The sequence below is a fragment of the Pseudoclavibacter sp. Z016 genome (assembly GCF_002931215.1).
GTDB lineage: Bacteria > Actinomycetota > Actinomycetes > Actinomycetales > Microbacteriaceae > Pseudoclavibacter.
Genome location: NZ_PSTU01000015.1, coordinates 226850 through 274083, shown reverse-complemented (window position 1 = coordinate 274083; position 47234 = coordinate 226850). Strand labels below are relative to the sequence as shown.

Here is a 47234-nt window from a genome sequence, read left to right as displayed (position 1 = left end):
GCCCTCTCCCGCCCTCTCCTCCTGCCCGTCCCCGCGCGCAGACCTGGGGATGAGGCACCTCCGTGGGGCCGGGAGCGTGCGCGAGCCCCAGGTCTGTGGCTCGCATGGGGCAGACCTGGGGGTTCTGCACGCGCCGCTCGCGTTGTGGATGCGCGAGCCCCAGGTCTCTACCTGGCGCGCAGACCTGGGGATGAGGCACCTCCGTGGGGCCGGGAGGGTGCGCGAGCCCTGGGTCTGTGCCTGGCGCGTGCAGACCTGGGGAGGAGGCACCTCCGCGGGGCTGGGAGCGTGCGCGAGCCCTAGGTCTGTGCCGCGGCCCTCGGCTTTCGGCCCTCGAGTCAGCAGGGGCTGCTCGGCGTCACAGCTTGCCGAGCATGCGCAGCCGGCGCTCTCGCAGGGCGTGCGCGTGCGCAAGGAATGCACTGGGGTCCGGCCAGAGGTCTGAGATGGTGAGCCGCTCGGAATGCCAGCCCAGATTGGTGACCTGGCGAACGCGCTGGATGTCGCGTCTCCACTGCGTCGGACTCACCAGATGACCGAGCCCCTCGAAGTCGTAGGCGATCTTCGCCTCGAGATCAGCGCAGTCAGGGCGCGCGACTTCCTTCCCTCGGACACGCAGAGAGTGCTGAACGGTGAGTTCCGGATATCCGGAGTCGTGGAGCACGAAGCGCAGGAGACTCTCGTACGGCGACTCGACTTTCTCGCGAATCTGCGGCGTCATCTCGCGGAGCAGGGCAGCGCCGAACCCGGGCGACCACTCGGCCACGAAGCGTTGCAGGACATCGGGCGTCTCGAGGGTTCCGTGCCAGCGGCGGTTCGGGTAGTTCTCGGCCCCGCTGACAAGCGCGTCCCCGAAGCCGAGGAGGTCCGGCCGCGCTGAGGCGGCGTTCGAGCGCAGGAGGTCGCGACTCATCAGGCCGTAGAGGAGCGCGGGATGGGGCAGCGCGACGCCAGCGAACGTGAACGTGCGCCAGAGCCGTGCTGGGACGATTCTGGTGGTGACTCCTGGGCGCCGCGGCACGTTCGTGCCGTCAGGGACGACGAGATGGACGCGCGGATCCCGGAGGAGCTGCAGCGGCAGCGGCAGGCCAAGGATCCGCGCTGCGGACACTGCGCCGTAAGCGTGCGCTTCCTTGAGGAGCGGCGCGTACTGCAGATCACGGGCTCGGAGCTGCCGGCGAATCGCTGCCGATGACGACTCCAGCTCGTCAGCCGGATCTGCTGCGCCACTATCGACGCGAACGCCACGAAAGGGTCTCGCCAGCCCCGGGTTCCTCAGCCGGCCCCTGCCCACACCCAGGTCTTGCGCATCCGCCACCGTGAAGCTCTTGCCCCGGAGCTCGGGTGGGAGCTGGTCGCGAAAACGCGGAAATCTGTCTGGAGGAGCCACACGGCGACGCTACGTGCGCGGCGCCGCCCGCGCGCGACCCCGCGAACCGGCTGTGGAGAACTCCAGGATCGGCGCACCTGTGACAACACAGTGGAGCTCGGCCTCTGGGTGCGGACAGACCCGGGGGTTGCGCATCCGTTTGGCCCGTGCGAAGTGGGTTAGCCCTAGGTCTGCGAGCGGGAGCGCAGGGCGGAGCGGGAGCGCGGTGCGTTAGCCCCGGGCCTGCGGGCGGGGGCACGAGCGTGGGCGCGACGGGGACGCGACCGGGGTGCGGAGGAGGAGAGCGGGGCAGCGGCGAGGGCGCGCCACCTCGGGCGGTGCGGGCGGCGTGGGCGGGCGCGGGCACCTCGGGCGGTGCAGGCCGTAAGGGGCGTTCAGCCGGCGGTGGAACCCAGGAACTCGACCTCGGTGCTCCCGGTCAGTGGCTCCGAGGTGACTCCGGTGACGGTCACGGTCACCGTGTAGGTGCCGGGCGTCCCGAGTTCGAACGAGATATCACCGCACACCGTGTCGTAGTTGCTGCTGAGCGCCTTCGCCGTGCGAGTGATCGTGTCGACGCCCTCGGCGCTCGCGGTGTACTCGCACGTGCCCGTCCGGGTCACGCCGGTCACGCGGGCCTCAGCGCTGATCCACGAATGGCGGTCGTCCGCCGTGGCGGCGAAGACGAGCTCCCCGCCGTCCTCTGCCGTTGAGGCCTCCGAGGCTTCCGGGCTTTCCGTAGCCTTTGGCGCTGCGACCGGCGAGAACGTGCCAGTGCTGGATTCTGAGCTCGGCGCACTGCCGGTCGGCGAGCATCCGCTCACCACGACCAAGACAGCGACGGCGCACGCGACTCCGAGGCCCGCTGCCTTCCAACGAAACCTTGAGCCGCGCTGCTGGGATTCCACGGATCAGGCTCGGTCTTGGAGCTCCTTGACGGCGCGGGCGAAGTCACGGGTCTGCAGCACTTCGAAGGCTGCACCGGGGTCGGACCCCGCCGAGACCACGCAGAGCTCGTCGATCTTGTTGATGAAGCCGAGGACACGTCCGTCTTTGACGACCCGGTACGAGTTCTCGGAGAGGCGGTCGACGCGGCCCTCGGCGGGCGTCGTCGCGGTGAGAGGTGGAACGGGGAATGGCATGAGGCTCCTGCCGTCGTTGGCGACCGTCTCAGACGGATAGTCGCATCTTCGCGCACTGACATGTGCGCTGAGGGGTGTTCCCTGAGTTCTGTGGAGAGTTCTCACGACATCTCAGGGAAGCTGATACCTCCTAGAAATACGCCAATCTGATCCTCAGCGTTGAAGCCTTGCCACAACGGGGTGGTGGGTGTTACCCAAGGGGCATGGTTCGACTGCGAAGGTGGACTCCCTCGGGAGGGGCGTGGACCCGGCACTCGGCCGGGAATGGCTTCAGCTACCGCGACGAGCGTGGCGAGCGCATCGTCGACGCGCGAGTCCGAGAGCGCCTCGCGTCGCTCGCGATCCCACCGGCCTGGAGGGACGTGCGCATCGCGCCACACGAGAACGCGCATGTCCTCGCCCTCGGCGTGGATGCGCTCGGCCGAACCCAGTACATCTACCATCCCGACTGGACGGCGAAGCGGCAGATCGTGACCTTCGACCGGGCGCTCGAGCTGTCCCGGGTGCTCCCCTCGGCGCGGCGCTCCGCGACGAGAGCCCTTCGTACAGCGAGCTCCGGCAGGGATGCCTCGCTCGCCGCGAGCTTCAAGCTCCTCGACACGGCGTTCCTGCGGGTCGGCAGCGAGAGATCGGCGAAGCAGTTCGGGCACCGGGGGCTCACGACCTTGCTGAACAGGCACATCCTGCTGCAGGACGAGCAGGTGCTGCTCGAGTTCAAAGGCAAGAGCGGGGTGCCGTGGAGTGCCCTCATCGAGGATGTCGAGCTCGTGTCGTTCCTGGGGGAGCGCAAGGGCGCCGGCTCTCCTGGGCGCCGCATCCTGGCGTGGAAGGACGGGCGGGCTTGGCGGCGACTCGCGGCCAGAGAGGTGAACGACGACATCAGGTTGCGCACGAAGGGCGAGTTCACGGCGAAGGACTTCCGCACGCTCCACGGCACGGTCTTCGCTGCGGGTCGGCTCGCCGAGCTGGGGGTCGGGGGCACCGTCCGGGAGCGGAAATCGCTGGTGGCGCAGGCCGTGCGGGACACCGCCGAGCTGCTCGGGAACACGCCGGCGGTCGCGAGGTCGAGCTACATCGATCCGCGCGTCATCGAGGCCTACGACGAGGGGCGGGTCGTCGCGGTGGGCAGGGGCTCAGGCGAGGCCGCGCTGCGGGAGCTGCTGCTGGGCTCGTCCAGCTGACGGCCAGGGCGCGCACACGAGACGTCCAAGGTTCGGGGAGGTCGGTGCGAGAGCGTGGACGCCTGCTCGGTTGCGAGCCGGGACCCTGGTCCGGATCGAGCTGCACACTTCTCCCGACGAAAGGACACTCAGCAATGACGACTCTCGACACCAAGCGCGTGGCCTTCCTCCTCACGAACGACTTCGAGGACAGCGAGCTGACCAGCCCATGGGGCGCCGTGACCGAGGCGGGCGCAGACGCGTCCCTCGTCGCGCCCGAGTCCGGCACCGTGACAGGCAAGAACGGGCACGAGCAGTCCGTCGACCTTTCCTCGGCCGACGCGAAGGCAGCGGACTTCGACGCACTCGTGCTCCCGGGAGGGGTCGGCAATGCCGACCTCCTGCGTCTCGACGAGGCGTCCGTCTCGTTTGCCCGCGACTTCTTCGAGGCGCACAAGCCGGTTGCGGTGATCTGCCACGGCGCGTGGATCCTCACCGACGCGAAGGTGCTCGACGGGCGCACGCTCACGAGCTTCCCGAGCCTCAAGACCGACCTCGTCAATGCCGGGGCGACGTGGGTCGACGAGGAGGTCCACGTCGACCAGGGGCTCGTCTCGAGCCGGACTCCAGACGACCTGCCCGCGTTCAACGCGAAGCTCGTCGAGGAGATCGCCGAGGGCAAGCACCGCGGGCAGACGGCATGACCCACTGAGGGCTTCGGTGTGAGGGGTGGGCGGATGCAGGCGCATCCGCCCACCCCTCACCCGTGTTCGTGCCACTCGGCCCGTTTGGGCAGCAGGGCCGCGTCGGAGTCCGGGGCCAGAGTCTCCGATGATGAGGGCGCTCTCATCTCCTGAGCACTGTGCGTCTCATGAACGCTCACGAAGCTTGGGTCTACCGAGGCGAACTCGCGGCTCGGCAGTCAGCAGGAGGCAGCATCATGAAGAAGAACACCTGGATCATCGTCGGCTCGGCAAGCGCACTCGGGCTCGGCATCCTCGCGGTCGGCGGCGCGGGTGTCGCCAACGCCCTCGAGCTGCGCGACGTGCCGGGCGAGCAGCTCGCCCTCTCGACGCCGTCAACGCCCCCGACCGCTTCGGCCTCGCCGACGACGGACAGCAGTGCGTCGCCCACCGCGACACCGGTCTTCAGCTCCCCGAGCCCTGTCTCGGCCCAGACTCCGCTCAGCGCGCCGACCGTGCAGAGCCCAGTGAGCGCGCAGAGCCCGGTGTCGGCGCAGACGCCGCCCTCGGTGCCAAGCGCCTAACGGGTCACCTTGTCCACAAGCTGATCGGTTCCCGGGCTGCGGAGGCCTGGCCCCGGTAGGTTCAGCGGTAGGACCGACGACAGGGCCCGCAAGGGGGAGCGCATGTTCGCAGCAGCCAGGCAGGTGATCGAGGCCGTGGCCACAGGCACCGGCCGCGAGGTGGCGTCGGTGACGCTCGCCTGCGCTGAGCCGAGCGGCGACGGCGTGCTCGCCGGTTACGACGTGGAACTCGCCTCGCAGCAGGGCCCAGACGAGCGCATCCGTCTCTTCATCGACACGGCCACCAACCCGGCGGCTGCGTCGACGGTGGGCGAAGCGCAGAACTGGACCACGGTGCAGAACCCCGTGACTCGCGAGCAGGTGAGGGTGTGGCGATACCCGCACGACCCGGCCCTGCCTGCCCTTCCCGCGACGGCGTTCCCCGACTCCGCGCGCGAGACCGCGGCCCGCTTCGGAGCCGTCGGAGAAGGCCAGCTCGAGATGCTCGCCTACCGGCCAGGGCGCCGAGCAGTGCTGCGTCTTGCCGGCCCGGACGGCACGCTGTTCTTCAAGGTGGTCCGGCCGGGGCACGCAGAGCCGCTGCACCGCATCCACGAGGAGCTCGGGGGTGGCGGGGTCGCCGTTCCACGCAGCCGCGGATGGAGCGAGGCGGGTCTCGTCGCACTGGAGCGAATGCCTGGGCTGCCTGCCGACGCACACGTGCCCCACACTCCTGAGGCTCGGCTCGAGTTCCTGGGGGAACTGCAGTCGCTGGTCGCGTCGATCGGGGCGGCGCCCGTCTCACGACGAGCCCGTGCGAGCCTCACGATGGGGCTCGACTGGTACCTGCTGCGGCTCCACGACCTGCTCCCCGCGCGACGGGCCGACATCGATGGGATCGCGGTGAGCATCCGCCAAGCGCTCGCCGAAGCGCGGCCGGGGCCAGCGCGCACGGTGCACGGCGACCTGCACCTTGGGCAGATCTTCGTCGAGCCGAGTGCCCGCCCCGGGGGCGGCACTTCGATCACGGGGGTCGTCGACATCGACACGGCTGGCGTGGGCGACCTCGCCGACGACCTCGGCGGGCTCTACGCGCACGCCATCGTGACGGCCCTCACCCACGATCTCGGCGGGAGAGCGGAGCTGCGCACGGCCACGTTCGAGCTCGCGGAACTCGTCAGGTTCGCCTGGGGCGAGTTCGCCAGCACCTGGACCCAGCCGGGCGGATCCGGGCTCATCACGGACGACCCCGACCTGAGTATCCGATCCAGCGCGGTCGCCCTCACGCATTTGCTCTCGCACGCGTTCGGGGCTGCCGTGCGAGGAGGGACCGGGCTCGATGCGCTGCCTGATCGCATCCTCGATTTCGCGAGTGCCCTCTCGAAGGAACCGAGACGATGAGCGCCGAGAAGCCCCGACCTCGCTGGCTCGTCGTGGCCCTCGCCGGGGCCGGTGCGCTCGCCATCGTGCTCGCGGGGGTCACCTTCGCGCAGGCTACGTCGTTGCGCTCCTCGCCGGGCGAGGTCGTCAACCTCGGACCGATCGTCGGCGAGCAGTCGCCGGCGACGACGATCAGCGTGACTCCATCGCCGGCCTCCTCCTCGGGGCCGACGCCGACCGGTTCGCCGACACCGAGCCCGTCGTCGGGCCCGCTCCAGCCGTCGCTGCCGACGGGTGGCATCCAGGCGCCGGTGCCCGTGGAACCGGTGGCCCCCTCCCAAGTCGACGACGATGATGACGATGATGACGACGACGACGGCGAGGATTGACGACGAGGCTGAGGGCTGACGACAACCCCGACGATGGACGGCGAGGTCGAGGACTGACGGCGGCAGGACCTTGCGCTTGGGCACGCCGCCGACGCGGAGATGTGACGGTCGCCGGGGCCCGCTTCAGCGCAGCCGGTATCCCATGCCCCGCACCGTCTCGATGCGCTCGGAGCCGATCTTGCCGCGCAGGTAGCGCACGTACACGTCGACGACGTTCGAGCCCGGGTCGAAGTCGAACCCCCAGACCCTGCTGAGCAGCTGCTCGCGGCTGAGGACCTGCCCGGGGTTGGCGAAGAACTGCTCGGCGAGCCCGAACTCGCGTGCCGACAGGTCGATGTCGGTGCCTGCGACCCGCACGCGGCGCGTGCGGAGGTCGAGCAGCAGGTCTTCGTGGGTGAGCTCCGTGCTGGCGGCCTGCCCCGAATCCCGGAGCCGAAGCCGGATGCGTGCGAGGAGCTCGTCGAACTTGAACGGCTTCGCGAGGTAGTCGTTGGCGCCCCCGTCGAGGCCCCGCACGGTGGACTCGACCGAGGTGCGGGCCGTGAGCATGATGACCGGGACCGTGTGCCCCTCGGCGCGCAGCCGGTCAAGGACCTCGAAGCCGTCCATTCCGGGGAGGCCGACATCGAGGAGCACGAGGTCGAAGTCGCCGCCGCGGGCAAGCTCGAACCCATCGGTGCCCGACGCTGCGACGGCCACCGCGTACCCGGCCGATTTCAGGCCCTTCTCGACGAACGAGGCGATACGCGCCTCGTCTTCGACGACCAGGATTCTGCTCATGCGGTGTCCTCTTCCTGGGGGTGTTCCTCGGGGTGCTGGGGTCGTGCGCCGTTCGATGCATCGGATCCGCTTGCCCCGGAGCGGTCAGGGGTGCCGGGCCTGTCGGGGCCAGCAGATCCGTCCGCGGGGACGACGATCGTGAAGGTCGACCCGAGACCCGGCCGGCTCGAGAGCTCGACTCTTCCACCGTGGCCGCGGGCGATCGACGCCACGATGGCGAGTCCGAGGCCTGAGCCGGTCTGGCTGCGGCCCGTCTCGGCACGCCCGAAGCGATCGAAGATGCGCTCCTGCGCGGAGACGGGGATACCGACCCCCTCGTCCCGGACCCAGAGTCGGAGCTCGCCGCGCGCATCCACGAGACTGCCGAGCTCGATCCTGGAGCCCGGCGGCGAATACTTGGCGGCGTTGTCGGCGAGCTGCAGCCAGGCCTGCGTCAAGCGGCGGGCGTCGACGTCGACGACCACCGGCGCCGTCTGACCGAGCACCCACTCGTGACTCGAGAGGGCGCTCGCCTTCGCCTGGACCTGCTCCGTCAGCTCGAGCACGTCGCAGGGGGCGATGCTCAGGAGTCCCTGCTGCTCGCTGACGGCGAGCGCTTCGATGTCGTCGATGAGCTCGCTCATGCGGTCGAGCTCGTCGAGGGCCAGCGCCACAGTCGCCGTGGTGTCGGCAGGGTCGTTCGGGTCGAGGAGCTCGAAGTGCCCACGCACGATCGTGATGGGGGTCTTCAGCTCGTGACGGACGTCGTCGAGCAGCTGCCGCTGGGAGGTGAGCGAGCCGTCGAGGCGGTCGAGCATGCCGTTGATCGTCGCGGTCAGAGCTGAGACGTCGTCGTTGCCGACGACCGGGATGCGCGCAGACCTGTTGCTGCCCGTGATCGACGCCGCCGTCTCCCGCAGCTCCCGGAGCGGCCTGAGGAGGCGGCCGGCGACGAACCAGCCAACGAGGCCGACGGCGGCGAGGGCGGCGACAGCGACGATCGTGTACGTCTGGAAGGTGCTGTTGGTGTCGGCGAGCTCGGCCCGGAGGTCGTACGCCGCGAGGTACAGCGCGTCGCTCGAGCCGTCGCCGACCGTGAAGGGGACGGCGATGTAGCGGAGGGCGAGAGCGCCGTCGACGAAGGTGCCCATGCGCACCGAACCGTCGGCGGTCTCCGCCACGGCTCGTTCGACGAGGCCGGGCACCTCGGCGAGGGAGAACGGCGTCGGCGTCGCCGGGATGAACGTCGGCACGCCGTCGACCAGCCCGAGGGCGCCCTCGTTGCGTTCCGGGACGAAGCGCTGCATGACCAGCTCGAGGGCTTCGGTGCTGCTCGAGAAGGAACGGGCCGGATCGGGGGCAGGGGCGGCCGGGGCCGCCGGGTCCGACGTCGTGGGCGCGGCGGCGTCTGTGCCGCTCACGAGGCCGCTGACGTTCTCCGCGAGGGCGACGAGGCGTTCATCGACTCCGCTCAGGTCGCGTTCGCGGGCCGCGAAGTAGCTCGTCGCGCCGGCGACGATCATGCCGAGCATCGTGACGAGCAGGATCGACGCGAGGATGCGAACCCGCACCGAAGCGCGGGGCCGCACCTCCCGCCGCCCCTCGCCCGCCGTGGTCACCTGCATCCACTGATTATCTGGGGCGCACGAGTCCAGAGCCTGGCAGGTGAGAAGACTCTCACGCAGCCGTGCCCCCGTGCGGCCCCCACTCGTCCGCCCGGTCCCGCTCCACAAGCCCCAGCGGGAAGGTGGCATGGCGCGTAGGCTCGTCGAGTGGAAACCGAGCGCTACGAACTGACCAGGCGAGCAAGCCTCGAGGTCCTGCGCGCCGAAGCGCAGGACGAGCGCGAGACCATGATCTACGCTCGCGCTCGCCGCGGCGAGGACCCGTGGCGCTTCATGCAGGAGCTGCCGACGGTCGACGAGCTCGTCGTGCTGCTCATGCGCGCGGAAGCCCTCGAGCGGGGCGGAGACGAAGCCCCCTCCAGCGGTGAGCATGACGCGCAGCTCATGCGTCGCATCGCGACCGAGTACCCGCCGCTCGGGCCCACCGTGTGGACCATGCTCGCCGGAAGGAGCCGCTTCGGCGACCGCTGGAACGCCCGAACCGTCTGAGGCTGCTGGGCCTGGGCCTGGGCCTGGGCCTGGGCGCTGGGCGCTGGGCCTGGATGCCGTGCGCCGAGGCTCTGCCCGTTGCTGCAGGTTCGGTCGGCGGCTCCGGAGCTTCCCCTGCCCGTAGGCTTGTGGGCATGTCGGTGTCAGAACTCTCGGTGAGCGCGCAGAACTACCTCAAGGTGGTCTGGAGCCTCCAGGAGTGGTCGGATGCGCCCGTCACGGCGACGATCGTCGCCGAGCGCCTGCAGCTGCGGCTCTCGACGGTGTCGGAGGGCATCCGCAAGCTCGCCGATCAGGGGCTCCTCGAGCATGCCCGCTACGGCAGCATCTCCCTCACGACCGAGGGTCGCGCCCACGCGCTGACCATGATCCGCAGGCATCGGCTCCTCGAGACGTTCCTCGTGGAGGTGCTCCAGTACGGCTGGGATGAGGTGCACGACGAGGCGGAGAACCTCGAGCACTCCGTCTCCGACCTCATGGTCGAGCGCATCGACGCGATGCTCGGGCATCCCGAACGCGACCCGCACGGCGACCCGATCCCGTCCGCCGCTGGCGAGGTGAGCATCCCGCAGGCCGTTCTGCTCAGCAGCCTTGAGGCAGGGAAGCGGGTTGTCGTCGAGCGCATCTCGGACTCGGACGCCGAACTCCTCAAGTACTTCGCGGCGAAGGGCCTCACGGTCGGGGCGCGCCTCGAGATCGGCGAGAGCGACCCGTACTCCGAGTCGATGCTGCTCACGGTGGCGGACGTGGACTCGGTCGCTGATCACGGCGAAGGCGACACCGCCGCAGGTGCTGCTGGCGCTGCCGATTCGGCGGGGCGCGTCGCGGCTCCGTTCGCCCTCGGGCCCGTCGCCGCTCGAGCCGTCTGGGTGACGGAAGCCTAGAGCTTCGGAGATCTAGAGCTTCGGAGATCTGGAACGTCGGGAAGCTAGAGCGTCGGGACGCCAGGCGGTCTTCGTCTCGGCAGCCGCCCCTTCGATATCCGTCCCTGTGGCACCCCTCGCCTCGGCGCTCTTGACCCTCGAGCGACGCCTCGCGAGGATCCGCGACGTGACGAGGCCCTGCGTGGGGGAGAGCAGGTAGGCGAGCAGGAAGGCGAGGCCCTGCGCGAGCACGATCATCCCGCCGGAGGCGGCGTCGAGGTAGTAGCTGGCGTAGAGGCCCGCCGCCGAGCAGACGACGGAGACGATGGGGGCGATGACGAGCATCCGCGCGAAGCTGCGCGTGAGCATCGTCGCGGTCGCCCCGGGGATGATGAGCATCGCCACGACGAGGATCACGCCGACCGTCTGCAGGGCGACAACGGCGGTGAGTGCGAGCAGCCCGAGGAGGGCGCCGCGGAGGACGCGCGGGTTGAGGCCGATCGCGTGGGCGTGGGTGGCGTCGAACGCGACGAGGGTGAAGTCTCGCCGCTTCACGAGGAGCACGACGGCGACGATCGCGGCGAGGATGCCGATCTGCACGAGGTCGGTGGGGCTGACGCCGAGGAGGTTGCCGAAGAGGATGTGGCTGAGGTCGGTCTGGCTCGGCGTCACCGAGATGAGTACGAGGCCGAACGCGAAGAGGGTAGTGAAGACGATGCCGATCGCCGCGTCCTCTTTCACCCTGCTGGTGTCGCGGATTACGCCGATGAGGCCGACGGCGAGCAGCCCGAAGGCGAGCGCCCCGAGCGCGAAGGGAGCCCCGACGATGTAGGCGAGCACCACCCCGGGAAGGACGGCGTGTGAGACGGCGTCTCCCATGAGCGACCACCCGATGAGCACGAGCCAGCAGCTGAGGAGGGCGCAGACGACGGCCGTGATGACGGTCGTGATGAGGGCCCGCACCATGAACTCGTAGCCGAGGGGTTCGAGGAGGAGCTCGACGAGGTTCATGCTGCCGCCCCCGTTCCGGTCTCGATGCCGAAGGCGAGGGCGAGGTTCTCGGGACGGATGATCTCCTCGGGGCTCGCGTGCAGCAGCACCCGCCGGTTGAAGAGCACAGCCTCGTCGGCCAGCTCTGGGAGGGAGCCCAGGTCGTGGGTGGCGATGAGGATGCACACCCCCTGCCCTGCCAGCTCCCGAAGGAGACTCGTCATGGTGGCCTGGGAGCGGGTGTCGACGCCCGCGAAGGGCTCGTCGAGGAGCAGCACCTCGGCCTCCTGGGCGATGCCGCGGGCCACGAAGGCGCGCTTGCGCTGACCGCCCGAGAGCTGGCCGATCTGCCGACCCGCCAGCTCGGAGAGCTCGACGCGCTCGAGGGCGGCATCGACAGCCGAATGGTCGCGCGCCCGCGGCCTCCGGGTGATGCCGAGGTGCCCGTAGCGCCCCGTCATCACGACATCGCGCACCGAGAGGGGGAAGTCCCAGTCGACCTGCTCGCTCTGGGGAACGTAGCTGACGCTGCCCCGCTTGCGCGCATCCGCCGAGGAGCCCCCGAGGATACGGACGGTGCCCGAATCGGGGCGCACGACGCCCATGATCGACTTGAACAGCGTGGACTTGCCAGAGCCGTTCATGCCGATGAGCCCGCAGACCCTGCCTGGGGCGATGGAGAGGCTCGCCCGGTCGAGGGCGAGCACCTCCCCGTAGTGCACGGTGAGGGCGTCGACCTCGATGGCGGGCGCGGCCCCGCCCGCTGATGGCCCCGCGTCGGCCCGAGGAGTGGATGCTGGGCTGGATGCTGCGCTCACGATTCGCTTCCCGTCTTGCTGGTCAGTCCGGCCACGATGGTGTCGACGTCGTGCCGGATGAGGTCGAGATAGCTCGGCACGGGGCCGTCTTCCTCGCTCAGCGAGTCGACGTAGAGGGTGCCGCCGAACTCCGCATCCGTGGCGTCGACGACCTGCCGCATCGGCGCATCCGACACGGTCGACTCGCAGAACACGGCTGGAACGTCGTTGTCGCGCACATGATCGATGACCCCGGCGATCTGCTGCGGGGTGGCCTGCTGCTCGGCATTGACGGGCCAGATGTAGACCTCCTCGAGCCCGGCGTCTCTCGTGAGGTACGAGAAGGCCCCCTCGCAGGTGACGAGGGCCCGTTGCGATGCGGGGAGAGGGTCGATCGCCGCGACGAGCTCGTCGTGCACGGCCTGCAGCTCTGCCTTGTAGGCGGCGCCGTTCTCTTCGAAGACGCTCGCGCTCGCGGGGGCGAGGTCGGAGAAGGCGGTGACCATGTTGTCGACGTACAGCTGCACGTTGAGGGGCGACATCCACGCGTGGGGGTTCGGGAGGCCGGCGTAGGCGTCGCCCGCGATGGGCACTTCCTCGACACCCTCGCTGACCACGGCGTGGGGGACCTCCATGCCGGAGACGAACTGCTCGAACCATGCCTCGAGGTTCATGCCGTTGTCGAGGATCAGGTCGGCTTCCGACGCCTTCGCGATGTCGAGGGGGGTCGGCTCGTAGCCGTGGATCTCGGCACCGACCTTCGTGATCGACTCGACGCGGAGCTCGTCGCCGGCGACCTGCCTCGCGATGTCGGCGAGCACAGTGAAGGTCGTGAGGACGACGGGCCGGTTGTCCTCGCCCTCAGTGGAGGGGGCGCAGGCGGTGAGGGACGCGAGCGTGACGAGGGCGAGGCCCGCCGCGACGATGCGGCCGGCCTTCCGTCGGGCTGCGCGCAGCGCGGGGGTCAGCATGACCAGAGCATAGCGCTACGGTGGCCAGAAGATCAATGTTCGGTGCGCCGAACATTTGGCTGCTGCTCGCGGACGATCCGCTGCTCGAACCAGCGACGCTCGGCGATCGGGGAGTCGTGACCCGGCCGTGCACAGCTGCACGCGTGCACGGAAACGTAGGCTGACGCCACGATGTCTCCAGGTGAATTCAGCGAACCGCTGCGGCACCGGCCCACGGTGCCGATGCCCGGTGGAACGGCGCGCAACGGGCGCGGCGCGAGCGCCGACACCGCGCGATTCCGGAGCGACTGCGCCAACTGCGTCGCCCTCTGCTGCTCGGCGCTCGCCTTCTCGCGCGGTGACGACTTCGCGCACGAGAAGCCCGCCGGAAAGCCGTGCCGGAACCTCGACGAGAACCTCGGCTGCGGCATCCACTCGGCGCTCCTCGAGCGCGGATACCGCGGCTGCACCGTCTTCGAGTGCCACGGCGCCGGGCAACGGGTCACGCAGGAGACGTTCGGCGGCGGCGACTGGCGGGAGGGCGAGGGCCTGCGGGAAGCCATGTTCGCCGTATTCCCCCTCGTGCGCCAGCTGCACGAAGTGCTGTGGCTGCTGGCCGAGGCAAGGCGTCGCACTGCCGATCGCGCGCTGCTGCGACGCATCGACACGCTCTTCGATCAGGTCGACGCGCAGGCCGCCTCGCCCGACCTGGCCTCGCTGCGCGCCGCCGTCGAGACGAGCCGGCCGGCCGCCGGCGAGCTGCTCGGCGCGGTGAGTCGCGAGGTGCGACGGATGCACGTCCCGCGGCGCCGGGCATCCGGCGCCTGGTCACGGATCGAACCCCGCGGCGTGTACCTCGGCACGGACTTCTCGGGCAGCGACCTGCGGGCGGTCGAGCTGCGGGGTGCCCTGCTCATCGCGGCGAAGCTCCGGGGCGCCGACCTCCGTTGGGCTGACCTCCTCGGCGCCGATCTGAGGGATGCCGAGCTGCACGGGGCCGACCTGCGCCACGTGCTGCACCTGACGCAGCCGCAGCTCGCGGCCGCCTTCGGCGACGATGCCACGCAGCTGCCCGAGTCGCTCACGCGACCCCGCCACTGGGGGTAGGGGCCGCGTCTGCCGGCTGGGTCGGCGCGAGCCGCTGCTAGGCGAGTGCCGTGCCCGAGAAGAGCGTCGTCGTGGCGCCACCGACCCAGACGGCCCCGGAGTCGTCGACGGTCACGGTGATGTCACCGGCACGGCCGAGGCGCGTGCCCTGGGAGACTCGCCAGCTCGAACCCGGAGCGGTGCCCGTGCGGTGCATCCACTGGGCCGTCGACGCGTTCATGCTGCCGCAGACAGGGTCCTCGTCCACGCCGATGGCGGGTGCGAAGCTGCGCAGCTCGAAGGCGTGCGGTGCCCCCGGAGGGTAGGCGCCGACGGCTCCGACCATGGCCTCAGTCAGGAGGGAGAGGTCGGGGTCGAGGTCGAGTACCTCTTGCGCGGATGCGAGCTGAACGATGGCCCACCCCGGTCCGTTGTCGATCCACTGGTGGGCGGTGACCTGGTCTGCGCTGATGCCGTACGCCGTGACGATGCGAGCCAGGAGCTCGGGCTCCAACGGGCCGCTCCGCAGCGTGGGCGGAGCGGCGAACGCCAGGCGTCCCTCGTCGATGCGCACCTCGACGAGGCCGGCGCCGCACTCCTGGACCACACGCCCCGCGTTCTTCGGAGTGCCGCCCCGCTCGAGCCATGCGTGTGCCGAACCGAGGGTCGGATGGCCGGCGAAGGGGAGCTCCCCGCCAGGGGTGAAGATGCGTAGTCGGTAGTCGGCTCCTGGGTCGGTCGTCGGCAGCACGAACGTGGTCTCGGAGAGGTTCGTCCACCGTGCGATGTGCCGCATCTCGTCGTCCGTGAGGCCTGCGCCATCGAGGATGACGGCGACCGGGTTGCCGAGGTACGGGGACTCCGAGAAGACGTCGACTTGGGCGAAGGGGCGCGAGGTGGGCACGAGGTGGGCCTTTCGGGGTTGAGGTGGCACGGAAGAGGTGCCACGACGGGTGAGGGAGGAGCGAGGAAGGTGCGTGTGCCGCAACCGTACGACGGGTCCACTCGGAGCGCTCGTGCCAATCCGGCCTCGCTGGACTTGCGATCCACGAGCCCCGAGGGAACCCACGTGCCGTCCAGGCGCGGTCGACAGAATCACAGCATGAGCGATGACCAGAGCGTTCCAGGAACCGATGCTGACCCGAGGGGGCGTCGAGGTGCTGAGCACCTTCCGCCCGAGGGCGTCGATGAGGCGACGATCGCGGCCGTCGGGAAGCTCACCGAGGCCCTCGAGATGGTCGACCAGGCGCGTGGGCTTCTCTACGGGTTCCACCGGCTGACCGGCGCCGCCGACCTCGCCCTCGGTGAGGCGTCCGACGCGTTGCGCGACGCCGGACACGCGGGGGTCGCGGATCGCCTCGAAGCCGAGCTGGTGGGCCGGAATGTGATCGAGGGGCGATGGACGTTCCAGATCGTCGAGGATTACGACGACACCTACTGGGAGCCGTTCCGAGCAGCCGAGCGGGCCACCCGCGAGCAGCTCGTGGCTGGCAGGCGGCACCTGGCGGAAGCGGCGATGAAGGAGGACCGCCGGACGCACGGGGCGCGCCACCACGAGGCGAGGCCAAGCGGCGGAGCCTAGTGAAGGGGTTCGCAGAGGGTCCGCGACGGCCCCGGCCCCGGCCCCGGCTACGATGCTTGGCGTGGCAGCAGATGGAGCGCGGGGGCAGTACGCGAAGGGTGTCGAGCGGAAGCGCGAGATCCTGGCGCAGGCCTACGAGACCCTCCGCGTGACCGGAGCGAGCGGCGCTTCCCTGCGCGCGATCGGCGAGTCCATCGGCGTCTCTCACGGCATGCTGACCCACTACTTCGGTTCTCGTGAGGGGCTGCTCGTCGCGGTGATCCGCGAGCATGACCACGTCAACGAGGGGCGCATGCCCGCCTCGGTGTCGCTCGTGCAGCGGATGCGGCTCAGCGCCGAGTTCAACGTGCAGTTCCCCGGAATGGTCTCGCTCTTCACGGAGATGCTCGCCAAGTCGGTCGAACCGGGGGATGGGCCTGCGAAGGTCTTCTTCACGGAGCGGTTCGCGCGGGCGAGGACCCGCTTGGCGGGCGAGATCGACGGTCAGCTCGCTGCCCTTCCCGAGGGGCGCCGCGCAGAGGCGTCCATGCTCGTCGACCTGATCATGGCGGCCTCCGACGGGCTCCAGGTGCGGTGGCTCCTCGAGCCCGACGTTGACGTCGCGGCCACGCTCGGGCTGCTCGAGCGTCTCGGTCAGGACCGCTGAGACTGGCCAGGCAGACTCAAAGTTGCCAACTGGCAATTTTCTAGTAGCGTCTCCAGGAGAGCGAACCGCGACGGGGCGGACGCCCACCGACACAGGAGTCACCGTGCCCACCACTCGACCAGAAGCGTCCCCCACTCGAACGGGAGCGCAGCGGCCAGCGACCTCGCTGCAGCTGTACAGCGTCAACTCGCACCTCGAAGCCGACCTCGACGGCACGCTCGCGCGCCTCGGCGAGATCGGCCTGCGCAACGTCGAAGCCTTCGCCTTCGTCGACCGCGCCGACGAGCTCGCGGCGGCCTTCGCCAGACACGGCATCGCGGCCCCGACGGGGCACGCGATGCTCGTCGCCAAGGAGGTCACTCGCGAGGGCGTGACGACGCCGGTGCCGAGCCACGCCGCCACCTTCGAGGCGGCGAAGAAGCTCGGCATCGAGCTCGTCATCGACCCTGCAGTCTTCGACTGGTCGGCCCGCGAAGCCGTCGAGGCGACGGCGTCCGCCCTCAACGAGGCAGCCAGGTCAGCGGCCGAGCACGGCCTCCGCGTCGGGTACCACAATCACGCGTGGGAGCTCAGCACCCTCATCGAGGGCGTCCCCGCACTCGAGTACTTCGCGGGGCTCCTCGACGACGAGGTGGTGCTCGAGGTCGACGTGTACTGGGCGCACATCGGGGGAGTGGACGCGCCAGCCCTGCTCGAACGCCTCGGCGACCGCGTGAGGGCCCTCCACATCAAGGACGGCCCGCAGGTCGAGAACCCGTTCGTCGCGGATGCTCCCTTCGACCCGTCGGGGCTCGGCCAGGTCCCGGCCGGTCAAGGTGCCATCCCGCTCGAGGCTGCCCTCGCGGCCACCCCGTCGGCGGAGTTCGCCGTCATCGAGTTCGACCACTTCGACGGCGACATCTTCGCCGCGATCGCCGCCAGCTTCGACTACCTGGAGAACCGCGCATGAGCAGCGAGCAGCTCGGCAGCGAGCACGTGCGCCGCGAGTCGGTCAGGCGAGGCCCCGTCGGCGTCGGCATCATCGGCACCGGCATGATCAGCAACGCCTACCTCGACAACCTGACGCGCTTCCCCGACGTGCGAGTCGTGGCGCTTGGCGACCTCAACGAGGCCCTCGCCGCGGAGAAGGCCGCGAGCTACGGCGTGCCGTTCTCCGGCTCGCCCGCCTCGGTGCTGGCGAACGACGACGTCGAGATCGTCATCAACCTGACCATCCCGGCCGCCCACGTCCCGGTCGCGCTCGACGCCATCGCGGCGGGCAAGCACGTGTGGATTGAGAAGCCCATCGGCATCGACCGCCAGGAGGCCAAGGCCCTGCTCGAGGCGGCCGACGCGGCCGGCCTGCGCGTGGGAGTCGCACCCGACACGGTGCTGAACCCGGGCATCCAGACCGCCCTCCGACACCTCGCGAGCGGCATCATCGGCACCCCGCTCACGGCCCGCACCATGATGCGCTACTCGGGGCCCGACCTGTTCCACCCCAACCCGGCGTTCCTGTTCGCCCGCGGCGGCGGCCCACTGCTCGACATGGGGCCGTACTACGTGACGACGCTCGTGAGCGCGTTCGGCCCCGTCAGGAAGGTGTACGCGACGGGCTCGACGGCCAAGGAGGCCCGCACCGTGAAGCTCGGCCCGAACGCGGGCCAGTCGTTCCCCGTCGAGGTGCTCACGCACGTGGATGCGCTCGTCACCTTCGAGAGCGGCGCCAGCGCGCAGCTCACCTTCAGCAACGACTCCCCGCTCGCCGAGATGGGCACCGTCGAGATCATCGGCCCGGGCGGCATGCTCATCACCCCCGACCCGAACCACGCCGACGGGGGCACGCGAGTGGCGCGCCATCCGCAGGAGTACTCGGAGACGCTCGAGCCGAGCTGGGAGGAGTACCCGGATGAGGGCACGGTCACTGGGCGCGGGTACGGCACGCTCGACATGGCCCGCGGCATCCGCGAGGGGCTTCCGCACGTCGCGACCGGCGAGCTCGCCCTGCACGTGCTCGACACCATGCTCGCCATCGCGGAGTCGGCGGCGGCCGGCGAGGTCGTCGTCATCGAGAGCACGCTCGAGCGGGTTCCGCTCGTCGATCACCAGCGAGACCCGTTCGCGGCGACGCTCAGCAGCTAGCGAGCGCCTGACGCTGTCGCGGCGCTCGCGGGTCTCACGGGGCGAGCGGGTGCGCGAGCACCCGCTCGAGTGCCGCGGCCGAGCCCGTGAGCCGGGCGTCCACCGTCGTGAGCTCGCGTCGCTTCCAGAGGAGCAGCAGCGCGTCCTCCGCGGTGAGCTCGAGCGTCGCATCTGCTGGGGTGGTGGTCTCGGTGGGCCGGGACTCACCGGCCACCACCTCGCCGATCGGGCCGAGCCGGACCCGCAAAGGTGCGCTCGCGCCGAGGCCCCGCAGCACGAGCTCGACGCGCTCGTCGAGCGACGGCATCCGCCCGAGCGACACCTGCCTCGGGTACATGTCGTGCGCGACCTCGGCGACGCCGGCCGCCGCGATCGTGGCCGGAATGGGTGCCGCGATGTCGAGGCTGTCGGTCGCGTCCCAGAGGTGCAGGGTCGTCTCGAGGGCCTGCCGCCTCGCCCAGGTGGATGCGCGGGCCGGCGGGTAGAGGGCCCAGCAGGGCGCGTCCTCCGGCAGCTCGCGCAGCGTTGCCACGAGCTCCGCGGCGCCCTCGCGGAACCAGGCGACCAGCGCGCCCCGGTCATCCATCGGCGCCTTTGGGGTCAGCCGTTCGACCTGCTGGCCACCGCCGAGCAGCTGCGCGCGCGCCCACCGGTGCACGCCACCGAGGTGCTCGGTCAGCTCGGCGAGCGACCAGCCAGGGCAGGAGGGGACGGGGGTCGCGAGGTCTGCCGAGGCGAGGAGCGCCGCGAACGCGCTTGCCGCATCCGCGGTCACGTCGATGAACTGTGCGTGGCGCATGCTCAGATCCTAAAGAGTCGACCTCCCGCGCCGGTGGCTCGACCGGTCACCGGCGGCGGATGCGCCCGTAGAGCTTCACGAAGGACGGCACGACGAGGTACACCGCCAGCGGGACGACGACGAGCGTCACGACGCAGGCCCGGGCGATGGGGTGCCAGGACCCGACGAGGGGCTCCGCGAGCATCGACGTGATGGCGACGAGCGGGAAGATCGCCAGCCACGTGAGCACGGCGCGCACGTGAATGGAGGGCGGCGGCGAGGCGGGCGACCCGTTCGGCCCCTGCCCGTCGGGGTCGCCGACGCCTGGGGCAGGTGCGGTCGGCCCCGTCATGCTGCTCTTTCGCGACTCATGGAAGCCGATGGTAGTTGCCTACGCCGGCGCGTTCCGCCCCAGATGGGCACGTGCCCGTTAGGAGCTGGCTCACGTCCGTTAGGCAGGACCCCGTCGCGCAAGGCGCCAGGACTTGCGAGGGTTGACGACGAGGGCCGACCGGCCCGCAACAAGGAGGTTGCCGATGTCAGGATTCGCCCCGATCGAGAGCCAGCTCCCCGCGGCTCCGCTGCCGTATCTGATGGACGCCGCCGAAGGCGACAAGCTCGTGCTCTTCGACCAGCTCTTCACGCTGCTCACGACCTCGCCGCAGACCACGGGCCAGTTCGACGCGTTCGTCACGGAGGGGCGCCCAGGCAGGCCCGTCCCGCCGCACTTCCACGCTGAGACGCACGAGACGTTCTTCGTGCTCGAGGGGGCCATCCGGCTGTGGATCGACGACCGGCAGGGCAACCGCGAGACGCGCGTCCTCGAGGCCGGGGGCTTCGGATTCGTGCCGAAGGACACCATCCACTCGTACCGCATCGAGCGGACGGGGAAGATCTTCGGCGTCACGAGCGCGGGATTCACGGACTTCTTCCGGGCCGTGGCGCGGCCCACGTCGAAGCCCGGCATTCCGGAGGAAGCGGAATTCCACATCCCGGAGCCCGCCGTGTTCGGCACGCAGGGTGCGAAGCACGACGTGCACTTCGTGCAGGGATACGAGCTGTTCGATTGATCACGGCGGCAGAGTCCGGCGAGCAGCGGACACCGGCGCACGCTCGCGTCGTGCGCGACATCATCTTCTCCGAGCCTCCCGGGTTCCGGCCGCTCACCCTCGACCTGCACCTGCCGGAGGCGGAACGCCCACCCGTCATCGTGTTCGTGCATGGCGGCGGGTGGTTCCGGGGGAGTCGCCGCGTGTTCTGCCCGGGGCGCGCCGAGGCGGAGACGTTCGGGCGTCTGACCCGTGCGGGGTGGGCCGTCGCGTCGGTCGACTACCGGCTGAGCGGCGAGGCGAGGTTCCCGGCGCAGCTCGCCGATGTCGAAGCAGCGATCGGCTGGGTGCTCGACGAGGGCGCCGCGACGTTCGGCCTGGACGCCACGCGCGTCGCGCTCTGGGGCGAATCTGCCGGCGGGCAACTCGCAGCGCTCGCAGCCGCTGTACCTGGCACGCCCGTGCGTGCGGTCGTCGACTGGTATGGACCGAGCGAGCTCGCGGCGATCCCGAAGCCCATCGGCGCGCCCGGTGCGCCAGTCCAGCCGAGCCGCGAGGAGCTGCTCATCGGCGGGCCCCTCGCGGAGCACCGCGAGCTCACTGCAGCGGCGAGCCCGGTGCGCGCCGTGCACGCCGGGGTGCCGCCCTTCCTCCTGGCGCACGGAACCGACGACATCATGGTGCCGAGCGAGCAGAGCCTGCTGCTGCGGGATGCACTCCACTCGGTCGGCGCGCACGTCGAACTGCAGCTCGTGGCAGGAGCCGACCACATGTGGCGTGGACTCGACGACCTCGAGACCGTCGTGGCTCCGGCCCTGCGGTTCCTGGCACTGCACGCGGGGCCGCCGGAGAGCGCGAGCTGACAGGGCCTCCCGGGGGGCCCTCTGCCGCCGCCGCATCCGGCGACGCGCGCCCGTCTAGTCTCTGAGCATGGACATCCCGATCCACGCCGTGCAGTACTTCTGCGTGCTCGCCGAGGAGCTGCATTTCGGTCGAGCCGCCGAGCGGATCCGCATCGCCACCCCCTCCCTGAGCCAGCAGATCGGCCGCCTCGAGCGGCAATTGGGGGTCAGACTGTTCGACCGCGAATCGCGCCCGCTGACGTTCACCTCGTTCGGGGTCGAGTTCCTGCCGCTCGCCAGGCGGCTCCGCGACGACCACCGGGAGATCCTCGAATGGGCCCAGCGCCTCGCGAGCGAGCAGGCGGTGCCGCAGCTTCGGCTCGGCGTCGTAGCCTCCGCCACAGGCTCCCTTGCGGCGTCGGCGATCGCCTCGATGCTGCAGCGGGTTCCGGATGCGCGGCTCGAGATGCGCCGCACCGGCTTCTTCGAGGTCGTCGACGACCTCGTCAGCGACCGGGTCGACGTCGTGCTGGCGCCGTCACCCGTCAGCGCGTCCGACGAGGTCACCTGTGAGCCCCTCTGGTCGGAGGGACGCATGCTCGTGGTTCCGGCGGGGCACCGTCTGGCGGCCCGCTCGTCGGTCTCGATCCTGGAGACGAACGACGAGGTGTTCGTCGCGGCCTCTGCCGGACCGCAGGAGATCCTCGACTGGTGGGTGGTGAGCCCGCGGGTCGACGGGACGAGGATCGTGCCGGGCGCATCCGCCGACAGCATGGAGGGCCTGCTCGAGCTCGTCGCCGCGGGGGCTGGCGTGAATATCGCCGGGAGCTCCGCCGCCCACCACTACCAGCGCGACGACGTCGTGTTCGTGCCGATCGATGACATCGAGCCCGTCACCGTGATGATGTGCACGCTGCGCTCGAGCGACAACCCGCTCGTGCCCGTGTTTCGCGAGCTCATGCGAGGCCAGCTCTCGAACTGACCCGGCCCGGCCAAGCCGCGCGACGCCGGCCCTACTCGTCGGCCGTCTCCTGCTTGCCGCGCATCACGAGCAGCGGGTCCGGCTTCGTGACCACGTCGTGGTCCTTGCCCTCGTAGTCGAACTGGCCGAGCCAGAAGCGCATCGCATTCAGGCGCGCACGCTTCTTGTCGTTGGAGCGGATGATCGTCCACGGCGCGTGCTTCTTGTCGGTGAGGCGGAACGTCTCCTCCTTCGCCGCCGTGTAGTCCTCCCATCGGTCGAGCGAGGCGAGGTCCATGGGGGAGAGCTTCCACCGACGCACGGGGTCGAGCTGGCGGATGGCGAAGCGCGTGCGCTGCTCGGTGCGCGACACCGAGAACCAGAACTTCGTCACGTGGATGCCGGAGTCGACGAGCATCTTCTCGAACGCCGGCGCCTGCTGCATGAACTGCGTGTGCTCGTCATCGCTGCAGAACCCCATGACCCGTTCCACACCGGAGCGGTTGTACCAGGAGCGGTCGAACATCACGAGCTCGCCGTCGGTGGGGAGGTGCTGGATGTAGCGCTGGAAGAACCACTGCCCGCGCTCGCGGTCGCTGGGCTTCGCAAGGGCGACGACGCGCGCCTTGCGCGGGTTGAGGTGCTCCGTGAAGCGCTTGATGGTGCCGCCCTTGCCTGCCGCGTCGCGCCCCTCGAAGAGGATCACGGCGCGCTTGTCGTTGTCCTCCATCCAGTACTGGCACTTCAGCAGCTCCACCTGGAGGCGGTACTTCTCGCTCTCGTACTCGTCGCGGCTGAGGCGCTCCTCGTAGGGGTACCCCTCCTGCCACGTGTAGACGGGGTTGCCCTGCGGGTCTATGAGGTCGGGGTCGTTGGTGTGGCCGTCGCGCACCGAGTAGCCGAGCGAGCGCAGGTGCTCGATGTACTCGCGCAGGTCCTGGGGTTGGTCGATAGCCATGCGTTCCTCCGGGGTCAGGTGCGGCGCGTCCGCCGGCGTCCGCCTGCAGCTGGGAGCGGATGCGGCGCCATGATGCGCCGCCAATGCGAACGGCATGTGTACGGGCCTGCTGGCGGGAGTCCGCGGTCGACCTCCGAGCGCTGGCCGCTTGAGAATTCCCCGGGTGATCCATTTCGAGAACCGGGGAATCGTGGTTCTGAATATCGGATCTGCGGCTTCGGAGACATTTCCGTCGACGGCCGGAATCAAACTGGTCCAACGCGGATATGAGCAAGCTCGATCAGATGAAAATGCCCGATCAAGTCATTCTTTGACGCGTGGCTCGCGTCGCGGCGGGGGTGCCTTGTTCAGTTGCGCGCCCAGCGGGGCTTCCTATGATCCTGCTCGCGTCGACCGCTTCACTTCCTGCCGAGACGAGTTCGAACAATTTCGTGACGAATCACGGACCTGATGCGTCATACCCATACAGCCAGGCCGATGCGCCAGCACCGGCCAGAGATCACAAGGAGAACCTCATGTCGAACACCACCCCCGCCACCGGAACCCCGGCCACCAGCCGCAAGGACCTCCAGTCCGCACAGGTCGACGGACACGGCAAGACCACGATCGATGACGGCGTCGTCGCGAAGGTCGCCGGCATCGCCGCCCGTGAAGCACACGGCGTTTACGACCTCGGCGGCGGCGCGGCCCGCGCACTCGGCGCCATCCGCAACGCCCTGAACGCCACCGACCAGGGCCAGGGCATCAGCGTCGAGGTCGGCGAGAAGCAGGTCGCCGTCGACGTGACCATCGTCGCCGAGTACCCCGTCGCGCTGCAGGACGTCGCGGACGGCGTCCGCGCCGACGTGATCCGCGCCGTCGAGACGATTGTCGGCCTCGAGGTCACCGAGGTCAACGTCACCGTCAACGACGTGCACCTCCCCTCCGACGACAAGAACGAGGAGAAGGATGAGAAGGAAGAGGCGCGAGTCCAGTGAGCACCGCATCCCTCACCCGAACCGGCATCCTCATCGGCGCGGTCCTCGCGCTCACCTGGATCATCCTCGGCTTCTGGGCGTTCTTCTTCGTCGTCATCGCGATGCTGATCGGCGGACTGATCGGTCGGATCCTCGACGGCAAGCTCAACGCCAGTGCACTTGTCGACGTCCTTCGCGGACGGAACACGTCCTCATGAGCATCGCCGCGACGGCTCCGGGCGGCGCGGCGCAGCGAGGCACGACACGGCTCACCGCGAAGGCGCTGAACAGGCTCGTGTCAGCTGTCGTCGGTGACGCGCTCGGGGTCGACGCTGGCAGCGTCAGCGTCGACCTCGACGACCACAACGGCAAGCTCGCACTGCGACTCAGCACCCCCATCCGCGTGCCCTCGCTGGGTCGCATCCGCGAACAGCCGAGCTCCATCTCCCGCAGCGGCGGCCCGCTCCTCGAGCGGGTCGAGACTGCGAAGACCACCATCCGTGACCGCGTGCAGAGCCTCAGCGGTTCGAGCATCAGCGCGGTCACCATCCGCCTGACCGGACTCGAGATCAAACCAGAGGAGCGAGTCAGATGAGCAGCCACACGTCGCTCTACTCCCGCGTCACTCGACGCGAGACGCATTCGCCTCGGTCGGCGCTCGCGATCGTCCTGGCCGTGCTGCTGATCATCGTGGCGGCCTGGGTCGGCACGGAGATCGTCCTGGCGCTCCTGGCGCTCCCCGCGCTGCTCGTCGCGCCGGCTGACATGTTCACGTCGACCCTCGGGGTGCTCGAGCAGCCCGCCCAGTACGTCGGCCCAGCCGGCGTCGTCGTGGCCATCATCGGGCTGATCCTGCTCATCGCAGGGCTCGCCCCCGGTCGCCGTTCTCGTCACGTCCTGCGCTCGTCGCGGACCGCGACCGTCGCGGACAACGCGGTGATCGCCTCGGCGCTCGCCCGGCACGCGGCTCTCGCTGGCAGTGTCAGCCCGGACAACGTCACCGTCTCGGTGTCGCACCGTCGCGCCGACGTCCACCTCGTGCCCGCCTCCGGGGTGCCCGTCGACGCCGCCTCCATCGAAGCGGCCGTCACTCGGCAGCTCGAGCAGTACGCGCTCACCCCGCGCGTCACCGCCAAGGTGCGCGTCGCGGAGAACGGGAAGGTCGGCGCATGAACAGCACGAATCGAGGCCTGAACCGGCTCCTCATCGTCGCCACGGGGCTCCTTCTGCTGATCGTGGGCGCAGCCGCCACGATCGGCGCCTGGCTGCCCGGGGCGAAGGACACCTGGACCCCGATCTCCGAGAGCGTGAACACGCAGGTCGGGAGCTGGCTCCAGCAGACGCCCTTCCCCGGCACGGACTTCAGCTGGCTGATGATCGCAGTCGTCGCCGTCCTCGTGGTGGGCATCATCCTGCTCCTCGCCTTCAGCCTCCGACAGGGGCAGGGGCGGACGGGAACCCTCATCCACGACCGCAGCTCCGACACGGGACGCACCGTCGTCGACGTGTCCGTCGCACGCGATGCCCTCGCTGACGCACTCGGCGAACGTGATGAGTTCCTCTCGACAAGCGTCTCGGCGTACTCGGTGAAGCGGGCCCCCATGCTCAAGGTCTCGGCGACCTGCCGACGTGGTGTCTCGCCCAGGGACGCGACGGCGATCGTCGAGCAGAACCTCGAGGCGCTGGATGCGCTCCTGGGCCAGGAGGTGCCGGTCCTGCTGCAGCTGAGCGGCGGATTCCGCGCCAAGGTGCAGCAATCGACGCGCCTCCAGTAGACGCCGCGGCCCGCACGGCACGGCCCGAAGGCCCCACACCCACCGAAAGAACAGAACCGCGGCTCTTCCAGAGCCGCACAACGAGAAAGGAACTGCCATGAGCGCAGGAGACAAGATCAAGAACGCAGCAGAAGAGTTCGGCGGCAAGGCCAAGGAAGCCCTCGGCAAGGCCACCGACAACGACAAGCTCGTCGCCGAGGGCCAGGCCGACCAGGCCAAGGCCAACGTGAAGCAGGCGGGCGAAGACGTCAAGGACGCCTTCAAGAAGTAGAGCTCACCAGCGCGAGAAGCGGCAGCCGTCCCTTCGGGGCAGCTGCCGCTTCTCGCTTCCGCGGCTGCAATCGACGGTCACGGGCTCGGGAGTGGAGCCGCAGGCGAGTCCCCAGCGCGGTGGAAGTTCATGGCTCGCCGTCGTCATGCCCCGGCGTCTCGGGTCGATCGGTAAAGTCGCGTCTTCGACGTTGGTTCGGCGACAGGAGAAGCGTGCCCAAACTCATCGGCTACGCCCGAGTCTCGACCCGACAACAGGGCGCCGACCGGCAGGAGGCGGACCTTCGAGCTGTCGGCGTCCGAACGGACGACCTCTACGTGGACCGTGCAGAGGCCACCGCTCGCGACACCTCCTCGGCCCTCGACGCCGCCCTGTGCGCGCTGAGCGGCGGCGACACCTTGGTCGTGCCGACGCTCGACCGGCTCGGGCGGTCCACCGGCGACCTGCTGCGGCTGGCCGCCGAACTGCGCGCGGAGGGCGTCTCGCTGCGGGTGCTCGACCTCGACGGGGCAGAGGTGGACACGTCGACGCCCACGGGGTCGATGATGTTCACGGTCATGGCGGGGCTCGAGCGGATGGAGTCGGAGCTCACGCGTGAGCGAGTCCTGGACTCGGTCAGCCGGCGACGAGCGTCCCGAGTCGACGACGGCGGCAGCTCCCGGAAGCGCACCGACGGCCCCGCCCAGGCAGGCGGACAAGAACTGCCGGAGGTCGCGGGCGGAACGCACCCGCCTGCCCTGCACGGCCTCACCGTTCCGATCAAGCGACTCTGACCGCGCGTCGCCGTGCCCTCGAGCGGGGCGACGCTGCAGCGATGGGGTCGGCAGCGCGACGCGACGCCGACGAGCGAACTCTGCGCCGCGTCGACAGGGTGGGTAGTCTGCGTGGATGATCGGCTTCATCGTCGCCTTCGCCTGACGGTCCTGCGACCCGCCCCTCGCAGTTCCCAGCACCGACCCGGGTGGGTTTCAGCGCGCCTTCTTCCGCGTGCTTTCCTGACGCAGGCCGCTTCGCTCATCTCTGGGGATGAGTGCTGAGCGAGATCTCATCGGAGCCTCCGTTGTCCCCTGAACGACCCTCATACGCTTCTGTGCTGCGAACGCCGCACCTCACACGCTCCTTCGTCGCCAGCATCATCGGCCGCCTCTCGCTGGCAACCTCCGGGCTCGCGCTGATCCTCCTCCTGGAACAGTCGACGGGCTCGTTCGCGGTGGCCGGCATCGCAACCGCGACGCTCGGCGTCGCCAACGTCGTCGCGACACCGTGGCGTGCGCGACTCATCGATCTACACGGACAGTGTCTCGTGGTGACGTCCCTCGGGCTCGTCCACGCCGCGTCCCTGCTCGCCGTCGGGGTGTTGTCGAGCGCAGGCCTGCCGACACTGCTGTTCCTCAGCGCGCTCGCCGGGGTGAGCGCCCCACCATTCGGCGCGGTCATGCGCGTGCTCTGGGCCGCAGCGCTCCCGGCTGGCCCCCAGCGCACTCGCGGATTCAGTCTCGACGCCGTCGCAGAGGAGGCGACGTTCGCCGTCGGCCCCTTGGCGGCTGCCGTCCTCGCCGTCGTCGCAGATCCCCTCTCGTCGCTGGTCGTCTCGGCAGGCTGCGTCGCCCTCGGGACGGCACTCTTCGTGACGAGCCCACGGTCACGAGCGCAGCGCGGATCACGTCAGGTGGAGGTCCCCGGCGCCCGGCCGGCGCTGCGTCCGCTGTGCTCCAAGGGCTTCCTGCCCATCGTGCTGGCGATGACGGCCCCGGGAGTGATGCTCGGCTGCGTCGAAGTCGCAGCCCCCGCAGTGGCCGCCGCCGCATCCAGCACGGTACTGGCAGGTGCGCTGCTCGCGGTGTTCGCGGGCACCAGCGCGATCGGCGGCTTGCTCTACGGCCGATGGGACCTCCGCGCGAGGCCGGAGCGTCAGCTGCTCGCGCTCACCCTGGCCCTTCTTGCGATCATCACTGTGACCGGGCTCCTCGGGGGCGTCGGCGTCGCGATCGTCGGCTTCGCGCTCAGCGGCCTCTTCCTGGCGCCGACCCTCATCGTCGGCTACCTCGCCGCGGACGCTCGCACCGACCCGCGAGCGCGAACCGAGGCGAGCAGCTGGATCAACACCGCCGTCAACCTCGGCGCAGCGCTCGGCGCGGCAGCATTCGGGGCGCTCACCGACCGCGTCGGCCCGGGCCCCGCCCTCGCGATCTCCGCAATCTGCACGCTCATCCTCATCTGCGCACCGCTGGCCCTGCACGACCGCAGATCTCGGCGACGGGCTGACGGATGACGGCGGCCCCATCGGAACGGCCGGACGCCACCCCGGTGCGTAACCGAGGGCATCCCGAATGGAAAAGTGGGGCCGCGGGGCCTACGGTCGGAGGCATGCCTGACGTCCTCTCCGATGAGCGCCCACTCCGTATCGCGTTTGTCGTGCTCCACACCTCCCCGCTCGACGAGCCGGGCACCAAGGATGCAGGTGGCATGAACGTCGTCGTGCTCGCCCAGGCCGAGGCGCTCGCCGCCCGCGGCCACCAGGTCGAGCTCATCACGCGACGAAGCGATCCAGACTCGGCGCCCACCGTGCAGCTCGGCGAGAACCTGCGCCTCCACAACCTCGACGCCGGGCCGGCCCGCCTCATCGCGAAGGGGGAGCACGAGCACGTCATCCGCGAATTCCAGGATGCGCTCGCCACGCTCCTCGGAGAACTGCCCGTCGATGTGCTGCACGCCCAGCACTGGTTCTCGGGCGTCGCCGCCCTGCCCGTCGCCCGCGAGCTCGGGATCCCGATCGCGCAGAGCTTCCACTCCATCGCCGCGGACAGCTCCACGCCGCTCGCCGACGGGGAACGCGCAGAATCGCCGGGACGGCTCGCCGGCGAGGCGATGCTCGCGAAGTCCGTCGACGCGATCGTCGTCGTCAGCAGGGCCGAACGCGACACCGTCCTCTCGAGGCTCGGCGGCGACCCCGCGATCACGCACATCGTGCCGCCTGGCGTCGACGCCGACCTCTTCTTCCCCGCCTGGGATGCGCGGGCCGAGCCGGCCGCGCACGAGCAGCGACCCAGGCGTGCCCTGTCTGCCGGGCGCCTGCATCCGCTCAAGGGGTTCGACCTGGCCCTCGACGCGATCGCCGAGGTCGACGCCGACGTCCGCCCCGACTACGTGCTCGTGGGCGCCGCACCGCCGGATGCCGACGGCCGCGAATACGAGGCTCGCCTGCATGACGCCGTCGAGCAGCACGAGCTCGCCGACCATGTGCAGTACATCGGCTCGCTCAGCCGGCACGCGCTCGCAGCCCAGCTGCGCCTCGTGGACCTCGTGCTGATCCCCTCCCACTCCGAAACGTACGGTCTCGTCGCGCTCGAGGCCGCGGCATCCGGGGTGCCCGTCGTCGCCTCCGCAGCCGGCGGACTCCGCGAGGCTGTCGTCGACGGCGTCACCGGCATCCTGCTCGAGACGCGCGACCCCGCCGACTGGGCGGCCGCCATCGCGGGCATCCTCCGACAGTCCGAGGTCGCCGAGCGCATGAGCCGCGCCGCACGCGAGCACGCGCTCACCCACTCGTGGGACCTCAGCGCGGAAGGCCTCCTCTCGGTGTTCCGCGACCTCGTCGCACAGGCCCGGCCGGGTTCCGCGCGTGCCTGAGGCCGGCCACAGCCTGCTCGACTCGGTGCGCCACGCGCTGGTCGTGCACGCGCATCCCGACGACGAGGTGCTTGCCGGCGGCGCCCTGCTCCGCGAGCTCCACGAACGCGGCGCACGAGTCACGCTCGTGACGTGCACGCGCGGCGAGCTCGGCGAGATCGTCGACGGCGCGCTGCCAGATGCCACCTCCGTCGGGGAGCTCGCGGCCGTGCGGGAGCGGGAGCTGCGCGGCTCGCTCGACGCCCTCGGCATCGACGAGCACCGCTGGCTCGGCACCGCCCCCGCACGCGCCGAGGGCCTCGCACCCCGCGACTACCGTGATTCGGGGATGCGCTGGCTGCGGCCGGGCCTCGCGGGCCCCGCCGACGAGACTGACCTGCGGTCGCTGAGCGTCGCCCCGCTCGAGGAGGTCACCGCTGATCTCGCCGCCGCGATCGCCCATGACGGGCCGGACCTCGTCATCAGCTACGACGCGACCGGCGGGTACGGGCACCCCGACCATGTTCGGGCGCGGGAAGCGAGCCTCGCCGCATCGCGGGCAGCCGGTGTGCGATTCGCGGAGCTCGTCGAGCAGAGCGAGCGTGCCCTCGCGGCCGAGATCGGCGACCTCGAGTGGTTCGACCTCGAGCAGCACCGGGCCGCGGTCCTCGCCGCCCTCCGCAGCCACCGCACCCAGCTCACGGTCGACGACGAGGGCGCGTCGCTCGTGCACTCGGGCGGGCAGCGGCAGGACGTGCACCTCGCGATCGGTCTGCGCGAAGTGGTGGCGTAGCGAGGCCGTCCGCGCGGGCACCCACCTGGGTGCGAGCTGTCCCACGACGTCACACGCCAAGCTTGCGGGCTTATGCTCGCCGTGCAACATGCTCCGGGGTCGGTGAAAGTCCGAACCGGCGGTGAGAGTCCGCGACCCGCTCGTCCGCGAGCGGTTGACCTGGTGGAATTCCGGGACCGACGGTTAAAGTCCGGATGGTAGGTGCATGGGAGGCGCTCGTTTCGGCGAGGGCCTCCGAGGCGTCGGCTGCCGGACTCTCCGGCTGCGCCGGCACCGGGACATGGCCCCGTGGTACGCGAAACGCGGAGGTCCGGCCATGCCGATCCAAGAACCCACACGCGTCGACACTGTCGACGCCGCCATGCAATTGGCGCTCTCCCTGGCGGCCCGAGGGCCAGCCCGAGATCCGAACCCACAGGTCGGGTGCGTCCTGCTCGCGCCGCCCTCCGGCGCGGGCGGCCCGCGCCGCATCCTGGGAAGCGGCCACCACCGCGGAGCGGGCACGCCGCACGCGGAGGCCGCCGCGCTCGACGCCGCGCGCGCGGCCGGGGCGGATGTGCGGGGTGCGACCGCCGTCGTGACCCTCGAGCCCTGCGCCCACAGCGGCAGGACGCCGTCGTGCGCCGACGCCCTCCTGCACGCAGGTGTCGCGGAGGTCGTCTACGCGGTCGCGGACCCGAACCCGATCGCATCCGGGGGAGCGGCGCGCCTTCGCGCGCACGGGGTGAGCGTGTCGATGGGCACCCGGCAGGTCGAGGCCGAGTCACTCCTGCGGGTCTGGCTCGTCAATGTCACCGAGCGGCGGCCGTTCGTGACGCTCAAGCTCGCATCCACGCTCGACGGGAGGGTCGCCGCCGCCGACGGGTCGAGCCAGTGGATCACCTCCGAGGCCGCCAGGGCGCACGCGCACGGTCGGCGGGCCGAGGCCTGCGCGATCCTCGTCGGCACCGGAACGCAGCGCGCCGACGACCCATCGCTGTCGGTGCGGGGAATCGCCGCGACTGACGCGTCTCAGCCCCTGCGCGTCGTGATGGGGCTGCGCGAGGTCGAGGAGGGCGCCGCCGTGCGCGCGGAGCCGGAGCTGTTCGTGCACCTCCGCACGCACGACCCGGTCGACGCCCTCGAGGCCCTGCACGCGAGGGGCGTCCGCCACGTCATCGTCGAAGGCGGCCCGACCATCGCGGCGGCCTTCCTGCGCGCCGGACTCGTCGACGAGATCGACGCCTACGTCGCGCCCATCCTGCTGGGCGACGGGGCGAGCTCCGTCGCGTCGCTCGACATCGGGAGCCTCCGGGACGCGAACAGGTGGACCACCGACTCCGTGCATCCGCTGGGCGTCGACACGCTCATCCGGCTCGTCCGGGGCCCCGAATCACCCGCCGTTCACGTCCCCGGCGCTGCACCCGTGGGAGTCGCAGCATGAACGCTGAACTGCTCAGGGCACTCGAGGCGCTGCGGGCGGGACGCCCCGTGCTCGTCGCCGACGCCTCCTCACGCGAGAACGAGGTCGACGCGATCCTCGCGGCGAACACCGCCACCCCCGAGTGGATGGGCTGGATCATCCGCCATTCCTCCGGGCTCCTCTGCGCGCCCCTCCCGGCGGCGCTCGCCGACCGGCTCAGCCTGCCCATCATGGTGGAACGCAGCGAGGACGCGCGCGGCACCGCCTACACGGTCACGGTCGACGCGGCCGAGGGGGTGACGACGGGCATCTCGGCAACCGACCGGGCCGCGACGGTCCGCGCCCTCGCCGCAGCGGATGCACGCGCGAGCGATCTCATCCGCCCGGGCCACGTGCTGCCCCTGCGCGCCGTGGATGGCGGCGTGCTCGAGCGTCCGGGGCACACCGAGGCGGCCGTCGACCTGGTGCGCCTCGCTGGAACCGGCCAGGTGGGCGTCATCGCCGAGCTCGTGCGGGACGACGGCGAGATGCTGTCGTTCGGCGAGGCCCTCGAGCTCGCGGCAGCCACCGACCTGGTGCTGCTGCACGTCGACGACCTCGTGCGCCACCGCAGGGAGCATCCGGGCTTCCCCGCAATGCCCACGCAGGAAGAACCTCAGGACCACAGCCAGCAGCGCGCCGCCAAGGCGCACGGAAGAGGAGAACGACGATGAGCGGACACGGAGCACCGACAGTGCAGGCAGACGGGCGCGGCATGCGAGTCGTCGTCGTCGCGGCCGAGTGGCACGAGACGGCGATGGACGCGCTGCTCGACGGCGCCCAGCGCGCACTCGCCGATGCCGGCGTCACCGACGTCCAGGTCGTGCGGGTTCCCGGCTCGTTCGAGCTGCCCGTCGCGGCGAGCCGCATCGCCATGAGCAGGCCGGACGCGATCGTCGCGCTCGGCGTGGTCATCCGTGGCGGCACCCCGCACTTCGACTACGTGTGCACGGCCGCGACCAACGGCCTCACCGACGTGGCCGTGCGCACGGGCATCCCGGTCGGCTTCGGGGTGCTCACGTGCGACGACGAAGCCCAGGTGCAGGCCCGCATCGGCCTGCCGGGGAGCTTCGAGGACAAGGGGGCGGATGCGGCACTCGCCGCCATCGCCACCGCGAGCGCGCTCCGGGAATGGCCCGCGAGCCAGCCGGCAGGCCTGCCCACGAGCGGACGGGGCTGATCGTGTTCACGGGCATCATCGAAGAGCTCGGTCGGATCTCGAGCATCGAACGGCATGACACGGACGCGCGCCTCACGCTGCGCGCCCCTCTCAGCGTCAGCGACGCGAGGATCGGCGACTCCATCTCGGTCGACGGCGTCTGCCTCACCGTCGCCGAGCTGCTCCACGACGGCTTCACCGCGGACGTCATGGGGGAGACGCTGCGCGCCTCCGCGCTCGGCGACCGGGCCGAGGGCGATCCGGTGAACCTCGAACGCGCCATGCGCCTCGGGGATCGCCTCGGTGGCCACATCGTGCAGGGGCACATCGACACGACCAGCGAGGTGCTGGAGGTGGAGCGCTTCGACGCGTGGCGGCGCATCCGCTTCGCCATCGACCCAGCGCACGCGAGGCTGCTCGTCGACAAGGGATCGGTCGCCGTGTCGGGTGTCTCGCTGACGGTCAGCGCGGTCAGCGCGGTCAGTGCCGTCAACGGCGTCGGGCGAGCCGGCGCAGATGGCTCGCCCTGGTTCGAGGTGTCGCTCATCCCCGAGACGCTCGCCGCGACGACCCTCGGCGACCTTGGCGTCGGGGACCGGGTGAACGTCGAGACCGACATCCTCGCGCGCCACGTGGCGCGGCTCGCGAGTCACCAGGCGTGAGCGAGGGGCAGGCGGGGCGAGCTCTTCGCTCCGTCTGCCCGGCGGGAAACCGGCACCATGCAGCTCAGCGAATCTCAGCGGACCACCTCGATCTTGATTAACCGCTTGATCAAGGCCGCGACGTGTGGTTATAGTCTGCGTAACCGATTAACCACGAACAATGAGGTGACATGGACCAACGAGGGTTCTACAAGCCGGACGGAGCTTGGGTAGGCGACGTGATCCCGTGGCAGGAAGGTGGACGCTTCCACCTCTTCTACCTCCACGAGACCCGTGAAGCCCCGAAGGCTGGCATGCCCTGGCACCGCATCGAGTCGGACAACGTCGTCGACTTCTCCGAGACCGGGGTCGCGCTCGCATCGGGTGGTCCAGAGGCCGCCGACTTCAACGTCTACACGGGCAGCGTCGTGCTCGACCAGAACGGCCACCACCACCTGTTCTACACGGGGCAGAACCCAGCCATCACCGGCCAGGATGGTCGGGCGCTTCAGGTGGTCATGCACGCAACAAGCTCGGACGGTATGCGCACCTGGGAGCGTCACCCCGCACACACATTCGGCGCTACACCCGGCTACGAAACCGGTGACTGGCGCGATCCGTTCGTGTTGTGGGATGCCGATCAGCAGCTCTGGCGGATGCTCATCACTGCTCGCCACGAGCACGGTCCCGATCGACGCCGCGGTGTCATCGCGCAGTGCACCTCGAAGGACCTCACGACTTGGCATGCTGCTGCGCCGTTCTGGGACCCGCGGCAGTACGTCGCGCACGAGTGCCCAGAGGTGTTTCAGTGGGGCGACTGGTGGTACCTCGTGTACTCGGAGTTCAGCGATGCTTTCGCCACCCGCTACCGGATGTCGCGCAGCCTCGAAGGTCCCTGGCAGGTCCCGGAACATGACACCCTTGACGGGCGGGCCTACTACGCGGCGAAATCTGCAGAACGAGAAGGCCGACGCTTCTTCTTCGGTTGGATCGCAACGCGGGAGGGGTCACGCGACGACGGCCCCTGGCAGTGGGCGGGCACCCTGTCCGTGCTCGAAGCGGAACAAGCGTCCGATGGGACACTCGCGTTCCATCCGGCGGCCGAGCTCCGAGAGACGTTCGACACGCTTGCCGGTTCAGGCGGCATCACACCAGGGACGGTGCTTGCCGCGTCGGACGGCTACGCCGAGGTGCTGACCGACCGAGACGCGCCGAGCTCTGCCCGCGTGCGCGCGCGATTCGACATCACGCAGGACACCACTGAATGCGGCGTCCTGCTGCGGGCAAGCGCAGACGGCGACACGGGATACCGACTGCGCCTCGAACCGAAGAGGAATCGCCTCGTCTTCGATCGCTGGCCGCGGGCATCGACCGGCACCGAGCAGTGGCACATCTCCGGGGATGTTCCCCACATCGTGGAACTCGAACGACCCTGCTCCCTCGACGCGGGCGTGCACGAGATCGAGGTCATCCTCGACGGTGAACTCTGCGTCGCGACCGTCGACAATGCCGTGGTCCTGAGCACTCGGCTCTACGACCTGCCCGCCGGCCGTCTGGGCGTCTTCGTCGCTGAGGGCACCGTCACCGTCGACAGCTTCATCATCCAGAGCCGCGACTCAGCGCCCCATTCGCCTTCCCCGCGCCATCAGCACCTCGTCACTACGGCGAGCTGACCTTCATCCACTGTCCCGATCAATCAACGGAGATCTCGATCATGTTCAGAACATCCAGGAAGACCGCCATCGTCGCGACCGTCGCGGCCGCGGCGCTCGCACTCACGGCCTGCGCCGGTGGCGCTCAGAGCGTCGACCCGAGCAACGTAAATCCGGAGGGCGAGATCGTCCCCAGGGAGATCTCGTGGCTCCTGTCCAGGCCGGCTGACGGGGGTGTCATCACGGCAATGCAGCAGATCGCCGAAGAGTACGCCGCTGAACATCCCGGCTTTGCGCTCAACCTCATCACGACCCCCGATCGTCCCTCCTACATTCAAAAGTACGAGACGCTGGCCGCGGCCAACCAGCTTCCTGAGCTCTTCGACACGGACGCGACTCCGTTCGCCCAGAAGCTCGCCGGTCAGGGGCGGATGCTCGATATCGATGCGCTCCTGGAAGATCTCGGGCTTGCCGACGACTACCGCGAGACGGCGCTCAACTACCAACGGTTCGATGACGGGACGCTCCGCATGGTGCCGTTCGAGTTCCAGCTCGAGTTCTTCTGGTACAACCAGGCTCTTCTCGACCAAGCAGGCGTGCAGCTGCCCGCGACGCTCGATGACTTCCCAAAGGTGTGCGAGGGTCTGCGGGCGGCAGGGATCACCCCGATCGCCCTCAACGGACAGGACCAATGGCCGCTTGAACGTTACATGGCCTACTACCCGTTCCGCATGGTTGGTCCCGAATACGTCCAGGACCTGAAGAACGGAGACGCGAACTTCTCTGACCCGGCGGGACGCGCAGCTGCAGAATGGCTCTCCTCGCTTGGGCAGGCCGGCTGCTTCCAGGAAGGCTTCTCGTCCACGGGGTACGCCGATGCGCAAGCATTGTTCACCTCGGGCAAAGCGGCCATTTACAACACCGGCACCTGGGAGCTCGGCAACCTGGCCACCGAATCGCTGGATTCCGGCGTGCGGGACGACGTCGACTACTTCACTCTCCCCACCATCGACGGAGCCGTCACCGCCGACAACGAGTACGTCACGCCATCGGGAATCGGGATGGCCGTGAACACCAAGACCTATGATCCACTGGTTCGCGACTTCCTCGCGTTCGCACTCGAGCGATACCCGACGCTCTACGCCGCGACAGGTGCGATCTCCCCGACGGTCTCCGCAGAGACGGTTGTCCCGGGAGGCGCCACCCCGCTCTATGAGCAGGCAGTCTCCCAGGCCGACGACACCGGAGGCGCGATCGCCATGCCGTGGGACACCCAGCTCGACCCAGCCACCAACACGCGGCTTCAGCAGGAGTTGACCTTGCTGGTGCAGGGGGACATCACTCCGGACCAGTTCGTGGAGACCATGGACGCCGCGATCTCGGAGAACCGCGTTGAGTAACGCAGCCCCCGCAGAGAATCACGGTCCTCGCCCGCGTCGTCAGAAGAAGCCGTTCGCCTCGATGCTCCCACTCCGATCTCGTCTCTCGGTGCTGGTCTTCCTCCTCCCGCCGCTGCTCCTCTACAGTGCTGCGGTCCTGCTGCCGATCGTGCAGTCACTGATCCTGAGCTTCTACCGCTGGGACGGCATCACGAACATGGTCTTCGTGGGTCTCGACAACTACGTGAAGATGTTCACGCGCGATGATGTCTTCTGGACGTCGTTCGTGAACGCCCTCGGGTATCTGGTCATCTGTCTTGTGCTGCAGCTCGGCGGCGCACTCGCGGTCGCGGGGCTTCTCACTGCGATGCCGAGAGCACGGGAGCTCGTGAAGACGCTCTACCTCCTGCCTGCCGTCATCTCAACGGTGGCGATCGCGTTCCTCTTCCAGCGCATCTACTCGCTGGAGCCAATCGGTCTGATCAACCAGCTCCTCGAATGGTTTGGTCTCGGGGCATGGCAGACTGCCTGGCTTTCCAACGTGCAGACAGTGCTTCTTGCGGTCTCGATTCCAGAGGGGTGGAGGTTCACGGGCCTGTACATGCTCATCATCTATGCAGCCCTCATCGCGGTTCCGAAAGAGCTCGAAGAGGCTGCTCGTCTCGATGGGGCGTCCTGGTGGCAGGTCTTCTGGCGAATCCGATTCCCCTACATTCGGCCCGTCTGGATCACAACCACGATCATGGCGACCACCTTCGCGCTGCGTGGTTTCGATATCCCGTACCTCCTGACCAACGGTGGGCCAGGACAGTCGTCGGAGCTCCTGACCACCTACATGTACAAGACAGCTTTCGTGCACACCGACTACGGCTACGCCAGCGCGATCTCCGTGTTCATCGTTGTCGAGTGCCTCGTCGCTGTTGGTCTCATCTTCCTGCTTCTCCGTAGAAGGGACGCCTCATGACCGCGACACGTGTTCTCACCCCCGCCACGTCGCCAGTGGAACCCCAGCCAGCGCCAATACCAGGGCCGCGTCGCTCGCGTTCACCCCGACCGCCGCGAGTGCGGGTCCAGCGAACGCTCCTCACCGTGACCGTCGTGCTTATCGTGCTGGCGCAGGTGTATCCCCTGGCGTGGCTCTTCGTCACGAGCTTCCGCACGGCTGCGGATTTCGCCGGCGGAAATCCCTTCGCGCTTCCGGCGGAGTTCACGCTCGAGAACTACTCGCGAGCGTTCGCCACCGGCAACCTCTGGCTCAACATCGCGAATAGCTTCATCGTCACGCTCGGTTCGAGTGCGCTCATCGTGATCGCGGGAATGATGGCTGCGTTCGCTCTCCAGGTGCTCGGGTTCCGACTCAGCGGACTTGTTCGAGGGCTCTTCCTGCTGGGCATCATCGTGCCCGTGCAGATTGCGCTTGTGCCGCTGTTCATCGACTACTCGCAGATCGGGCTGCTCGACACGCACATGTCGATGATCATCCCTCTCGCCGCATTCGCGATGCCGATGGCGGTCTACCTGTTCTCCTCGTTCTACGAGTACATTCCACGCGAGATGTACGAGGCCGCATCCCTCGACGGGGCTGGACCGTACCGTATCTTCACCCAGATCACGTTCCCGCTTTCCGTGAACACGATCATCACGGTTGTCCTCGTCAACAGCATCTTCATCTGGAACGACTTCATCTTCGCGAACACCTTCGTGCTGTCGGATGGGCTCAAGACGATCCCACTCGGACTGCAGAACTATATTGGCGCGATGGGCAACACCGACTGGACGGCAACGTTCGCTGCCGTCTGCGTCACCGTGACGCCGCTGCTTCTCGTCTTCCTTGTGCTGAACAAGGCCATGATCAGCGGCCTTGAGAGTGGAGCGACCAAGGGATGAACTTGTCCGAGCACCCTAAGAACGGGCCCCCCGTGACCATGCGCGAGGTTGCCAAGGCGGCGGGAGTGTCCGTCGCCACGGTCTCCCATGTCGTCAACAACAAGAAGGGCGCGCGCATCGGCGAGGATGCGCGCCGCCGAGTGCAGCACGTTGTCGCTGAACTCGGATACCGTCCGAATGCGCTGGCCAAAACCCTCTCACAGGGGACGTCTCGCTTCATCGGGCTGGTCGCCGATGCCATCGCGACGACCCCGTTCGCCGGCCAGATCATCCACGGAGCCCAGGACGAAGCATGGAAACACGGCTACATCCTGCTCGTCGCCAACACGGAGAGCAACGCGGCGGCGGAGAGTGAGGCGATCGCCATGATGCTGGAGCATCAGGTGCACGGCATCCTCTACTCCACCTGGTATCACCGAGGAATCACGCCCCCGGAGGGCCTCGAGAAGACCGAGACCGTGCTGGTGAACTGCTACGCCCTCGATGGCGGCTACCCCGCGGTCGTTCCCGACGAGTACCAGGGCGGACGAGCCGCAACTGCAGCGCTGCTGGCAGCAGGGCATCAACGCATCGCGTTCATCAACACGACGACCGAATCGCCCGCCCAGTCCGGTCGCCTCGCGGGGTACCGGGCAGCGCTCGAGGCTTCCGGGGTCCCATTCGACGACTCGCTGGTCTTTCCCGCGTCACCGCAGCAGGAAGGTGGTTATGCGAGTACCGATGGCGTGCTGAGAACCGGTGCCACCGGAGTGTTCTGCCACAACGACCGCGTCGCGATGGGCCTCTACGACGGACTCCGCGAACGTGGCCTGCGCATCCCCGAGGACATCGCCGTCATGGGCTTCGACAATCAGGACGTGATCGCTGCCCACCTCAGGCCGCCCCTCTCGACGGTTGCGCTCCCGCACTACGAGCTTGGAGCGCAAGGCGTTCGGCTGCTGCTCGGACTCGAGAGCTCCACTCCGGATTCTCCGCAGCTCATCGACTGCCCACCGATCGCGCGGAGCTCCGTCTGATGGCTGGCAGCTCTCGCCGTGCAGCAGACCCCACCGTGCCGCGCCCGATCGTCCACTTCGCCCCTGAGCGTCACTGGATGAACGATCCGAATGGGCTCATCCACCACGGTGGCCTCTGGCACGTGTACTTCCAGTGCAACCCGGAAGGCAACGACTGGGGAAACATGAGCTGGGGCCACGCCAGCAGCAGCGATCTGCTCTCCTGGACCGAGCATCCTCTTGCCCTTCGTCACAGCCCAACCGAGCAGATCTACTCAGGGTCGATCGTGCGCGACCCCAGCAGCGATGACAACCGACTGCGAGCGATCTACACGAGCGCCTACTCCAACGGCAAGCAAGCCCAGTCCGAGGCCACGAGCACAGACGGAGGGTTGACGTGGACGCAGAATCCGCAGAACCCGATTCTCGATCGAGGCACATCGAACTTTCGTGATCCGAAGGTCATCAGGTACGCCGATGCCGAAGGTCGAGAACGATGGGTGCTCCTCGCCGTCGAAGCAGAGGACCGGCAAGTGCTGTTCTACCGCTCCGACGACCTGGAGACCTGGGACTACCTGAGTTCGTTCGGGCCTATCGGGCCGACCGGCGTGGTGTGGGAGTGTCCGGATCTTGTTCAGCTTCCGCTCGACGGCGACCCGGAACGTGCTCGCTGGGTACTGACTCTGAGCACCAATCCCGTCGGTGACCAGCCCGACAGGACTGGGTCGTCGATGAGCTACGTCGTCGGTGACTTCGACGGGCACACGTTCACGGCGGAGGCCCCAGGGCTCCGCCGCCTCGACCACGGGCGCGATTTCTATGCCGGCGTCACCTTCGCCGATGCGCCGAGCGACGGGCCGATCATGCTCGGTTGGATGAGCAACTGGCGATACGCCGATCAGTTCCCGTCAGCGCCTTGGCGAGGAGCCATGTCGTTGCCTCGAGAGCTTTCGCTTCGCGAACTGCGCGGACATGCGCAGCTGGTCCAGCGCCCGCTGGGGCTTGATGAGGCGCTGTTGCGGTCGGACCAGGTCAGTGGGCTTGCCCCCGCTAAGAGCACTTCGTGGACTATGGGCGCCCACTCAGTGATCGACCTCGCTTGGGAACCGTGTCGTACCGGCAACGCGAAGCTTGTGCTGCACGGCGAGGATGACTTCGTCGAGATGGCGCACGATGTCGACTCGGGTGAGCTCATCATCGCTCGAGGTGGGCGATCGTCAGAGGCTGTGCATCCGGACTTCCCGTCCTCGATCTGCATGCCCCTTGATGCCTCGGCGCCTCTGCGCCTCCTCATCTGTCTCGACGGGCCGCTTCTCGAGGTGTTCGCGAACGATGGGCAGCACGTGGCATCGCACCTCGTTCTCCTCGGAGGGGGTTCGGTGAGCGCCTCGCTCACGACAGGGCAAGCTGCGCTTGTCACCGTGGCCGTTGGCGAGCTCGAGGGTGCGCGCCAGGGCTGAGGGAACCCGGAATCCCGATGTTGGGCGGCGTAGTCCCGTCTCCGAGCCGGGATGGTGCGCCCCCTCAGGCGTCGCGGAGCCGCTCGTGCAGCTCCGCGACGCGGGCGCGGATGTCGTCTCGCACGAGGCGCATCCGCTCCATGCCGACGATCCCGCGCGTGGATGGCTCGTCCGTGATCCACCGCTCGACCGGCACGCTCGTGTCCTCGGGCAGCTGCGCCTCGTCGCCGAGGATCACCACGAGGTCGGCGCCGGCGAGCATCGCCGGTGTGAGCGGCTTCGGATGCTCGTCGCCGACGTCGATCCCGAGCTCGGCAAGCGACTCGACCGACTCGACGTTGAGCGCCCCGCCTGGGGAGGTGCCGGCCGAGGAGACCTCGACCGTCTCGTCGGCGATCGCCCGCAGGAGGGCAGCCGCGAGCTGCGACTTGCCGCCGTTCTTCTTGCAGACGAAGACGACGCTCGTGGGAGTGGGGCTCATGCTGATCCGTTCGTCGAGGGTGGCCATGCAGCTCATCGTCGACGATACGGATGAACGCCGTCCGAGGGCCACGGGCGCCCCGCTCACCCCGCTCGTCCCTTGAGGCAGAATGGGGCGATGCAGGATCACGGTGCACCGGGACGCGACGAAGGTCCCGCGGGCGACACGAGCGCGGCGGTGTGCGTCGTCGAGTCGTGGCGGGTCGAGTCGGGGCGCGTCATCGCCGCCGCCGCGCACCGGCAGCGTTTCGAGCGCTCCGTCGCCGAGCTCTTCGGGGAGGCGGCAGCAGAGCGTCCCCCGCTCTGGGCCGGCAGCCCCGCTGGGCTCACCCCGGTCGAGGCTGACTGGCCTCGAATCTGGGCCGACGTCTTCGAGAGCACGCCCCTCACCGACGCCTGGTTCCCGCGACTCTCCGCCCGCCTCGACGACGGCCGCCTGCTCGTCGAGCTCACCCTGCGGCCGGCCCCGGAGGCGCGGCCCCTCACGAAGCTCAGCACCCGCCTCGACGAGCGGCGCTGGCCGACGCTCAAGGGCCCCGACTTCCCGTCCCTCGCAGAGCTCAGGGCGAGCGTGCACGAGGAGGGTGCGGCCGATGCCCTGCTCGTCGACGAACGCGGCGCGATCACCGAGGCCGCCTACGGCACTGTCGTCGGCTGGCTCGGCGAGACCCTCGTGGTCCCCGCCGCGAGCCGCCGAGTGGCGGGGACGACCCTCGGCGTGCTCGAGAGACTCCTCGCCACAGCGGGCGTCACGCGCGTCGAGGGGGAGCTGCTCGCCGACCCGCTCGCCTCATCCGCTGAGCGCGGCTGGGATGAGCTCTGGTACCTCAACACGCTCCACGGCATCAGCCCCGTGTCCATGCTCGACGGCACACGCCTCGGCCTCGACGTCGCCCGCGTGCGCAGGTGGCGGCCTCGCCTGCACGAGACGAGCGCCGTGCCCCGGCAGGATGGGCGCTCGGCGTGATCGTCGTCGTCGACAACCGCGATTCGTACACCTACAACCTCGTCCAGCTGCTCCTGGAGCTCAGCGATCAGGAGGTGCGGGTCGTCGACGCCGGTGACATGCAGGCGGTGGATGCGTGCCGCGGCTGGGTCTCCGAGGGGCTCGTCGCCGGGGTCGTCATCTCGCCCGGCCCCGGGCATCCTGCCGAACCGGCCGACTTCGCGGGCTCGGCCGTCGTGCTCGACGCCGCACTCGCCGAGGAGCGCCTGCCCGTTCTCGGGGTGTGCCTCGGCCACGAGGGCATCGCCGTGCGGTACGGCGGGGAGGTCGTGCCGGCCCCCGAGGCGAAGCACGGGTGGCGCAGCCCCCTCTCACACGACGGGTCTGGCCCGTTCGCCGGCGTGCCCCAGGGCTCCCTCGTCACGAGGTACCACTCCCTGGTCGTCAGCGAGCCCCTGCCGTCAGGGCTGCGCGTCACGGCGCGCAGCGAGGACGGCGTCGTGCAGGGCCTCGAGGTCGAGGGCCGGCCGGTCTGGGGTGTGCAGTTCCACCCGGAGTCGATCGCGAGCGAGCATGGCCGGCAGATGGTCGCGAACTTCGTCGACGCCGTGGATGCGGCGGGGCTCGGCGCGCCCCCTCGCGGGGCTCGCGGCGCTCGTCGCGCTCGCGGTCAGCGCGACGCGAGCCGTCGCCCCGCGGAGATCGGGGCGTTCCCGCGGCCCGCAGCTCGCGAGCTGTTCGTCGCGAGCCGTGTCGTGCGCGGCCCGCAGCCGGAGGGCACGGCCGCAGCCGAGGCCGCCGCCGCGGTCATCTACCGCGAGGTGCTCCGCCGAGGCTCTGCCAGCGTCTGGGTGGATGTGCCCGACGACACAGGCAGGCAGGCGCGGTTCAGCATCCTCGCCGACGACGCCCCAATCGGTATCGGGACCTGCCCCGCGCACGCCGCTCGCCTCGACGGCTCAGATGAGGCAGCGCACGAGACCGAGCCGGGCTGCGAGACGTGCGAGCCCGCTCGAGTGCTGCGCTTGGACGGCGACGGGAGCTTCGAGACCGTGCAGCGGGAGCTCGAGGCCATGCGCGCCGTCGGGGGCGACGGGCTCGCGTTTCGCGGCGGGCTGCTCGGCTACTTCGGGTACGAGCTCGGGGTGCGGATGCTCGGCGTGCTGCCCCGGGAGGCGGAGGAGACCGCGTCCCCCCTCCCCGACGCGTGGTGGCTCGACCCGCGGCGCGCGGTGCTCGTCGACCGCGCAACTGGCGCAGTCACCGTCGTCGCGACCGCGTCGAGCGGCGCGCTCGCGGAGGCCGGCGCCGAGCGCTTCAGCGCCGAAGTCGGCGAGGCCCTCGAGGCGTCAGGCGGCGAGCGGCGGCAGGCTCTCCCCGACGCGGGACGCGCCCCGGCGATGTCCCTGGGCCCCGACGCCCTCGCCGCCGGCGCCTGGCATACGTCGAGAGAGCAGTACGCCGCCGACATCGAACGCTGCCGCGAGCATCTCCTCGCGGGGGACTCGTACGAACTGTGCCTGACCAACGAGTTCCGGCCGCACGACGACCCCGACCCGCTCAGCCTGTTCCTGGAGGTGCGCGCCGCCGACCCGGCGCCCTACGCCGCACTGCTCGAGTTCGACGGCGGCGCGGTCGTGAGCGCGTCCCCCGAGCGGTTCCTGCGCGGCACCCCGGACGGGGAGTACGAGACGAAGCCCATCAAGGGCACCGCGGCTCGCGCCTCAGACCCCCTCGCCGACGCCGCCGCGGCCAGAGACCTGGCCAACGACCCGAAGGTCTTCGCCGAGAACCTCATGATCGTCGACTTGCTGCGCAACGACCTGGGCCGCGTCTGCACCCCCGGCTCGGTGCATGTGCCGAGCCTCATGGCCGTCGAGTCGTATACGACCGTGCACCAGCTGGTCACGACCGTTCGCGGTTCGGCCCCCGGCGTGCCGCCGCTCGACGTCGTGCGGGCGCTATTCCCGGGCGGATCCATGACCGGGGCGCCGAAGCTGCGCAGCGTCGAGCTGCTGCGCGACATCGAAGGCCGCGACCGTGGCGTCTACTCCGGTGCGCTCGGCGTGCTGGGCGCCGACGGATCGACCGAGCTGAGCATCGTCATCCGCACCGCCGTCCGGGATGCGCGCGGCTGGTCGATCGGCGCGGGAGGCGCGATCGTGCTCGCGAGCGACCCGGAATCCGAGACCCTCGAGGTCGAGCTCAAGGCGAGCGCCCTGCGACGCGCGTTCACGCGCGCCGTCTCGCGCTGACGCGTCCGGGCGGAGCGGGCGCGATCAGGCGACGCGGGTGCCCGGCGGCAGCCGCTTCGCGGGTGTCCGTGTGCGCGCCCAGGCGCCGAAGAGCAGGCCCCCGGCGAGCACCAGCTGGAGCGCCAGACCGACGAACCAGGTGGGGACCGTCGAATCGAGCACCTCCTGCGACGTCGGGCCGGGCTCGAAGTTCGAGCCAGTCGGGTCAGCGCAGCCGTCGTAGCGCTGCTCGCCCATCTCCGGGGGAATCTGCGACTGACGCAGCAGCAGCTTCGCGCCGGAGAAGAAATCGTCTGGCTGATCGCTCGCGCCGAATGAGACCGGCGTCGCGTCCGTCAGCACCGCGAACGGATTCGCGGCCAGCACGCCCCAGACGAGGTCGTAGCGCGGAGCCTCGTAGGTGTACGTCTCCCAGTCGCCGCACGTGAAGCTGTTCTCGTCGAAGGGCTGCTCCTCGCCGAACTCCGCATAGACGGGGTACCGGGAGGTGTTCGTCACCTCCGCCGTCACCGCAGCACCACCCAGGCCGAACGCGATGCCCGTGCCCACCGTGAGCGCGGCGATCGTCAGATAGCTCGCCGCCACAGAGAAGAGCGGCCTGGCCAGGATGCCGCTGAAGCCGACGCCGATAGCGGCCACGACGCCCACCTCGACGAGCAGCACCAGCAGCGAGACGACCACCTGCACGGGAGCGACGGCCCCCACGAGCCCGGCGAAGATCAGGAACGGCGCCGCGACCGCCAGGAACGCGAGCCCGGTCACCCAGGCGGCCAGGAACTTCGCCGCCACGATCTCGGCTGTCGTCGCGAGCGTCACCTGGATGGGCGCGAGCGTCGCCGCGTCCCGATCGCCGTTGATCGCGTTGCCGCTGAGCGTCGGCGAGACCAGCAGAGCGAGCAGCAGCACGAAGTACACGACGATCGAGTACATCCACGACCCCGACTCCTGCAGGTCGCCGAAGACCACCACCGAGAGCGCGGTCATGCCGAGGAGCAGCACGGCGAAGATGCCGAGCAGCACGTACCAGGCGACGTTGCGGAGGCGCTGGCGCAGTTCGAGGGTGACAAGCGTCGTGACGCGGGCGGGGCTCATGACTGTTCTCCGAGGTCGAGGTAGGTGTGCTCGATGTCGCCAAGCGCCGGGGCGAACTCCGCGACGTCGATGCCGGCGGTGAGGATCGCGCGCAGGCCGGCCGCGGCCGCGGCGTCAGAGGAGAACGGGACGAGGAACCCGGTCCGTTCGGCGCGGATGCCCGGAGCTCCGGTCCCCAGCACCGCCGCCAGCTGATCAGGCCCGACGCCCTCCGTCAGCACGCGCACCCGCCACTGTCGCTCCCGCGCCGACGCCTGCGCGAGCCGGTCGGCCCGCACCGTCACGCCCGCCTCGATGAAGACGGCATCGTCGACGATCTCGTCGAGCTCGGACAGCACATGGCTCGAGATGAGGATCGTGGAACCGGCCGCCGCAAGCTCCCGCAGGTGCTCGCGCAGGCCGACCCTCGCTCGCGCATCCAGGCCGGAAGCGGGCTCGTCGAGGAGCAGCACGCTCGGGGCGTGCACCAGCGAGCGCGCAAGCCCGAGGAGCTGCTTCTGCCCGCGGGACAGCACGCGAGCCTGCACCTTCGCGAGGTCGCTGAGGCCGACCCGGGCGAGGAGCTCGGTGGCGCGGGCATCCGCCGCGGCGCGCGGCAGGTCGTAGAGGCGTGCCGTCGTCACGAGCGTGTCGTGCACCGACAGCGACGGCCAGGCGCCGAGCGCGTCCGGCATCCAGCCGAGCTGCGCCCGCACCTCGGCTGTCGCCGTCGACGGGTCGAGGCCGTTGATGCGGATCGTCCCCGCATCCGGTCGCAGCAGCGAGGCCAGCATCAGCAGCAGCGTCGTCTTGCCGGAGCCGTTCGGGCCGACGAGCCCCGTGACCGCTCCAGCGCGCGCCGTGAAGCTCACATCGCGGACCGCGTGCGCTGCGCCGAAAGAGCGCCTGACATTCTCGACGAGGATTCCGCGTTCTGACATGCGGCCAAACGTAGCGAGCGGATGCGACGCCACGCTGAGAGGCGGCGCGCGTCGGGCTGACCAGCATCAGTGCAGGATCAGCCTGTTTCGGCGTCGCGGGCCCGATCTGGCCGCAGATCGCACTCATCGCGGACAGCCGCCGCCGATACACCCGCGTCGGGCAGCGCAACCGTCCGTCACACAGCGTCGCGAAGGTGGACCGCACGTGAGGGCTGTCACAGGATAGTCAGATGCTCGTGAGCCGCTCGGCTCCGAACAACACCCGACAGCAAGCTCGACAACCTGGAAGGAGTTCGCACATGTGCCGTCTGCTCGCTTACGCAGCCCCACGTGACACCACC

General features: G+C 69.7%; 53 protein-coding genes and 1 riboswitch (1 of these 54 cut by a window edge). Of the genes, 38 read left to right on the top strand and 15 right to left on the bottom strand.

Annotated features, from left to right (window positions below):
- Window positions 1-358: 358 nt before the first annotated feature.
- The 3 genes from C5B99_RS14740 to C5B99_RS14730 all read right to left on the bottom strand — a co-directional run bounded on the left by C5B99_RS14740 (window position 359) and on the right by C5B99_RS14730 (window position 2511).
- Window positions 359-1111, bottom strand: coding sequence for a hypothetical protein (locus C5B99_RS14740; protein ID WP_104243366.1), 753 nt, complete (start codon window positions 1109-1111; stop codon window positions 359-361).
- 653 nt (window positions 1112-1764) lie between these two features.
- Window positions 1765-2001 carry a hypothetical protein gene (locus tag C5B99_RS19065; protein WP_146082017.1) on the bottom strand — a complete coding sequence of 79 codons (237 nt, stop codon included), beginning with the start codon at window positions 1999-2001 and terminating at the stop codon, window positions 1765-1767.
- A 279-nt stretch (window positions 2002-2280) separates the two neighbouring features.
- Window positions 2281-2511 (bottom strand): hypothetical protein, encoded by a 231-nt coding sequence (locus C5B99_RS14730; protein WP_104243362.1) that lies wholly within the window; start codon window positions 2509-2511, stop codon window positions 2281-2283.
- 203 nt (window positions 2512-2714) lie between these two features.
- On the opposite strand from C5B99_RS14730, the gene C5B99_RS14725 reads away from it, so the two are divergent.
- From C5B99_RS14725 to C5B99_RS14705, 5 genes are all read left to right on the top strand, one after another.
- The gene (locus C5B99_RS14725) at window positions 2715-3692 is read left to right on the top strand and encodes a DNA topoisomerase IB (RefSeq protein ID WP_104243360.1); all 978 of its coding nucleotides are present in this window, start codon (window positions 2715-2717) and stop codon (window positions 3690-3692) included.
- 134 nt (window positions 3693-3826) lie between these two features.
- Window positions 3827-4375 carry a type 1 glutamine amidotransferase domain-containing protein gene (locus C5B99_RS14720; protein WP_104243358.1) on the top strand — a complete coding sequence of 183 codons (549 nt, stop codon included), beginning with the start codon at window positions 3827-3829 and terminating at the stop codon, window positions 4373-4375.
- A gap of 236 nt (window positions 4376-4611) precedes the next feature.
- On the top strand, window positions 4612-4938 hold the full coding sequence (locus tag C5B99_RS14715) for a hypothetical protein (RefSeq protein ID WP_146080598.1): 327 nt from the start codon (window positions 4612-4614) through the stop codon (window positions 4936-4938).
- Window positions 4939-5040: 102 nt separating this feature from the next.
- Window positions 5041-6318 (top strand): aminoglycoside phosphotransferase family protein, encoded by a 1278-nt coding sequence (locus C5B99_RS14710; protein WP_104243355.1) that lies wholly within the window; start codon window positions 5041-5043, stop codon window positions 6316-6318.
- A complete protein-coding gene (locus C5B99_RS14705) occupies window positions 6315-6686 on the top strand; it encodes a hypothetical protein (protein WP_104243353.1) in 372 nt (123 codons plus the stop codon). Before C5B99_RS14710 ends, C5B99_RS14705 begins: the two co-directional genes overlap by 4 nt.
- A gap of 123 nt (window positions 6687-6809) precedes the next feature.
- Here C5B99_RS14705 and C5B99_RS14700 read toward each other — a convergent pair whose 3' ends face one another.
- Window positions 6810-7466: a response regulator transcription factor gene (locus C5B99_RS14700; RefSeq protein ID WP_104243351.1), complete on the bottom strand. Its 657-nt coding sequence runs from the start codon at window positions 7464-7466 to the stop codon at window positions 6810-6812.
- Complete coding sequence (locus C5B99_RS14695) at window positions 7463-9070, bottom strand: cell wall metabolism sensor histidine kinase WalK (protein WP_181065031.1); 1608 nt, start codon at window positions 9068-9070, stop codon at window positions 7463-7465. The genes C5B99_RS14700 and C5B99_RS14695 overlap by 4 nt, the downstream gene beginning before the upstream one ends.
- A 147-nt stretch (window positions 9071-9217) precedes the next feature.
- Here C5B99_RS14695 and C5B99_RS14690 point away from each other — a divergent pair, with 147 nt between their 5' ends.
- Window positions 9218-9559 (top strand): tryptophan synthase subunit alpha, encoded by a 342-nt coding sequence (locus tag C5B99_RS14690; RefSeq protein ID WP_181058043.1) that lies wholly within the window; start codon window positions 9218-9220, stop codon window positions 9557-9559.
- A 134-nt stretch (window positions 9560-9693) separates the two neighbouring features.
- Window positions 9694-10443 carry a metal-dependent transcriptional regulator gene (locus C5B99_RS14685; protein ID WP_104243347.1) on the top strand — a complete coding sequence of 250 codons (750 nt, stop codon included), beginning with the start codon at window positions 9694-9696 and terminating at the stop codon, window positions 10441-10443.
- 12 nt (window positions 10444-10455) lie between these two features.
- Here C5B99_RS14685 and C5B99_RS14680 read toward each other — a convergent pair whose 3' ends face one another.
- The 3 genes from C5B99_RS14680 to C5B99_RS14670 form a co-directional block, all read right to left on the bottom strand.
- Complete coding sequence (locus C5B99_RS14680) at window positions 10456-11433, bottom strand: metal ABC transporter permease (protein ID WP_104243345.1); 978 nt, start codon at window positions 11431-11433, stop codon at window positions 10456-10458.
- On the bottom strand, window positions 11430-12155 hold the full coding sequence (locus C5B99_RS14675; RefSeq protein ID WP_258063379.1) for a metal ABC transporter ATP-binding protein: 726 nt from the start codon (window positions 12153-12155) through the stop codon (window positions 11430-11432). Before C5B99_RS14675 ends, C5B99_RS14680 begins: the two co-directional genes overlap by 4 nt.
- Window positions 12156-12226: 71 nt before the next feature.
- On the bottom strand, window positions 12227-13180 hold the full coding sequence (locus C5B99_RS14670) for a metal ABC transporter substrate-binding protein (protein WP_104243341.1): 954 nt from the start codon (window positions 13178-13180) through the stop codon (window positions 12227-12229).
- A gap of 171 nt (window positions 13181-13351) precedes the next feature.
- Here C5B99_RS14670 and C5B99_RS14665 point away from each other — a divergent pair, with 171 nt between their 5' ends.
- Window positions 13352-14266 (top strand): pentapeptide repeat-containing protein, encoded by a 915-nt coding sequence (locus C5B99_RS14665; protein WP_258063378.1) that lies wholly within the window; start codon window positions 13352-13354, stop codon window positions 14264-14266.
- A 37-nt stretch (window positions 14267-14303) separates the two neighbouring features.
- Here the strand turns inward: C5B99_RS14665 and C5B99_RS14660 are convergent, their stop codons facing one another.
- Window positions 14304-15149 carry a PhzF family phenazine biosynthesis protein gene (locus C5B99_RS14660; RefSeq protein ID WP_104243337.1) on the bottom strand — a complete coding sequence of 282 codons (846 nt, stop codon included), beginning with the start codon at window positions 15147-15149 and terminating at the stop codon, window positions 14304-14306.
- Window positions 15150-15347: 198 nt separating this feature from the next.
- Here C5B99_RS14660 and C5B99_RS14655 point away from each other — a divergent pair, with 198 nt between their 5' ends.
- The 4 genes from C5B99_RS14655 to C5B99_RS14640 all read left to right on the top strand — a co-directional run bounded on the left by C5B99_RS14655 (window position 15348) and on the right by C5B99_RS14640 (window position 18594).
- Window positions 15348-15827 (top strand): hypothetical protein, encoded by a 480-nt coding sequence (locus C5B99_RS14655; RefSeq protein ID WP_104243335.1) that lies wholly within the window; start codon window positions 15348-15350, stop codon window positions 15825-15827.
- A 61-nt stretch (window positions 15828-15888) separates the two neighbouring features.
- Window positions 15889-16473 (top strand): TetR/AcrR family transcriptional regulator, encoded by a 585-nt coding sequence (locus tag C5B99_RS14650; protein ID WP_181058041.1) that lies wholly within the window; start codon window positions 15889-15891, stop codon window positions 16471-16473.
- Window positions 16474-16576: 103 nt separating this feature from the next.
- Window positions 16577-17422 (top strand): sugar phosphate isomerase/epimerase, encoded by an 846-nt coding sequence (locus C5B99_RS14645; protein ID WP_104243331.1) that lies wholly within the window; start codon window positions 16577-16579, stop codon window positions 17420-17422.
- Window positions 17419-18594 (top strand): Gfo/Idh/MocA family protein, encoded by a 1176-nt coding sequence (locus tag C5B99_RS14640; RefSeq protein WP_104243329.1) that lies wholly within the window; start codon window positions 17419-17421, stop codon window positions 18592-18594. The genes C5B99_RS14645 and C5B99_RS14640 overlap by 4 nt, the downstream gene beginning before the upstream one ends.
- Window positions 18595-18628: 34 nt before the next feature.
- Here C5B99_RS14640 and C5B99_RS14635 read toward each other — a convergent pair whose 3' ends face one another.
- Together C5B99_RS14635 and C5B99_RS14630 are read right to left on the bottom strand one after the other, a co-directional pair.
- Window positions 18629-19393, bottom strand: a complete 765-nt coding sequence (locus C5B99_RS14635; protein WP_104243327.1) for a maleylpyruvate isomerase family mycothiol-dependent enzyme — start codon at window positions 19391-19393, stop codon at window positions 18629-18631.
- Window positions 19394-19439: 46 nt separating this feature from the next.
- On the bottom strand, window positions 19440-19724 hold the full coding sequence (locus C5B99_RS14630) for a hypothetical protein (protein WP_219819656.1): 285 nt from the start codon (window positions 19722-19724) through the stop codon (window positions 19440-19442).
- A 184-nt stretch (window positions 19725-19908) separates the two neighbouring features.
- Between C5B99_RS14630 and C5B99_RS14625 the strand changes: the two genes are divergently transcribed.
- The 3 genes from C5B99_RS14625 (at window position 19909) to C5B99_RS14615 (ending at window position 22245) form a co-directional block, all read left to right on the top strand.
- Window positions 19909-20442, top strand: coding sequence for a quercetin 2,3-dioxygenase (locus C5B99_RS14625; RefSeq protein ID WP_104243325.1), 534 nt, complete (start codon window positions 19909-19911; stop codon window positions 20440-20442).
- 50 nt (window positions 20443-20492) lie between these two features.
- Window positions 20493-21284, top strand: coding sequence for an alpha/beta hydrolase (locus C5B99_RS14620; RefSeq protein ID WP_219819654.1), 792 nt, complete (start codon window positions 20493-20495; stop codon window positions 21282-21284).
- Between the two features lie 67 nt (window positions 21285-21351).
- Window positions 21352-22245 (top strand): LysR family transcriptional regulator, encoded by an 894-nt coding sequence (locus tag C5B99_RS14615; protein WP_104243323.1) that lies wholly within the window; start codon window positions 21352-21354, stop codon window positions 22243-22245.
- A 31-nt stretch (window positions 22246-22276) separates the two neighbouring features.
- On the opposite strand, the gene ppk2 is transcribed toward C5B99_RS14615, so the two are convergent.
- A complete protein-coding gene (ppk2, locus tag C5B99_RS14610; protein ID WP_104243321.1) occupies window positions 22277-23182 on the bottom strand; it encodes a polyphosphate kinase 2 in 906 nt (301 codons plus the stop codon).
- A gap of 515 nt (window positions 23183-23697) precedes the next feature.
- Here ppk2 and C5B99_RS14605 point away from each other — a divergent pair.
- From C5B99_RS14605 to C5B99_RS14510, 20 genes are all read left to right on the top strand, one after another.
- A complete protein-coding gene (locus C5B99_RS14605; protein WP_104243319.1) occupies window positions 23698-24159 on the top strand; it encodes an Asp23/Gls24 family envelope stress response protein in 462 nt (153 codons plus the stop codon).
- Window positions 24156-24356, top strand: a complete 201-nt coding sequence (locus C5B99_RS14600) for a DUF2273 domain-containing protein (RefSeq protein WP_181058039.1) — start codon at window positions 24156-24158, stop codon at window positions 24354-24356. The genes C5B99_RS14605 and C5B99_RS14600 overlap by 4 nt, the downstream gene beginning before the upstream one ends.
- Complete coding sequence (locus C5B99_RS14595) at window positions 24353-24733, top strand: hypothetical protein (protein WP_104243318.1); 381 nt, start codon at window positions 24353-24355, stop codon at window positions 24731-24733. Before C5B99_RS14600 ends, C5B99_RS14595 begins: the two co-directional genes overlap by 4 nt.
- Complete coding sequence (locus tag C5B99_RS14590) at window positions 24730-25311, top strand: DUF6286 domain-containing protein (RefSeq protein WP_104243316.1); 582 nt, start codon at window positions 24730-24732, stop codon at window positions 25309-25311. Before C5B99_RS14595 ends, C5B99_RS14590 begins: the two co-directional genes overlap by 4 nt.
- Entirely contained in the window at window positions 25308-25913 is a 606-nt protein-coding gene (locus C5B99_RS14585; RefSeq protein WP_104243314.1) for a hypothetical protein, read from the top strand. Before C5B99_RS14590 ends, C5B99_RS14585 begins: the two co-directional genes overlap by 4 nt.
- A 97-nt stretch (window positions 25914-26010) precedes the next feature.
- Window positions 26011-26184, top strand: coding sequence for a CsbD family protein (locus tag C5B99_RS14580; RefSeq protein ID WP_104243312.1), 174 nt, complete (start codon window positions 26011-26013; stop codon window positions 26182-26184).
- A 212-nt stretch (window positions 26185-26396) separates the two neighbouring features.
- Window positions 26397-26957: a recombinase family protein gene (locus C5B99_RS14575; RefSeq protein WP_104243310.1), complete on the top strand. Its 561-nt coding sequence runs from the start codon at window positions 26397-26399 to the stop codon at window positions 26955-26957.
- Window positions 26958-27274: 317 nt separating this feature from the next.
- Complete coding sequence (locus tag C5B99_RS14570) at window positions 27275-28456, top strand: MFS transporter (RefSeq protein WP_219819653.1); 1182 nt, start codon at window positions 27275-27277, stop codon at window positions 28454-28456.
- 95 nt (window positions 28457-28551) lie between these two features.
- Window positions 28552-29814: a glycosyltransferase gene (locus C5B99_RS14565; protein ID WP_104243306.1), complete on the top strand. Its 1263-nt coding sequence runs from the start codon at window positions 28552-28554 to the stop codon at window positions 29812-29814.
- A complete protein-coding gene (locus C5B99_RS14560) occupies window positions 29807-30586 on the top strand; it encodes a PIG-L deacetylase family protein (protein ID WP_104243303.1) in 780 nt (259 codons plus the stop codon). Before C5B99_RS14565 ends, C5B99_RS14560 begins: the two co-directional genes overlap by 8 nt.
- 85 nt (window positions 30587-30671) lie before the next feature.
- A riboswitch (FMN riboswitch) is annotated at window positions 30672-30796 on the top strand.
- Window positions 30797-30902: 106 nt separating this feature from the next.
- On the top strand, window positions 30903-32009 hold the full coding sequence (gene ribD, locus C5B99_RS14555; protein ID WP_104243301.1) for a bifunctional diaminohydroxyphosphoribosylaminopyrimidine deaminase/5-amino-6-(5-phosphoribosylamino)uracil reductase RibD: 1107 nt from the start codon (window positions 30903-30905) through the stop codon (window positions 32007-32009).
- Window positions 32006-32701, top strand: a complete 696-nt coding sequence (gene ribB, locus C5B99_RS14550) for a 3,4-dihydroxy-2-butanone-4-phosphate synthase (RefSeq protein WP_104243299.1) — start codon at window positions 32006-32008, stop codon at window positions 32699-32701. Before ribD ends, ribB begins: the two co-directional genes overlap by 4 nt.
- Window positions 32698-33207 (top strand): 6,7-dimethyl-8-ribityllumazine synthase, encoded by a 510-nt coding sequence (gene ribH / locus C5B99_RS14545; protein ID WP_104243297.1) that lies wholly within the window; start codon window positions 32698-32700, stop codon window positions 33205-33207. Before ribB ends, ribH begins: the two co-directional genes overlap by 4 nt.
- Window positions 33208-33209: 2 nt before the next feature.
- Window positions 33210-33848 carry a riboflavin synthase gene (locus tag C5B99_RS14540; protein WP_104243402.1) on the top strand — a complete coding sequence of 213 codons (639 nt, stop codon included), beginning with the start codon at window positions 33210-33212 and terminating at the stop codon, window positions 33846-33848.
- Window positions 33849-34018: 170 nt separating this feature from the next.
- On the top strand, window positions 34019-35500 hold the full coding sequence (locus C5B99_RS14535; protein WP_104243295.1) for a family 43 glycosylhydrolase: 1482 nt from the start codon (window positions 34019-34021) through the stop codon (window positions 35498-35500).
- Window positions 35501-35541: 41 nt separating this feature from the next.
- A complete protein-coding gene (locus tag C5B99_RS14530) occupies window positions 35542-36879 on the top strand; it encodes an ABC transporter substrate-binding protein (protein ID WP_104243293.1) in 1338 nt (445 codons plus the stop codon).
- Between the two features lie 61 nt (window positions 36880-36940).
- Complete coding sequence (locus C5B99_RS14525; RefSeq protein WP_104243292.1) at window positions 36941-37822, top strand: carbohydrate ABC transporter permease; 882 nt, start codon at window positions 36941-36943, stop codon at window positions 37820-37822.
- Window positions 37819-38745, top strand: coding sequence for a carbohydrate ABC transporter permease (locus C5B99_RS14520; protein ID WP_104243290.1), 927 nt, complete (start codon window positions 37819-37821; stop codon window positions 38743-38745). The genes C5B99_RS14525 and C5B99_RS14520 overlap by 4 nt, the downstream gene beginning before the upstream one ends.
- A gap of 38 nt (window positions 38746-38783) precedes the next feature.
- On the top strand, window positions 38784-39761 hold the full coding sequence (locus C5B99_RS14515; RefSeq protein ID WP_308471596.1) for a LacI family DNA-binding transcriptional regulator: 978 nt from the start codon (window positions 38784-38786) through the stop codon (window positions 39759-39761).
- Window positions 39761-41200: a glycoside hydrolase family 32 protein gene (locus tag C5B99_RS14510; RefSeq protein WP_104243286.1), complete on the top strand. Its 1440-nt coding sequence runs from the start codon at window positions 39761-39763 to the stop codon at window positions 41198-41200. The genes C5B99_RS14515 and C5B99_RS14510 overlap by 1 nt, the downstream gene beginning before the upstream one ends.
- A 64-nt stretch (window positions 41201-41264) precedes the next feature.
- On the opposite strand, the gene C5B99_RS14505 is transcribed toward C5B99_RS14510, so the two are convergent.
- A complete protein-coding gene (locus C5B99_RS14505) occupies window positions 41265-41708 on the bottom strand; it encodes a low molecular weight phosphatase family protein (RefSeq protein ID WP_258063377.1) in 444 nt (147 codons plus the stop codon).
- Between the two features lie 90 nt (window positions 41709-41798).
- On the opposite strand from C5B99_RS14505, the gene C5B99_RS14500 reads away from it, so the two are divergent.
- Entirely contained in the window at window positions 41799-42647 is an 849-nt protein-coding gene (locus C5B99_RS14500) for an aminotransferase class IV (protein WP_104243284.1), read from the top strand.
- The gene (locus tag C5B99_RS14495) at window positions 42644-44881 is read left to right on the top strand and encodes a chorismate-binding protein (RefSeq protein ID WP_146082016.1); all 2238 of its coding nucleotides are present in this window, start codon (window positions 42644-42646) and stop codon (window positions 44879-44881) included. The genes C5B99_RS14500 and C5B99_RS14495 overlap by 4 nt, the downstream gene beginning before the upstream one ends.
- Before the next feature lie 24 nt (window positions 44882-44905).
- Here C5B99_RS14495 and C5B99_RS14490 read toward each other — a convergent pair whose 3' ends face one another.
- Window positions 44906-45973 carry an ABC transporter permease gene (locus C5B99_RS14490; protein ID WP_104243280.1) on the bottom strand — a complete coding sequence of 356 codons (1068 nt, stop codon included), beginning with the start codon at window positions 45971-45973 and terminating at the stop codon, window positions 44906-44908.
- Entirely contained in the window at window positions 45970-46893 is a 924-nt protein-coding gene (locus C5B99_RS14485) for an ABC transporter ATP-binding protein (RefSeq protein WP_104243278.1), read from the bottom strand. Before C5B99_RS14485 ends, C5B99_RS14490 begins: the two co-directional genes overlap by 4 nt.
- Window positions 46894-47192: 299 nt before the next feature.
- On the opposite strand from C5B99_RS14485, the gene C5B99_RS14480 reads away from it, so the two are divergent.
- Window positions 47193-47234: the beginning of a class II glutamine amidotransferase gene (locus tag C5B99_RS14480; protein ID WP_181065029.1), read on the top strand. 849 nt of this gene lie beyond the right edge of the window; only the first 42 of its 891 coding nucleotides appear in the window; the start codon lies at window positions 47193-47195; its stop codon lies beyond the right edge, outside the window.

What these genes read in the sequence shown, in the direction of transcription:
- C5B99_RS14730 (WP_104243362.1), bottom strand. Translation starts at nt 2,511, where the DNA reads ATGCCATTCCCCGTTCCACCTCTCACCGCGACGACGCCCGCCGAGGGC.
- C5B99_RS14725 (WP_104243360.1), top strand. Translation starts at nt 2,715, where the DNA reads ATGGTTCGACTGCGAAGGTGGACTCCCTCGGGAGGGGCGTGGACCCGG.
- C5B99_RS14720 (WP_104243358.1), top strand. Translation starts at nt 3,827, where the DNA reads ATGACGACTCTCGACACCAAGCGCGTGGCCTTCCTCCTCACGAACGAC.
- C5B99_RS14715 (WP_146080598.1), top strand. Translation starts at nt 4,612, where the DNA reads ATGAAGAAGAACACCTGGATCATCGTCGGCTCGGCAAGCGCACTCGGG.
- C5B99_RS14710 (WP_104243355.1), top strand. Translation starts at nt 5,041, where the DNA reads ATGTTCGCAGCAGCCAGGCAGGTGATCGAGGCCGTGGCCACAGGCACC.
- C5B99_RS14705 (WP_104243353.1), top strand. Translation starts at nt 6,315, where the DNA reads ATGAGCGCCGAGAAGCCCCGACCTCGCTGGCTCGTCGTGGCCCTCGCC.
- C5B99_RS14700 (WP_104243351.1), bottom strand. Translation starts at nt 7,466, where the DNA reads ATGAGCAGAATCCTGGTCGTCGAAGACGAGGCGCGTATCGCCTCGTTC.
- C5B99_RS14695 (WP_181065031.1), bottom strand. Translation starts at nt 9,070, where the DNA reads ATGCAGGTGACCACGGCGGGCGAGGGGCGGCGGGAGGTGCGGCCCCGC.
- C5B99_RS14685 (WP_104243347.1), top strand. Translation starts at nt 9,694, where the DNA reads ATGTCGGTGTCAGAACTCTCGGTGAGCGCGCAGAACTACCTCAAGGTG.
- C5B99_RS14680 (WP_104243345.1), bottom strand. Translation starts at nt 11,433, where the DNA reads ATGAACCTCGTCGAGCTCCTCCTCGAACCCCTCGGCTACGAGTTCATG.
- C5B99_RS14670 (WP_104243341.1), bottom strand. Translation starts at nt 13,180, where the DNA reads ATGCTGACCCCCGCGCTGCGCGCAGCCCGACGGAAGGCCGGCCGCATC.
- C5B99_RS14665 (WP_258063378.1), top strand. Translation starts at nt 13,352, where the DNA reads ATGTCTCCAGGTGAATTCAGCGAACCGCTGCGGCACCGGCCCACGGTG.
- C5B99_RS14655 (WP_104243335.1), top strand. Translation starts at nt 15,348, where the DNA reads ATGAGCGATGACCAGAGCGTTCCAGGAACCGATGCTGACCCGAGGGGG.
- C5B99_RS14640 (WP_104243329.1), top strand. Translation starts at nt 17,419, where the DNA reads ATGAGCAGCGAGCAGCTCGGCAGCGAGCACGTGCGCCGCGAGTCGGTC.
- C5B99_RS14635 (WP_104243327.1), bottom strand. Translation starts at nt 19,393, where the DNA reads ATGCGCCACGCACAGTTCATCGACGTGACCGCGGATGCGGCAAGCGCG.
- C5B99_RS14630 (WP_219819656.1), bottom strand. Translation starts at nt 19,724, where the DNA reads ATGACGGGGCCGACCGCACCTGCCCCAGGCGTCGGCGACCCCGACGGG.
- C5B99_RS14625 (WP_104243325.1), top strand. Translation starts at nt 19,909, where the DNA reads ATGTCAGGATTCGCCCCGATCGAGAGCCAGCTCCCCGCGGCTCCGCTG.
- C5B99_RS14615 (WP_104243323.1), top strand. Translation starts at nt 21,352, where the DNA reads ATGGACATCCCGATCCACGCCGTGCAGTACTTCTGCGTGCTCGCCGAG.
- ppk2 (WP_104243321.1), bottom strand. Translation starts at nt 23,182, where the DNA reads ATGGCTATCGACCAACCCCAGGACCTGCGCGAGTACATCGAGCACCTG.
- C5B99_RS14605 (WP_104243319.1), top strand. Translation starts at nt 23,698, where the DNA reads ATGTCGAACACCACCCCCGCCACCGGAACCCCGGCCACCAGCCGCAAG.
- C5B99_RS14595 (WP_104243318.1), top strand. Translation starts at nt 24,353, where the DNA reads ATGAGCATCGCCGCGACGGCTCCGGGCGGCGCGGCGCAGCGAGGCACG.
- C5B99_RS14590 (WP_104243316.1), top strand. Translation starts at nt 24,730, where the DNA reads ATGAGCAGCCACACGTCGCTCTACTCCCGCGTCACTCGACGCGAGACG.
- C5B99_RS14585 (WP_104243314.1), top strand. Translation starts at nt 25,308, where the DNA reads ATGAACAGCACGAATCGAGGCCTGAACCGGCTCCTCATCGTCGCCACG.
- C5B99_RS14580 (WP_104243312.1), top strand. Translation starts at nt 26,011, where the DNA reads ATGAGCGCAGGAGACAAGATCAAGAACGCAGCAGAAGAGTTCGGCGGC.
- C5B99_RS14565 (WP_104243306.1), top strand. Translation starts at nt 28,552, where the DNA reads ATGCCTGACGTCCTCTCCGATGAGCGCCCACTCCGTATCGCGTTTGTC.
- ribD (WP_104243301.1), top strand. Translation starts at nt 30,903, where the DNA reads ATGCCGATCCAAGAACCCACACGCGTCGACACTGTCGACGCCGCCATG.
- ribB (WP_104243299.1), top strand. Translation starts at nt 32,006, where the DNA reads ATGAACGCTGAACTGCTCAGGGCACTCGAGGCGCTGCGGGCGGGACGC.
- ribH (WP_104243297.1), top strand. Translation starts at nt 32,698, where the DNA reads ATGAGCGGACACGGAGCACCGACAGTGCAGGCAGACGGGCGCGGCATG.
- C5B99_RS14535 (WP_104243295.1), top strand. Translation starts at nt 34,019, where the DNA reads ATGGACCAACGAGGGTTCTACAAGCCGGACGGAGCTTGGGTAGGCGAC.
- C5B99_RS14530 (WP_104243293.1), top strand. Translation starts at nt 35,542, where the DNA reads ATGTTCAGAACATCCAGGAAGACCGCCATCGTCGCGACCGTCGCGGCC.
- C5B99_RS14525 (WP_104243292.1), top strand. Translation starts at nt 36,941, where the DNA reads ATGCTCCCACTCCGATCTCGTCTCTCGGTGCTGGTCTTCCTCCTCCCG.
- C5B99_RS14520 (WP_104243290.1), top strand. Translation starts at nt 37,819, where the DNA reads ATGACCGCGACACGTGTTCTCACCCCCGCCACGTCGCCAGTGGAACCC.
- C5B99_RS14515 (WP_308471596.1), top strand. Translation starts at nt 38,784, where the DNA reads ATGCGCGAGGTTGCCAAGGCGGCGGGAGTGTCCGTCGCCACGGTCTCC.
- C5B99_RS14510 (WP_104243286.1), top strand. Translation starts at nt 39,761, where the DNA reads ATGGCTGGCAGCTCTCGCCGTGCAGCAGACCCCACCGTGCCGCGCCCG.
- C5B99_RS14505 (WP_258063377.1), bottom strand. Translation starts at nt 41,708, where the DNA reads ATGGCCACCCTCGACGAACGGATCAGCATGAGCCCCACTCCCACGAGC.
- C5B99_RS14500 (WP_104243284.1), top strand. Translation starts at nt 41,799, where the DNA reads ATGCAGGATCACGGTGCACCGGGACGCGACGAAGGTCCCGCGGGCGAC.
- C5B99_RS14490 (WP_104243280.1), bottom strand. Translation starts at nt 45,973, where the DNA reads ATGAGCCCCGCCCGCGTCACGACGCTTGTCACCCTCGAACTGCGCCAG.
- C5B99_RS14485 (WP_104243278.1), bottom strand. Translation starts at nt 46,893, where the DNA reads ATGTCAGAACGCGGAATCCTCGTCGAGAATGTCAGGCGCTCTTTCGGC.